The sequence below is a fragment of the Shewanella marinintestina genome (genome assembly GCF_023283845.1).
In the GTDB taxonomy this organism is placed as follows: domain Bacteria; phylum Pseudomonadota; class Gammaproteobacteria; order Enterobacterales; family Shewanellaceae; genus Shewanella; species Shewanella marinintestina.
Genome location: NZ_JAKILC010000011.1, coordinates 1 through 57,671 on the forward strand (window position 1 = coordinate 1; position 57,671 = coordinate 57,671).

Annotated in this window: 41 protein-coding genes, 1 tRNA gene and 1 rRNA gene (1 of these 43 running past the window's edge); 24 read left to right on the forward strand and 19 right to left on the reverse strand. The window is 43.8% G+C overall.

The features are described 5' to 3' along the window. Nucleotides 1-111: ribosomal RNA gene (rrf, locus tag L2747_RS12845) — 5S ribosomal RNA — on the forward strand; the annotation flags it as partial. 675 nt (nt 112-786) lie between these two features. Here the strand turns inward: rrf and mutT are convergent. The 9 genes from mutT to nadC all read right to left on the reverse strand — a co-directional run bounded on the left by mutT (nt 787) and on the right by nadC (nt 9,867). Continuing rightward, nucleotides 787-1,176: an 8-oxo-dGTP diphosphatase MutT gene (mutT, locus tag L2747_RS12850; RefSeq protein ID WP_248999425.1), complete on the reverse strand. Its 390-nt coding sequence runs from the start codon at nt 1,174-1,176 to the stop codon at nt 787-789. After that, the gene (yacG, locus tag L2747_RS12855; protein ID WP_248999426.1) at nt 1,176-1,409 is read right to left on the reverse strand and encodes a DNA gyrase inhibitor YacG; all 234 of its coding nucleotides are present in this window, start codon (nt 1,407-1,409) and stop codon (nt 1,176-1,178) included. The genes mutT and yacG overlap by 1 nt, the downstream gene beginning before the upstream one ends. A 59-nt stretch (nt 1,410-1,468) precedes the next feature. Then, nucleotides 1,469-2,203 carry a cell division protein ZapD gene (gene zapD, locus L2747_RS12860; RefSeq protein WP_248999427.1) on the reverse strand — a complete coding sequence of 245 codons (735 nt, stop codon included), beginning with the start codon at nt 2,201-2,203 and terminating at the stop codon, nt 1,469-1,471. Nucleotides 2,204-2,211: 8 nt separating this feature from the next. Then, on the reverse strand, nt 2,212-2,817 hold the full coding sequence (gene coaE / locus L2747_RS12865; RefSeq protein WP_248999428.1) for a dephospho-CoA kinase: 606 nt from the start codon (nt 2,815-2,817) through the stop codon (nt 2,212-2,214). A gap of 19 nt (nt 2,818-2,836) precedes the next feature. Then, nucleotides 2,837-3,748 carry a prepilin peptidase gene (locus tag L2747_RS12870; RefSeq protein ID WP_248999429.1) on the reverse strand — a complete coding sequence of 304 codons (912 nt, stop codon included), beginning with the start codon at nt 3,746-3,748 and terminating at the stop codon, nt 2,837-2,839. A 76-nt stretch (nt 3,749-3,824) separates the two neighbouring features. Beyond that, complete coding sequence (locus L2747_RS12875; protein ID WP_248999430.1) at nt 3,825-5,093, reverse strand: type II secretion system F family protein; 1,269 nt, start codon at nt 5,091-5,093, stop codon at nt 3,825-3,827. An 83-nt stretch (nt 5,094-5,176) separates the two neighbouring features. Then, the gene (pilB, locus tag L2747_RS12880; RefSeq protein WP_248999431.1) at nt 5,177-6,886 is read right to left on the reverse strand and encodes a type IV-A pilus assembly ATPase PilB; all 1,710 of its coding nucleotides are present in this window, start codon (nt 6,884-6,886) and stop codon (nt 5,177-5,179) included. A gap of 68 nt (nt 6,887-6,954) precedes the next feature. Continuing rightward, nucleotides 6,955-7,422, reverse strand: a complete 468-nt coding sequence (locus L2747_RS12885; RefSeq protein ID WP_283107287.1) for a pilin — start codon at nt 7,420-7,422, stop codon at nt 6,955-6,957. 1,560 nt (nt 7,423-8,982) lie between these two features. Continuing rightward, nucleotides 8,983-9,867: a carboxylating nicotinate-nucleotide diphosphorylase gene (gene nadC / locus L2747_RS12890; RefSeq protein ID WP_248999432.1), complete on the reverse strand. Its 885-nt coding sequence runs from the start codon at nt 9,865-9,867 to the stop codon at nt 8,983-8,985. Between the two features lie 222 nt (nt 9,868-10,089). Between nadC and ampD the strand changes: the two genes are divergently transcribed. The 8 genes from ampD (at nt 10,090) to L2747_RS12930 (ending at nt 25,892) form a co-directional block, all read left to right on the forward strand. Further along, nucleotides 10,090-10,632 carry a 1,6-anhydro-N-acetylmuramyl-L-alanine amidase AmpD gene (gene ampD, locus L2747_RS12895; RefSeq protein ID WP_248999433.1) on the forward strand — a complete coding sequence of 181 codons (543 nt, stop codon included), beginning with the start codon at nt 10,090-10,092 and terminating at the stop codon, nt 10,630-10,632. 66 nt (nt 10,633-10,698) lie between these two features. Continuing rightward, nucleotides 10,699-11,550: a beta-lactamase regulator AmpE gene (gene ampE / locus L2747_RS12900; RefSeq protein ID WP_248999434.1), complete on the forward strand. Its 852-nt coding sequence runs from the start codon at nt 10,699-10,701 to the stop codon at nt 11,548-11,550. A gap of 361 nt (nt 11,551-11,911) precedes the next feature. Beyond that, entirely contained in the window at nt 11,912-12,664 is a 753-nt protein-coding gene (pdhR, locus tag L2747_RS12905; RefSeq protein WP_012153684.1) for a pyruvate dehydrogenase complex transcriptional repressor PdhR, read from the forward strand. 106 nt (nt 12,665-12,770) lie between these two features. Continuing rightward, nucleotides 12,771-15,431, forward strand: a complete 2,661-nt coding sequence (aceE, locus tag L2747_RS12910; RefSeq protein ID WP_248999435.1) for a pyruvate dehydrogenase (acetyl-transferring), homodimeric type — start codon at nt 12,771-12,773, stop codon at nt 15,429-15,431. 13 nt (nt 15,432-15,444) lie between these two features. Then, nucleotides 15,445-17,328: a pyruvate dehydrogenase complex dihydrolipoyllysine-residue acetyltransferase gene (gene aceF / locus L2747_RS12915; RefSeq protein WP_248999436.1), complete on the forward strand. Its 1,884-nt coding sequence runs from the start codon at nt 15,445-15,447 to the stop codon at nt 17,326-17,328. A gap of 218 nt (nt 17,329-17,546) precedes the next feature. Next, a complete protein-coding gene (lpdA, locus tag L2747_RS12920; protein ID WP_220763574.1) occupies nt 17,547-18,974 on the forward strand; it encodes a dihydrolipoyl dehydrogenase in 1,428 nt (475 codons plus the stop codon). A 144-nt stretch (nt 18,975-19,118) separates the two neighbouring features. After that, nucleotides 19,119-23,582 carry an EAL domain-containing protein gene (locus L2747_RS12925; RefSeq protein ID WP_248999437.1) on the forward strand — a complete coding sequence of 1,488 codons (4,464 nt, stop codon included), beginning with the start codon at nt 19,119-19,121 and terminating at the stop codon, nt 23,580-23,582. Between the two features lie 93 nt (nt 23,583-23,675). Further along, on the forward strand, nt 23,676-25,892 hold the full coding sequence (locus L2747_RS12930; RefSeq protein ID WP_248999438.1) for a patatin-like phospholipase family protein: 2,217 nt from the start codon (nt 23,676-23,678) through the stop codon (nt 25,890-25,892). A gap of 86 nt (nt 25,893-25,978) precedes the next feature. Here the strand turns inward: L2747_RS12930 and hxpB are convergent, their stop codons facing one another. Then, nucleotides 25,979-26,644 carry a hexitol phosphatase HxpB gene (gene hxpB, locus L2747_RS12935; RefSeq protein ID WP_248999439.1) on the reverse strand — a complete coding sequence of 222 codons (666 nt, stop codon included), beginning with the start codon at nt 26,642-26,644 and terminating at the stop codon, nt 25,979-25,981. Between the two features lie 403 nt (nt 26,645-27,047). Here hxpB and acnB point away from each other — a divergent pair, with 403 nt between their 5' ends. After that, nucleotides 27,048-29,645 (forward strand): bifunctional aconitate hydratase 2/2-methylisocitrate dehydratase, encoded by a 2,598-nt coding sequence (gene acnB, locus L2747_RS12940; RefSeq protein WP_248999440.1) that lies wholly within the window; start codon nt 27,048-27,050, stop codon nt 29,643-29,645. Nucleotides 29,646-29,977: 332 nt separating this feature from the next. On the opposite strand, the gene rsd is transcribed toward acnB, so the two are convergent. Continuing rightward, entirely contained in the window at nt 29,978-30,445 is a 468-nt protein-coding gene (gene rsd / locus L2747_RS12945) for a sigma D regulator (RefSeq protein ID WP_248999441.1), read from the reverse strand. 530 nt (nt 30,446-30,975) lie between these two features. On the opposite strand from rsd, the gene hemE reads away from it, so the two are divergent. Continuing rightward, on the forward strand, nt 30,976-32,040 hold the full coding sequence (hemE, locus tag L2747_RS12950; protein ID WP_220782023.1) for a uroporphyrinogen decarboxylase: 1,065 nt from the start codon (nt 30,976-30,978) through the stop codon (nt 32,038-32,040). Nucleotides 32,041-32,095: 55 nt separating this feature from the next. On the opposite strand, the gene L2747_RS12955 is transcribed toward hemE, so the two are convergent. The 4 genes from L2747_RS12955 to L2747_RS12970 form a co-directional block, all read right to left on the reverse strand. Further along, a complete protein-coding gene (locus L2747_RS12955; protein WP_248999442.1) occupies nt 32,096-33,631 on the reverse strand; it encodes a sensor histidine kinase in 1,536 nt (511 codons plus the stop codon). Between the two features lie 39 nt (nt 33,632-33,670). Continuing rightward, nucleotides 33,671-34,408 carry a response regulator transcription factor gene (locus L2747_RS12960; RefSeq protein WP_248999443.1) on the reverse strand — a complete coding sequence of 246 codons (738 nt, stop codon included), beginning with the start codon at nt 34,406-34,408 and terminating at the stop codon, nt 33,671-33,673. Nucleotides 34,409-34,495: 87 nt separating this feature from the next. Beyond that, nucleotides 34,496-35,212 (reverse strand): spondin domain-containing protein, encoded by a 717-nt coding sequence (locus tag L2747_RS12965; RefSeq protein ID WP_248999444.1) that lies wholly within the window; start codon nt 35,210-35,212, stop codon nt 34,496-34,498. Nucleotides 35,213-35,223: 11 nt separating this feature from the next. Continuing rightward, nucleotides 35,224-35,925, reverse strand: coding sequence for a spondin domain-containing protein (locus L2747_RS12970; RefSeq protein ID WP_248999445.1), 702 nt, complete (start codon nt 35,923-35,925; stop codon nt 35,224-35,226). Between the two features lie 319 nt (nt 35,926-36,244). On the opposite strand from L2747_RS12970, the gene L2747_RS12975 reads away from it, so the two are divergent. Beyond that, entirely contained in the window at nt 36,245-38,824 is a 2,580-nt protein-coding gene (locus tag L2747_RS12975) for an EAL domain-containing protein (RefSeq protein WP_248999446.1), read from the forward strand. Nucleotides 38,825-38,948: 124 nt separating this feature from the next. Further along, nucleotides 38,949-39,752, forward strand: a complete 804-nt coding sequence (locus L2747_RS12980; protein WP_248999447.1) for an SDR family oxidoreductase — start codon at nt 38,949-38,951, stop codon at nt 39,750-39,752. Between the two features lie 15 nt (nt 39,753-39,767). Here the strand turns inward: L2747_RS12980 and L2747_RS12985 are convergent, their stop codons facing one another. The 3 genes from L2747_RS12985 to purH all read right to left on the reverse strand — a co-directional run bounded on the left by L2747_RS12985 (nt 39,768) and on the right by purH (nt 43,607). Further along, on the reverse strand, nt 39,768-39,986 hold the full coding sequence (locus tag L2747_RS12985) for a hypothetical protein (protein ID WP_248999448.1): 219 nt from the start codon (nt 39,984-39,986) through the stop codon (nt 39,768-39,770). Between the two features lie 499 nt (nt 39,987-40,485). Beyond that, entirely contained in the window at nt 40,486-41,787 is a 1,302-nt protein-coding gene (gene purD, locus L2747_RS12990) for a phosphoribosylamine--glycine ligase (RefSeq protein WP_248999449.1), read from the reverse strand. 230 nt (nt 41,788-42,017) lie between these two features. Beyond that, nucleotides 42,018-43,607, reverse strand: coding sequence for a bifunctional phosphoribosylaminoimidazolecarboxamide formyltransferase/IMP cyclohydrolase (gene purH / locus L2747_RS12995; protein ID WP_248999450.1), 1,590 nt, complete (start codon nt 43,605-43,607; stop codon nt 42,018-42,020). 370 nt (nt 43,608-43,977) lie between these two features. Here purH and zntR point away from each other — a divergent pair, with 370 nt between their 5' ends. The 10 genes from zntR to selB all read left to right on the forward strand — a co-directional run bounded on the left by zntR (nt 43,978) and on the right by selB (nt 57,184). Beyond that, a complete protein-coding gene (gene zntR, locus L2747_RS13000) occupies nt 43,978-44,454 on the forward strand; it encodes a Zn(2+)-responsive transcriptional regulator (RefSeq protein ID WP_248999451.1) in 477 nt (158 codons plus the stop codon). Nucleotides 44,455-44,556: 102 nt separating this feature from the next. Next, nucleotides 44,557-45,957, forward strand: a complete 1,401-nt coding sequence (locus L2747_RS13005) for a permease (RefSeq protein ID WP_248999452.1) — start codon at nt 44,557-44,559, stop codon at nt 45,955-45,957. Nucleotides 45,958-46,164: 207 nt separating this feature from the next. Next, the gene (locus L2747_RS13010; protein WP_248999453.1) at nt 46,165-46,821 is read left to right on the forward strand and encodes a thiol:disulfide interchange protein DsbA/DsbL; all 657 of its coding nucleotides are present in this window, start codon (nt 46,165-46,167) and stop codon (nt 46,819-46,821) included. 41 nt (nt 46,822-46,862) lie between these two features. Beyond that, nucleotides 46,863-47,333 carry a thiol-disulfide oxidoreductase DCC family protein gene (locus L2747_RS13015; protein ID WP_248999454.1) on the forward strand — a complete coding sequence of 157 codons (471 nt, stop codon included), beginning with the start codon at nt 46,863-46,865 and terminating at the stop codon, nt 47,331-47,333. Nucleotides 47,334-48,120: 787 nt separating this feature from the next. Then, a complete protein-coding gene (gene fdnG / locus L2747_RS13020; protein ID WP_248999455.1) occupies nt 48,121-51,141 on the forward strand; it encodes a formate dehydrogenase-N subunit alpha in 3,021 nt (1,006 codons plus the stop codon). A 2-nt stretch (nt 51,142-51,143) separates the two neighbouring features. Next, on the forward strand, nt 51,144-52,046 hold the full coding sequence (gene fdxH / locus L2747_RS13025; protein ID WP_248999456.1) for a formate dehydrogenase subunit beta: 903 nt from the start codon (nt 51,144-51,146) through the stop codon (nt 52,044-52,046). Between the two features lie 5 nt (nt 52,047-52,051). Then, a complete protein-coding gene (locus tag L2747_RS13030) occupies nt 52,052-52,696 on the forward strand; it encodes a formate dehydrogenase subunit gamma (RefSeq protein WP_299808794.1) in 645 nt (214 codons plus the stop codon). 2 nt (nt 52,697-52,698) lie between these two features. Beyond that, the gene (gene fdhE / locus L2747_RS13035) at nt 52,699-53,670 is read left to right on the forward strand and encodes a formate dehydrogenase accessory protein FdhE (protein WP_248999458.1); all 972 of its coding nucleotides are present in this window, start codon (nt 52,699-52,701) and stop codon (nt 53,668-53,670) included. Between the two features lie 122 nt (nt 53,671-53,792). Beyond that, the gene (selA, locus tag L2747_RS13040) at nt 53,793-55,280 is read left to right on the forward strand and encodes an L-seryl-tRNA(Sec) selenium transferase (protein WP_248999459.1); all 1,488 of its coding nucleotides are present in this window, start codon (nt 53,793-53,795) and stop codon (nt 55,278-55,280) included. Further along, complete coding sequence (gene selB, locus L2747_RS13045) at nt 55,277-57,184, forward strand: selenocysteine-specific translation elongation factor (RefSeq protein WP_248999460.1); 1,908 nt, start codon at nt 55,277-55,279, stop codon at nt 57,182-57,184. The genes selA and selB overlap by 4 nt, the downstream gene beginning before the upstream one ends. Here selB and L2747_RS13050 read toward each other — a convergent pair. Beyond that, a tRNA-Sec gene (locus L2747_RS13050) sits at nt 57,162-57,256 on the reverse strand. The two genes, selB and L2747_RS13050, sit on opposite strands and share 23 nt — an antisense overlap. 285 nt (nt 57,257-57,541) lie before the next feature. On the opposite strand from L2747_RS13050, the gene fdhD reads away from it, so the two are divergent. Then, nucleotides 57,542-57,671, forward strand: partial view of a formate dehydrogenase accessory sulfurtransferase FdhD gene (gene fdhD, locus L2747_RS13055; protein ID WP_248999461.1) — the beginning only. The gene runs 734 nt beyond the window's last position; 130 of the gene's 864 nt are visible here — the first part of the coding sequence; it begins with the start codon at nt 57,542-57,544; its stop codon lies beyond the right edge, outside the window.

Sequence of the window (57,671 nt, forward strand, 5' to 3'; positions counted from 1 at the left end):
AAACCATAGAGTTGTGGCACCACCTGAATCCATTCCGAACTCAGAAGTGAAACGCAATATCGCCGATGGTAGTGTGGGGTCTCCCCATGTGAGAGTAGGTCATTTCCAGGCGCCTATTTTACTCGTTAAGAGTAGTGAAGAAGCCACCTTATTAAGGTGGCTTTTTTGCGTTTGGGCATTTGTAAAATATTGAACGCTATCTTATCTGAATACAGCTACCCGTTAAGGTGGCAGCTTCACTTAAAGTAGGCATAAATGCCTCCCCCCGATGTCACCCCGCCGCTGAGCAGGGTCCCCAGCTTGCTGGCAGTTATATTGCTCCTGCAATAACTGCATTTCCGCCATCCTTGGCGGTCACAGCTGCTACGCGCTACAAGATTGCAATGTACTTCGTACATTAAGCGCAACCTCTTCGCCCCCATGTGTTCGCTGCGCGAACCGAGGGCGATTATATGCTCCTGCATAATCGACACTTCCCACATCCATGTGGGTCGTAGGTCATTTTCAGGCGCCACTTTGACTTCACTTTTGTAAAAGTGAAGACAAAACTGAATTCTTGAAAGAGAAGCGAGAGAGCCCACTACGATGTAGCGGGCTTTTTTCGTTTTTGTCTGGACTCTTTATTACTAGAATTGACCACTCGAACATGGGGAAATAAAAAGCCCGAATGCAGTGAGCATGTGTTTGCTGCGCGAACTACGAGAGTTGATTGTTTCCCGCAGCCAAAAGCAAAAAAGCCCGCTTTTGTGGCGGGCTTTTTAAATCTGGAATTTGTAATCGTTGAAACTAACTAAGGATCTTTTCTAAGATAGCTTTATTCGCTTCAGGAAATTCATATTGAGTTAGTTGGTCTTTTGCTACCCAACAAATTTCTTGGCCTTCTAAGCCCTTCGCTTCGCCACTAAAATTGGTTACCCAGTGTATGTCGAGAAATACTTTTTTATCGCCATAGTCATGATGGATCTCCATCAATGGTTCGGTATCTACCACATCTAAATCAACTTCTTCTTTAAGCTCTCTAATTAGCGCTTCAGAAGTCGATTCTAGTTTTTCCACCTTACCGCCTGGAAACTCCCATTTACCACCTTGGTGCAGTTCTTGTGGTCGCTTAGCTAGCAAAATTCTTTTATGAGGATCTTGAATCACGCCGACTGCAACATGTATTATTTTGCTCATTAATGCTTTCCATCATCAGATGGACCATCGACGAAGAAGTCCGCTTCGTCATAACCTAGCTGGTCTAACATTTCTGGATCAAACTCAGGTTTTACTGGAATAGCATGTTTCTCTGAAGCCCAATCACCTAGATCGATAAGCTTACAACGGTCGCTACAAAAAGGTTTAAATTTCGATTCAGCATTCCAAGCTACAGAGGCCTGACAAGTCGGGCATTTTACAGTTAAAGACATAATTGACCTTGTCAGTGATAAAGCTGACTTTTAAAAAGTGTATATGGGATTTTAAAGCGTTAGCTACAGGTTGCCAACTCGAATTCTATTGCTTGATCAGAATGTTTTTGTTCATCAAATTGTACGAAGTGAATCGCATAACGGTTTCTGTGGCCGCTAATAGTAGGGTAGCAGCCATACTCGGCTGCTAGTCTTACTCGGATCAGTGAAAGTGCCTGGCTGCTAGTGCCTTGAAAGAAACCGCCAGAAGCCTCTTTGACTTCATAGCTTGTGGTTTGTCTAGTTAAATCTAGCAATAACTTAACTGGAGAAAGTAAAGAGGCAAAGTGGCTCATCCAATCTTGGTATTCTTGTTGACGCTCACTCCAAGGTTTAGCTAGCCAATAATGGAGTTGAGGCAGGTCAAAGTTACAGCTCGCACCAGGCATATTAAATCTTTGCCTTAACGCTGATAAGAAACGGTTCCGTTTTAACTCGTTGCCGGGTCGTTGAGCTACCTGAAGAACATCTCTTGCAGCGCTTAGTTTATCGATATAAAGCGCAAGCTGTTCATCGTTAATTGCGGGGAGAGATTGCCATTTTGATAAGGCGAATAGCTGCCTATCAAGGTCTTGGAGTACTTCGCCGCGATAGTCACAACGTTCAGTTAGTTCGAATAATGAAAATAGCGGGTAAAAGCATCGATGCTGATGATCGTGATCTAAGTTAGCCTGTAATTGTTCTGCAAGATATTCTAGGCGCAGGTAGCTACGGGTTTTTTCATTGAGCGGCTGTTCATAGATCAATTTAGTCATGGCGTTATTCAAGCATTACTAGATAATTTTAAATAAAAGTTATGTAGTGCTTCTACCTTGCACTTTAACGCCGATATCTCTCCCTGGTTGTCTATGACATCATCAGCTTTTGACAGTTTCTCGGCTCTTGAAGCCTGACTGCCTATTATCTTTTTTACGTGTTGAGCGGTTACTAAATCTCTATCAACCGTTCTTTTTTGTTGTAACTCCGGCGAAATATCCACCAAAAGTGTTCGATCTACTAACCTATCTAACCCATTCTCAAATAGCAAGGGCACGACCATAATTACATAATCAGATTGTGCTTCTTTACACTGTTGTAGCATCGATTCTCTAATCATTGGGTGAAGTAGAGAATTTAACCAAAGTCGTTCAGAATCATTATTGAAAATGACTTCTCTTAATTTTGCTCTATCTAAGCCGCCATCAGCCGATAAGATTTGCTCACCAAAATGAGTGACAATTTCTTTCAGACCATCAGAACCAGTTGCTACTACATCTCGAGCAACGATATCGGCATCGACTAGAGTAACGCCTTGTTCGGCAAAAATATTGGCAACCGTTGTTTTACCGCTGCCGATACCGCCAGTAAGACCGATAATGTAATCAGCCATAGTGTGTTTCCCTGTCGCTTTATAAGGTAGAAAGGTACCAGTTTGTAATGCTTTCACCCCATATCATGGCTATCCAGCCAGCAGCTGCGATATAAGGGCCAAATGGAATTGGGTTACCTTGATTAAGCTTTTTGAAGATAATAAGAGTGATACCAACGACGGCACCGACTAGTGATGACAGCAAGATAACAAGCGGCAATACCTGCCAACCAAACCAAGCGCCGAAAACAGCAAGTAGCTTAAAGTCACCATAGCCCATGCCGTCTTTGCCTGTTAGTAACTTAAATAACCAGAACACGCTCCATAGACTTAAGTAACCTGCCGCTGCACCAATCAAAGCATCTGAAGTACTACTGAAGGTACCTGATAAGTTAACAATCAGGCCTAGCCATAATAAAGGTAGAGTAATTTGGTCTGGCAATAGCATTTCGTCTAAATCAATGCCGGTTAGCGCAATCAGGCAAAAAGTCAGTAATGTGGTTAATGCGAACTCGATAGTAGGGCCAAAGTGCCAAGCGAGAAAAGCGACTAATGTGGCGGTAATGAATTCCACAACAGGGTAACGAGCTGAGATTGGGTTGCTACAGGAGGCGCATCTCCCCTTAAGTATTAGCCAACCTAAAATAGGCAAGTTATGTATAGGCTTGATATTGGCCTTACATTTTGGACAGGCAGAGCCTGGAATAACGAGGTTATATTTTTCAGGGAAGCCATCGATTGGGGCTTCTAATTGCTTTTTGTTAGCATCAAAAACCTGTTGCTTGTATTCACTTAGGTAATGATTACATTCTTGCTGCCAGTCTCGCTTCATCATCACTGGTATACGGTGAATCACCACATTTAAAAAGCTACCGATCACAGCGGCAAATACAAAGCTTAATGCGATAAACAGCCAAGGATTTTGGCTAAAAACAGAAATAAGTTCAGTCATTATTTTTCTTTTATTGTAAAAGCTACTTTTGATAACGCAGCTTGGAAAGAATATAAGCTGCGTTTTTGTAAGGCTCTTATCCTACAACATTACCCATTTCAAAAATAGGTAGGTACATGCCGACAATTAGGCCGCCCACGACGGTACCAATCACTACCATCATTATTGGCTCAATTAGACTCGATAAGCCATCAACCGCATCATCGACTTGCATTTCATAGATGTTGGCTACTTTATTAAGCATATTATCGAGTGAGCCAGATTCTTCGCCAATCATGACCATTTGAATCAACATATCAGGGAAAAGCCCAGTTGTACGCATAGCGACATTCATTTGCATGCCAGACATAACCTCAGTACGGATTTTCAAAATCGCTTTCTTATATACGGCGTTGCCTGACGCACCTGCAGCAGACTCTAGACCATCGATTAATGGCACACCTGCTGCAAATGTTGTTGCTAAAGTGCGGGCAAAACGTGCCATAGCGCCTTTATGCAAGATATCGCCAATAGCGGGGATTTTTAAGATGACTTCATCCACTCTGTCTCTAAACAATTGAGAGTTAAGGTGAGCACGTTTGAAGCTCCAAACACCTATAATGATCGCTATGACAAAAATATACCAAGATGCCTGTAACCAGCGAGATATATTAATAATAAACTGGGTAAAGGCTGGTAACTCTGCTCCGAAACCATTAAAAATATCTTCAAACTGAGGTACAACAAATAATAGTAGTAAGGCTGTTACTAGAATAGCTACAACGACAACAGCAGCAGGGTAGAACATGGCTTTTTTAATTTTTGATTTTAATGCTTCCGATTTTTCTCGGTAAGTTGCAATTCGATCAAAAACTTGATCAAGTGAGCCTGAATGCTCACCGGCGCCGACAAGATCGACATAGAGATCATCAAAATACAGTCTGTGTGGCCTTAAAGCCTCTGACAGAGGAATACCTGATTGTACATCGTTAACGATAGTCGCTAAAAGCTCGCGCATTTTAGGTTTTTCATGGCCTTTGCCTAATAACTCTAAGGTCGTCACAATGGGGACACCAGCAGCAAGCATAGTGGCTATCTGACGAGTAACCATGGCGATATCCATGGGTTTGATTTTCTTTTCCGATTTGAACAGCGGCGGAGATTTCTTACGGACGCCTTTTGGGATGACACCTTGAGCTTTTAATTGGGCGCGAATTTCAGCACTTGATATACCTCTGAGTTCGCCTGATGTTTTTCCACCATCACGATTGGTGCCATTCCAGGTATAAGTGACAACTTTAGGTTGGCTTTTTTGGGCTTTTTTCCTTTCACGAGCTTGCTTTGATGATTTAGTTGCAATTGCCATAGCGGCCCTTTTATTGTCTTATTTTGAGGTGCGCTTTAATTTTGTTTAAGTGTACGATTGGTCGCTCGAGACTACCTCAATAATTAAAAACTGGTTACGCGGTTTATCTCTGCAATGCTGGTCACGCCTTGAATAACTTTTAATAGGCCTGAATCTCTAAGGTCACGCATGCCCTGAAGTTTGGCTTGTTTAAGTATTTGTAAGGAGTTGCCACCTTCCATAATCGTGCGGGCAATTTCATCCGACATCTTCATGACTTCATAAATACCTACACGGCCTTTATAGCCCCCTGAACAAAGATCGCAACCAACTGGCTTATGTAGGGTAATTCCTGCATCAACCTGCTGTTGAGTAAAACCAAGTTTTAACAGTGCATCAGTTGGGATATTTTCAGGCTGTTTGCAGTTGGAGCATAATCGCCGAGATAGTCGTTGAGCAATAATTAGGTTAACAGAACTGGCAATGTTATAGCCTGGCACGCCCATGTTGATTAAGCGAGTCAGGGTTTCTGCTGCCGAATTGGTGTGCAAGGTTGATAGCACTAAGTGACCCGTTTGCGCCGCTTTAATGGCAATTTCAGCCGTTTCTAAATCTCGAATTTCACCAACCATGACCACATCAGGATCTTGACGTAAAAATGAGCGCAGAGCGGACGCGAATGTCAGTCCGGCTTTTAAATTAATATGGACTTGGTTAACGCCTTCGAGGTTAATTTCAACCGGATCTTCCGCGGTTGATATATTGCGCTCTTCAGTATTAAGAATGTTCAGCCCGGTATAGAGGGAGACTGTTTTACCTGAACCTGTTGGTCCGGTTACCAAAATCATCCCTTGGGGTTTTTGTAGCATCTCTTCATAAAGCAGTCGTTGATCATCTTCATAACCTAACTTTTCAATGCCAAGCTGGGCAGATGATGAGTCAAGGATACGCATTACGATTTTCTCGCCCCAAATGGTAGGCAGGGTACTAACACGAAAATCGATAGATTTACTGCGTGATAGCTTCATCTTAATTCGGCCATCTTGTGGTACGCGGCGCTCAGCAATATCAAGTTTGGACATTACTTTTAAACGGGCAGAAATGCGACCGGAAAGATTAACTGGCGGCTCGGATACCTCATGCAAGATGCCATCAATACGAAAACGAATGCGGTAACGCTTTTCATAGGGCTCAAAATGTAAATCTGATGCTCCTTTACGTATGGCATCGGTAAGAATTTTATTAATATAGATGACGATAGGGGCGTCATCTTTGCCGTCACTATCTTGCTCTTGTTCTCGCTTATCAGTATCGGTAACTTCTATACCTGCCAGAGACTCTTCATCAATACTGCTTAAATCTAAGCTACTGATGTCATCTTCTAAGATGCTTTCAAGCGCTTTATCTAGCTTATCATCTTCCACTAAAATCGCTTCGGTATGCAGGCCTGCACTGAACTGAAAGTCTTCTAACGCCGCTATATTAGTGGGGTCTGATGTTGCAATGAATAAACGGTTGCCGCGCTTAAATAGCGGAATACAGCGATGCTTTTCGATGAGCTTTTTATTGAGGAACTCTTCGGGAATTGAATTTATATCGAATTCATTCAGATCGAGAAGCGGGGTGCCATATTCTTCGTAGCATAGCGCAGCAATTTGCTGGGCAGAAATGAGATTGTTCTTTATTACTGAAGTAACTAGAGAGGTTTTATGTTTACGCGAATTTAAAATTGCAGATGTAATTTGCTCTTCGCTAAGTAAACCTTTGCGAATAAATAGAGTGGATAAACCTAAATGTAGACCGGTAGTTGGCATTTGATTTATAAAATTTAATAGAAGCGAGTATCCCTGAATATTCTAGGATACTCGTCTGCTTTATATGATTAACAAAGCCCTGCAGCAACGCAAGTTCCTGTTTGAACCCAAGTTAGAGAGCCTGCAGTTTCTGAAGGCGTAAGAATATAAGTGACATCTGCTTGACTATTGTGGTCTAGTGCAGCAACCGCTGTTGCAGTTATCGCTGCCGTTGAAGTAGTTATTTCTACTTTAGACACATAGGCTCCAGCAGCCGCGCCAGACAAATCTGCTCCGACCTCTGCAGCTGAATCGCAGTTGGCAAGAGTGTAATCCCCTCGTCCTTGATAACAAGTTTCAATAGCTGTTTTAATTGAAGCTGCAGCTAAAGGTACTTCCGAAAATTTAGCTTTCTTTGTGTAGGTTTGATAAGCAGGCAGTGCAATTGCTGCCAAAATACCGATAATTGCTACAACAATCATCAATTCAATTAGGGTGAAACCCTTAGCGTTGTTCATTTTTGATTTATTCATCATTCTGTTCATCTTAGTGTTCATGTCTATCTCCATTAGAAAGCTTTTTGAATTGCTGATTTAATCAATAATGGCTAACCTGCACCTTCAGCCTATACCCTGAAAACAAAGGGTTTGCTTTTTGTCGAATAAGGTTAGCGCTGATGTGAAAATCATCATTTAGTCTATGTGTGCGTCAACCCTGCTGAGTGCTCCTGCGTTAGCGTGTCGCTGTATCCAAACTGACTATGCTTGTTGTGCATAGTGCGACGACGAGGCATCCGTCTATCCTATTGTTAAAATTCAAATTTAATGTCTAGTTAAATTTGAATTCAAAAACCCTCAACTCAAACTCAACTCAAACCTAATTCAAACTGAAATTTAAAAGTTAAAAGCTAGGATTTACTATTCAAAGTGGTAAGAAGAGCAGCTTTATCCCGCTTGGTTAGCTCATTATTTGGTGCTCGTATCCACAGTTAAGCAAAACTAAGCACAAAAATTAATAAAACCAGATGAGATAATGTTGAATCTAAAACACTTTAAATTGCATTAACCGAGTCTGCACATCGGTATAACTGCAAGTTAGTACAAAGGTGGGTAAAATGGAATAGTGAAATGTAATTAATGCGTTATTTTGTTGCTTGTTTGGTTGTTTTTGGGTTTTTTTATGGTGCTATTGGTGTTGGTTAATTGGCGCGTGTTATTTTGTTGGCGAAAAAATGTTCACCGTCAAAAAATTGAACGTTCCCTATTTTAGATTTCGACAGCTTTAATTTACTTCACTTTTTAAAGGTTCAAATCGCAGCTGGGGAGTGATTGTATTTTCTTTAATAACTAATTTATAACTTTCTAAATCATTTGTATAAGATGATCCTTAAAGAACTGAAACGGTGAGCGAGATTTTTAATTGGATCATGGAGTGCTGTTTGGAGAGCTGAATCGAAATATCAATGAGAGTAACTGCTGTGATGGATATGCGTGTAACCTTGTGCGGAGGAATCTAGACTTTATGGGTCGCAACTTTGATGCTAACCGTTCCTAGCACAATATAGTTTTCATGATAGTTTGCATGTTTTTTAGGGATTAAATTTGGTTTTGCGAGTTTAACTTTGACGTTCATTTAGTTTGCTTTATTTAATTTCAAAGGTTGAAGGTATTATTGTAAATCCTAGGTAAATCCTAGGTAAATTTTAGGTAAGCAATTAGGTTGACTATTTATTGTTAGTGATTGCATAAATATTTTATTGTTGAACCTTTTGACTATGTATTATTAAACCTGACTGGTAGGACGTCTATTCTAAGTATAAGCCTGAAACACATATGAAAATTAGCGATTATTTATCGTTATAAAATCAAATGTTGATTACTTAGCTTCGAACAAATGAGTAGATAATATTGCGAGTTTTAAACTTGTTATTAGATTAATGTTTCGCGGCTTAAAACTAAAATGCCAAATTACTAGAACAGGTCTAAATAGGTATGTTGAAAGCTGTGTTAAAAGCTATGTTAAAAATTTCAGTTATGCAGAGAAGATGAGGGAGAGGTAAAACAGCATTTAATGATCTAACTAAAGATAGAAAATGCTGTTAATACGAAGCTAAACCGTTACTTCAGTCTTAATGATAAGTCTAAAGCTCTAACATGTTTGGTTAGTGCGCCAACAGATATGTAATCTACGCCAGTTTTAGCGAAGGTGGCGATAGTTTCGATGGTCACATCACCTGATACTTCTAGTTTGACCCCTTGGCCTTTTGCTTTGTAGCTATTATTTAGCTCTACCGCTTCTAGCATCATAGTTACGTCAAAGTTATCTAACATGACGATGTCAGATTGAGCGTCGAGAGCCTGTGTTAGTTCATCGATACTTTCAACTTCAACTTCAACCGGTTTGTCACTATGTAACGCTCTGGCTGCCTTAATGGCTTTGTCGATACTGCCGCAAGCCATAATGTGATTTTCTTTAATTAAAAAAGCATCAAAAAGGCCAATACGATGATTTTGACCGCCGCCACAGCTTACTGCGTATTTTTGCGCTGTACGTAAACCGGGAATGGTTTTGCGAGTGTCTAATAGTCGGGTGTGTGTGCCTGCGAGTTTATCGACATAATGTTTTGTCAGTGTAGCTACGCCGGACAGCGTCTGGATAAAGTTCATCGCAGTGCGCTCGCCGGTTAAAATTGCTCTAGCTGGGCCTTCAAGTTCGCAAAGTAGTTGGTTTGGTACGACCAAATCGCCATCATCAACGTGCCAGTGCAGCGCGACTTCACCACCTAGTTGGTTAAATACTTGCTCTGCCCATGCTTTACCGCAAAATACGCCTTCTTCTCGAGTGATTAAGTTGGCTTGAGCTATTTTGTCTGCCGGGATAAGTTGCGCGGTAATATCGGCATCAAATCGTTGTGCTAAAGAGTGGCTGCTATTGGTTTCTTTGTGACCTAAATCTTCATCTAAAGCTGCTTTGACTGAGAGTCTAATGTCATTTTCAAGCATGGTGAGCTGTCCTTACTGGCTTGTAACCGTGGTATATATTGGGCACGCTTTAATAGTGGTTTTAATCTTAACATAAAGTTTTACCTACAGAGCTAGCATTATCCTTGTTTATCGCTTGGAATTACTGATGTTATTTGGCTGATAAATCTCAAAAGCCTAGCTATATTCATAGAGTTAAAACTGCTAAAGTGATTTTAATAATTTTGTTTTAGGAATGCTGATTTGTCGCTGACATTACTTAATGGCTGGGTGATTCAGGCGCGTTATTGTCTTTCGCCACACTTTAATCATAGGCCGCTTAACGAAGTAAGCCTTTTAGTTATCCATAACATAAGCTTACCCGCTGGGTGTTTTGGTTTGCCGTATATCGATCAGTTATTTCAAGGTAAGTTAGATATTCAGGCGGATGACAGTTTTAAAGAACTGCAAGGGTTAGAAGTATCGGCGCATTTTTTGATCCGTCGTGATGGTGAATTGGTTCAATATGTTAGTTGTGATGACAGAGCCTGGCACGCGGGAGTGTCATCATTTGAAGGCCGAAGTCAGTGTAATGATTTTGCAATTGGGATTGAGCTTGAGGGGACCGATTTAGAGGTGTACTCAGAACAGCAATATACTCAGTTGATAGAGCTTACCAAAAGCTTAATGTGTGAATACCCTAAGATAACCCCAAACAGAGTGACGGGGCACAGTGATATCGCACCGGGGCGAAAAACCGATCCGGGAGCGAGTTTTGATTGGCAGCGCTTCAAAATGGCGTTGTAAATCAGCGTTAAATTAGTTTTAGAAAAACTAAATTAATTAAATGCGTTAACTTTGAAGGTGAAAATTATGGCTTTGTTTGCGTTATTAGTCGCAATCTTGGTTGAACGATTACGACTGCTGCCGGGTTCTTGGCAGTTTGATGCGTTGTTGTCTAAATATCATAAAAGCTTAGTTACAGCAGAGCAGAAACCAACGTTATTTACTATGACATTGGCTCTAGTGTTACCTGCGATAATTGTCTATGTATTGTCGTGGTTAGTATCTGGAATTTTATGGGGTGCAGTTAGTGTTGCTGTGTGGGTAGCAATTGCAGTGTTGTGTTTTAGCCATAATAGCCAAAGAAAGGCTTTTAAGTGCTACATCCAAGCGGCTTGCCGTGGTGATTCACAAGCGTGTTTCCATTACGCTAATGAGCTTGATCCTAGTCAAGATCTCGAGTCGGTTACCGAGCAGGAATTAGGCACACAAGTTGGACAAAGTGTCGCTTGGATTAATTACCGTTATTACGGTGCGATTGCTCTTTACCTTATCGTTTTAGGTCCTGTTGGTGCAGTGCTTTATTGTACGGTGCGCTTTTATAGTGAACAAAGTAATAAACATCAGATCGAGCAGCCTTTGGTTGATAATTTGTTGTTCGTACTGGACTGGCTTCCTAGCAGGATTTTCTCTTTTGGTTACGTATTAAGTGGCCACTTTAGACAGGCTATAGCGACTTGGGTGTCACATGCTCTTAATCCTAAATGTACTGCGCGAGACATAATTACGCAGGTAGCTTTGGCGGCAGAGACATTACCGCAAGCCTCATCTGCACCTATTTGTTTGCAGTCAACTATCTCTTTACTGCAATTAAGTAAGCGAAACTTTATTTTACTCATTACAGTGTTGTCATTGATGACCATCTTTGGGGTGGTTAATTAGTCATCACTTGAGTATGTTGTTAGCTAAAAATTAGTCAGTCCTAAATTTGATTTCATTAAATTAAATAGATTGATTTATGAACGGCTCAGCAGTTTTTGTTGAGCCGTTTTAACACGTTAAATTCTTATCCATTTACCAAAAATCTCTCCATGTTTAATTGCTTATAATAATTATTATCAACGCGCAGCTTATTAAAATTGGCACATTGGTCAGACCCCATTATGATGAAAATCAGCTATGCTCACACATCGCGCATAGATTTGATGTAGATCACTAACTGGACATTCAAAGTGTGATTTGATAAAGTGCGCTCAGTCAATTAAATTGGTAAGACCAATTTACAATAGGAGCTGAGGCCCACATGGCTTATAGCAAAATAAACCAGCCAAAAATATCCGATGTCATTATGGGACAGTTGGAGCAGATGATTCTGGAAGGCAGTATTCAACCAGGACAAAAGCTACCACCTGAACGTGAACTGGCATTGCAATTTGAAGTTTCGCGCCCTTCTTTACGCGAAGCGATCCAAAAATTAGAAGCAAAGGGCTTGTTGATGCGTCGTCAAGGCGGCGGAACCTATGTAAAAGAGCAGCTCTGGCAAAGTCTTGCCGACCCAATTGTTGAACTTATGCATTCAGATTCTGAAAGTCAGTATGACTTACTGGAGTTTCGTCATGCCACTGAAGGCATGATGGCGTATTTTGCAGCGCTTCGTGGTAACGACGCTGATATGCAAAACATCAAGCGCACGATTCTGGAAGTTGAGTCAGCGAATTTAATTGAAGATCAAGCTAATGCGATTGTGCGTTTTTACCGCGCGGTTGCCGAAGCGTCACATAACGTGGCTATGCTTCATCTTGTATTGAGTTTATCTCCTGTGCTGCATAAAAACGTGGCACAAAACTTAGAGCTTTTAAGCCGACGCGAAGAAGCCTCTACCACGGCTAATGATCACAGACGAGCCCTGCTTGCTGCAATTATTCGCCGCGACCCTGAAGCTGCACGCGAAGCCTCCAATGAACACTTAAGTTACATTGAAGAGGTGATGCTATCAGTAAGGGAAGAAGACAGCCGATTGCAGCGTAGCCTGCGTCGATTAAAGAGTGGTGTATAGGTCGATTCTTTAGCGAACCACCTGTTGCCAGCCAATATTTCAAAATTTAAATACACTAATCACTGCAGTAGTGACTTAGGTATTACGTATAGGAAAGGACTGCAAAATGTCTGAACATATGCTTAATGACATCGATCCACTAGAAACTAATGAGTGGTTGTCTGCTCTAGAATCAGTTGTACGCGAAGAAGGGGTTGAGCGCGCTCAGTACCTACTTGAGCAAGTACTTGATAAGGCGCGTCTAGACGGTGTCGACATGGCGACAGGTATTACGACCAACTACGTCAACACTATTCCTACGAGCCAAGAGCCTGCATATCCTGGTAATACTACAGTTGAGCGCCGTTTGCGTTCAATTATCCGTTGGAACGCGATCATGATCGTACTGCGCGCATCTAAGAAAGACTTAGATCTTGGCGGTCACATGGCGTCTTACCAATCTGCTGCATCATTTTATGAAATGTGTTTTAACCATTTCTTCCGTGCACCAAACGAAGTTGATGGTGGCGATTTAGTTTACTATCAAGGTCATATCTCTCCAGGTATCTACTCACGCGCATTTTTAGAAGGTCGTTTAACTGCTGAGCAGTTAGATAACTTCCGTCAAGAAGTGGATGGCAAAGGTATTCCTTCATACCCACACCCTAAGCTAATGCCTGAATTCTGGCAGTTCCCTACGGTATCTATGGGTCTTGGCCCAATGTCTGCTATTTATCAGGCTCGTTTCCTTAAGTATTTAGATGGCCGTGGCTTAAAAGATACTTCAGCGCAGCGCGTATATGCATTCCTAGGTGATGGCGAGATGGACGAGCCAGAATCACGTGGTGCTATCTCTTTCGCTTCACGTGAAAAGCTAGACAACCTATGTTTCCTAATCAACTGTAACCTACAGCGTCTAGATGGCCCTGTTATGGGTAACGGTAAGATCATTCAAGAGCTTGAAGGTCTATTTAGAGGCGCAGGCTGGAACGTAGTTAAAGTGATCTGGGGTAACAACTGGGATTCACTCATCGCTAAAGATACCACTGGTAAGCTGCTACAGCTTATGAATGAAACTATCGATGGTGATTACCAGACATTTAAGTCAAAAGATGGCGCTTATGTACGTGAGCACTTCTTTGGTAAGTACCCTGAGACTGCTGCCCTTGTATCAGATATGACAGATGCAGAGATCTTCGCGCTTAAGCGTGGTGGTCATGATTCATCTAAGCTATACGCTGCATTTAAAAATGCACAAGAAACCAAAGGCAAGCCAACTGTAATTTTAGCTAAAACAGTTAAAGGTTACGGTATGGGTGAAGCGGCTGAAGGCAAGAATATTGCTCACGGCGTGAAGAAAATGGACATGACGCACGTACTACAGTTACGTAACCGTCTAGGTCTAGAAGATTTACTAAGCGATGATAAAGTCTCTGAACTTCCTTACTTAACGCTGGAAGAAGGTTCTGAAGAGTACAAGTACTTACACGCTCGTCGTGATGCGCTTCATGGTTACACGCCACAGCGTCTGCCTAACTTCACCAAAGCATTAGAGCTTCCTGCTGTTGATGAGTTTAGCTCTTTGCTTGTTGAGCAAAAGCGTGAAATCTCAACCACTATGGCATTTGTTCGTACTCTGAACATCTTGCTGAAGAACAAAGGCATTGGTAAGAACATCGTTCCTATTATTGCGGACGAAGCACGTACTTTCGGTATGGAAGGTCTATTCCGTCAAATCGGTATTTACAACCCGCATGGTCAGGAATACACACCTGAAGACCGCAGCGTTGTGTCTTACTATAAAGAAGCGACTTCTGGTCAAGTATTGCAAGAAGGTATCAACGAGCTAGGTGCTATGTCTTCATGGGTTGCTGCGGCAACGTCATACAGCACTAACGATTTGCCGATGATCCCATTCTACATCTACTACTCTATGTTTGGTTTCCAACGTGTTGGCGACATGGCGTGGATGGCTGGTGATCAGCAAGCACGTGGTTTCCTATTAGGTGCAACAGCTGGTCGTACAACGCTAAACGGTGAAGGTCTACAGCACGAAGATGGCCACAGCCATGTTCAAGCGAACACGATTCCAAACTGTATCTCTTATGACCCAACATTCGCATACGAGTTAGCAGTAATCATGCAAGACGGTATCCGTCGTATGTATGGTGACCAAGAGAACGTGTTCTACTACTTGACGCTGATGAACGAAAACTACGCAATGCCAGCAATGCCAGAAGGCGCTGAGGAAGGTATTCGTAAAGGTATCTACAAGCTTGAGTCGTACACTGGTAGCAACAAGGTTCAGTTAATGAGCTCGGGCACTATCATGAACGAAGTACGTAAAGCGGCTCAAATTCTAAGTGAAGAGTACGGTGTAGCATCTGATGTTTACTCTGTGACTTCATTCAACGAGTTAACTCGTGAAGGTCAAGATGTTGAGCGTTTCAACATGTTGCACCCAGAAGCAGAGCAAAAGACAGCGTACATTACTCAAGTAATGGGCACTGAACCAGCTATTGCTGCAACCGATTACATGAAGAACTATGCTGAACAAGTTCGTGCATTTATGCCTTCTGAATCATTCAAAGTACTAGGTACTGACGGTTTTGGTCGTTCAGACAGCCGTGAAAACCTACGTCGTCACTTTGAAGTAAATGCTGGCTACGTTGTTGTAGCAGCGCTGAATGAACTCGCTAAACGTGGCGATATTGAAAAGTCAGTAGTTGCAGCTGCAATTGCTAAATTCAACATCGACGCTGACAAGACAAACCCGCTATACGCGTAAGAGGCAATACAAAATGACAATCGAAATTAATGTACCAGACATCGGTGCGGATGAGGTTGAAGTAACAGAGATCCTTGTTAGCGTTGGCGACAAGGTAGAAGAAGAGCAATCGCTTATCTCTGTTGAAGGCGATAAAGCGGCGATGGAAGTTCCAGCGTCGAAAGCGGGTATTGTTAAAGAAATCAAAGTGGTTGTAGGTGACAAGGTGTCTACCGATTCATTGATTATGATCTTTGAATCTGAAGGCGCAGCATCTACCCCTGCTGCAGTTGAGTCAGCACCTGTTGCGGCTCCTGCTGCACCAGCTGCGGCTGAGCTAAAAGAAGTTCACGTCCCAGACATCGGTGACGACGAAGTTGAAGTGACTGAAATTCTAGTAACTGTTGGCGACAGCATTACTGAAGAGCAATCACTGATGAGTGTTGAAGGCGACAAAGCTTCTATGGAAGTGCCTGCACCATTTGCCGGCGTGCTAAAAGAAATCAAAGTGAATGTAGGCGACAAAGTGTCTACAGGTAGCTTGGTAATGGTATTTGAAGTTGCAGGCTCTGCTCCTGCTGCCGCGGCTCCTGCGCCAGTTGCAGCACCTGCTGCTGTGGCGTCTGCACCATCAGTACAAGACGTTAACGTGCCAGACATTGGCGGTGATGAAGTTGAAGTGACTGAAATCATGGTTAAAGTTGGCGACACTGTAACTGAAGAGCAATCGCTTATCTCTGTTGAAGGTGATAAGGCTGCGATGGAAGTCCCTGCACCGTTTGCTGGTAAAGTGTTAGAAATTAAAGTGGCTCAAGGCGATAAAGTATCGACTGGCTCTTTGATTATGACATTTGAAGTGGCTGGTAGCGCACCTGTTGCTGCTCCAGTACAGGCGGCTGCTCCAGCTCCTGCTGCACCAGTTGCTAGCCCTGCTCCTGCTACTAGCCAAGCAGCGGCGCCTGCAGCGAAAGAAGACTTCGTTGAAAACAGTGCATACGCTCATGCTTCTCCAGTTATCCGCCGTATGGCGCGTGAACTAGGCGTTAACCTAGCTAACGTTAAAGGTACTGGCCGTAAGAATCGCGTAGTTAAAGAAGATGTTCAAAACTACATTAAAGCGGTTATTAAGCAAGTTGAGTCTGGCGCAGTTAAAACTGCAGCTGGTGGCGGCGAGTTAAACCTACTTGCATGGCCAAAAGTGGACTTCAGCAAATTTGGTGAAACAGAAGTTAAACCGTTATCACGTATTCAGAAGATTTCTGGTGCTAATCTACACCGTAACTGGGTGAAGATCCCGCATGTTACCCAGTGGGATGATGCTGATATCACTGAACTAGAAGCTTTCCGTAAGGCGCAAAATGCTGCCGAAGCGAAGAAAGACTCTGGTATGAAGATCACACCGCTTGTGTTTATCATGAAGGCAGTTGCGAAAGCGCTAGAAGCATTCCCAACCTTTAACTCTTCATTGTCAGAAGATGGCGAAAGCTTAATTTTGAAGAAGTACGTTAACGTAGGTATTGCGGTTGATACGCCAAATGGCCTAGTTGTTCCAGTATTTAAAGATGTGAACAAGAAAGGCATTCACGAGCTATCTGATGAGTTGAAAGAGATCTCTAAGAAAGCACGTGGTGGCAAGCTGACCGCTGCAGATATGCAGGGTGGTTGCTTCACAATCTCAAGCTTAGGCGGTATTGGTGGTACAGCATTTACACCTATCGTTAATGCGCCAGAGGTTGCCATTCTTGGTGTGTCTAAGTCAGATATGAAGCCTGTTTGGAATGGTAAAGAGTTTGAGCCGCGCTTAATGCTGCCGCTATCACTGTCTTACGATCACCGTGTGATTGATGGCGCCGATGGTGCTCGCTTTATCACGTACTTGAATAACTGCTTGTCAGACATTCGTACCTTAGTGCTTTAATCCTAATAGGCTGCTTAATACAAGCAGCCTATTTTCTAAGCCGCTTGATTAATACAAATAGTAAACATCAGTAAGATTAAGCGTTTCTAGGATTGTGATCAGCATCAAACAAAGGTTAAAATGCGGCCACCTTACAAGATTTGGCCACAGTTTATCGTTGAGTCGGTTTTTATCGTTAACTCGGTGCCACCAACGACATAAAAAGAATAGAGGAAAACATGAGTAACGAAATTAAAACTCAGGTAGTTGTACTAGGCGCTGGCCCTGCTGGCTATTCAGCTGCATTCCGTGCTGCAGACTTAGGTCTAGATACTGTTATCGTTGAACGTTTCAGCACGTTAGGCGGCGTATGTCTAAACGTGGGTTGTATCCCTTCTAAAGCTTTGCTTCACGTTTCTAAAGTGATTGAAGAAGCAAAAGCGGTTTCTAGCCACGGTGTTGTTTTCGGTGAACCTCAGATTGATCTTGATAAGCTGCGTGAGTACAAGCAATCAGTAATCGGTCAGTTAACTAGCGGTTTAGGCGGCATGTCTAAAATGCGTAAAGTTAACGTGGTTAACGGTCTTGGTAAATTCACTGGTCCTAACACGCTAGAAGTTCAAGGTGAAGACGGCGTTAAAGTTGTTCATTTTGAGCAAGCAATTATTGCTGCGGGTTCTCGCCCAATCCAATTGCCATTTATTCCTCATGAAGACCCACGTGTATGGGACTCTACTGATGCGCTAGAGCTTAAAGAAGTTCCAGGCAAGCTACTTGTTATGGGTGGCGGTATCATCGGTCTAGAAATGGGTACAGTTTACTCTTCACTAGGCAGTGATATTGACGTGGTTGAGATGTTCGACCAAGTTATCCCTGCAGCAGACAAAGACGTAGTTCGCGTTTACACCAAGAAGATCAAGAAGAAGTTCAACTTGATGCTTGAAACCAAAGTGACTGCTGTAGAAGCTAAAGAAGACGGCATCTACGTAACAATGGAAGGCAAGAAAGCACCTGCTGAGCCAGTTCGTTACGACGCAGTATTGGTTGCTATCGGCCGTATTCCAAACGGTAAAGGCTTAGACGCAGAGAAAGCTGGCGTTAATGTTGATGAGCGTGGCTTTATCAATGTTGATAAGCAGATGCGTACTAACGTACCAAATATCTATGCAATTGGTGACATCGTTGGTCAACCAATGCTTGCACACAAAGGTGTGCATGAAGGTCACGTAGCGGCAGAAGTAATTTCTGGTCTTAAGCACTACTTCGACCCTAAAGTTATCCCATCAATTGCCTACACTGACCCAGAAGTTGCTTGGGTTGGTCTAACTGAGAAAGAAGCCAAAGAGCAAGGTGTTGCTTACGAAACTGCGACTTTCCCATGGGCTGCAAGTGGCCGCGCAATCGCATCTGATTGTGCTGACGGTATGACTAAGCTTATTTTCGACAAAGAGACTCACCGTGTTATTGGTGGCGCTATTGTTGGTGTTAATGGTGGTGAACTTCTAGGTGAAATCGGCCTAGCAATTGAAATGGGTTGCGATGCTGAAGATCTAGCATTGACCATTCACGCTCACCCAACTTTGCATGAGTCTGTAGGCCTAGCAGCTGAGATTTATGAAGGTTCAATTACTGACTTGCCAAATCCAAAGGCAAAGAAGAAAAAGTAAGCATTTGCTAATATTTTAAAAAGCGCTCTCAGGAGCGCTTTTTTTATATCTCATTATTTTTTTGACTGACTTTTAAGTAATCAAAGGATGAATATCTGTTACCTAAATGATACATTCTGGTTAATCTGAAAAGTCGTAAAGCAGATGAGAATAATAATTAAAAATATTTGGCTTGGCTTACTGTTATTTATCACTTCGTGTGCTGTCCCTGCTTGGGCTAGTGGCGTTGTGCAGCGGGCATTTACCGCTAGTGATGGCCTTTTAAATGCGCCGGTTTGGGATATCAGTTTTGACCAGCATGGTTTTACTTGGCTAGCGACAGAAGAAGGATTATATCGAGTCAGCAGTAATAAAGTTCGCCGTATTGATAAGGTTGGATTAGAGTCAAAAATTAACGATAGTATTCTTTATTTAGCTGAACCCCTTAGCCCAAGACATATTCTTGTTAGTGGCGTATACGAAGCTTACTTATATGATATCCAAACTAATGAATTTGTTGAGTTTGGAGGCCCTGATTTATTTCCCCTATACCGTGGTGGTGGCATTGTTTCCCAAGTTAAAGACGCGCACGGCGACCGGTTAATATTGACTTATAATGGCGAGATATTACGGTTTAACTACCAAAATATGACGCTAAAACGCATTAGTTTTCTACCGAGTAATCCTGAGCAATTGTGGCGGATCATGTTGTCGCTGCCAGGGAATCGTTTACTCGTCGGTAATGACAATCACCTTGAAGTACGCGATATCAATGGTGTGCGCCAACAAGTTTTGCATTGGGACAAAGCGTGGGGCGATATAAAAAGCATTGTTAAACATTCAACTGACCGTATTTGGATAACCAGCAGCAAAGGCCTATTTGAAGTTGATAAAGACAGCTTGCAGATCAATAAAGTCGAGCAACTGGAACATTACATCACCACGATAGCTGAAGATAAACAGGGGTATTTATGGCTTTCTACACATGCGGGCCTTTTGCGCTGGTTCCCTGACGATAAAGTCGGCAAGCTTTATGCCGACGAGCTTAAACGCAAATCAAATATTGATTACACCTTCGATATCGCTGTCGATGATACTGGGTTAGTTTGGGTCGGAGGATCTGGAGACGGGGTGGCGGTGTTGGCATTTGAGCCAGATTTTCTTATAGAAAGTTACTCAAAGGCTGCACCTTATAAATTGAAAGATGAAGTGGTTTGGACGATATATGCTGAAGGCCGTAATCTTTGGTTCGGCACAGACAACGGTTTAATACTGGTAGATAAACTCACACAAGAATCTTATGCAATTAATCCTCATGGGATCCGCCGTAACGATAGTATCTACAAAATAGACTCTTTAGATAAAGACCACTTATTGCTTTCGAGTACCAACGGCTTGTCAGTGGTTAACAAAGTCACTTTTCAGAGTCAGAGCTTTGCTAGTTGGGCAGGCGGTAAGCATTCGCTCGAATTTATGACAGTCTACAATACCTATTTTGATACCTTGATCGAAGGACGGATCTGGTTTGCAACAGATAATGGTCTGTTCTATTGGCAAGCCGGTTACTCTGCACCTAAGCGGGTGCGCTTAGGCAGTGCTCTTAATAATATGCCTGCGTTAAACATTACTGCTGTGACTCGAGATAGCGATAACCGTTTGTGGTTAGGTGGTAGTCGGGTATTTGGATTTTTAGATTTGCAATTAAACTTCCAGCCAAAGATGGATGTTATTGCCACTTCTGTCGGTGAGTCGAGTATCCGCTTCATAAAAGAGGTCAGTCCTGGTGAGCTTTGGTTAGGGATGGAGTCTGATGGCCTTTTATCGTTTAACATTGAGAATAACACTCAGAAAAACCTTACCAGCAGTTGGAATATCAACTGTAATGCAATCTATTTTATCGAGAATGTTAGTCACTATCGCCTAGTGGGCTGCCCCCGTTCTTTGATCCGTAAAGACTTAATTACTGGTGAGATGATAGTCATTTCGCCTGAAGATGGCTTAATTAGTAAAGAGCTTAACGAAGGTGCTTATTTTGTATCAGAGCAAGGCTTATATCTAGGTACACCAGACGGCGCTATGTTGCTCGATGTCGGCCGATTAAAAAATCGTATCACTCATGATTCGGTCATTTTAGAGTCGATGGAAGTGTATTTTGCCGATAAGACTGAATTGAGTTTGCTGCCTAAATCTGGCCAACATATTTTGCCTGGTGCTAAATTAATTAGTTTTGATTTTGCCAGTGGTAATTATTTGGATGATAAGCCGTTGCAACTTAAATATCGCTTACGTCAGGAAGGCGCTGTTGGTGAGTCAGATTACCTGTTCCTAGAAGGCAAGTCTCAACTCAATATTGCTGGGTTAGAAGCTGGTAGCTATGTCATAGAGATAATGAGTCTTGACAATGAGCTTTGGTCTGAGAAACCTTTTTCCTTTCGTTTTTTTGTTGATAAATACTGGTGGCAAACCATTTGGTTTAAAGGGGTTCTTGTCTTATGCGTATTGCTGTTTGGCCTAGGAATTATATTTATCCGTCAACGTCAGGTAAAAGCGTTTAAGGCAATAAACTCTGCCCTTAGCGATAGCGAGGACCGACTAAAACAGGCGTTAAAAGGGAGTAATTCGGAATTATGGGAATGGCGCTTAGAAGATCAGTTGTTCAGGGTAGAAAATACCGCCAGATTATTAAACGCAGATCTCCCGCAGTTCACCATAACACTAGAAGAGTTTGCAATTCATAAAGAGGATGCCAGTGAAACATTAGCCGCATGGCAAGATATGTTACACGAGCGCACTGATCGTTTTGAAGTTGAATATCGTTACTGGACAAGAGAGAAAGGTTGGGGCTGGTTGCGGGTAATGGGACGTGCTGTGGAGCGCAATAGCTTCAGCGGAAAGATTGAACGGGTTGCAGGTATTTATCGGGATGTTACCGAGCAACGTAAGCTAAAAGACGATATTTATCTATTGGCTCAAGCGTTTGAAAATACCTCAGAGGCAGTGCTTATTTTTGATCGTGAAGAGGCGATAGAAGTAACCAATAAAGCCGCTCAAAATATGATAGGTTTAGATGCCAAAGACTTAACAGGAATCCCATTTTCAGAGGTGCTACAAGGTAATGAGCTAGGCTCTAGTTTAGCTTTGTTACTTGAGCAAGGTTTGAATTGGGCTGGTGAGTGTTATGTTGTTGGGCAGGAAAATGAACAACGTGCGGTGTGGGTAAACGTATCTTCGATCGTCGATGTAAATGGTGATGCTACCCATTATGTTGTGGTGTTCTCAGATATTACTGAACGCAAGAGCGCTGAAGCGTCATTACGTCGTCTTGCTAATTATGACGTACTAACAGGTTTGGCAAATCGAACACTCTTTTCGACTAAGCTTTCAACATCGGTATACCAAGCTGAAAAAGAGGGCGGTAATCTAGCGTTAATGTTTTTAGATTTGGATAGGTTTAAACATGTTAATGACTCTTATGGGCACAGCATGGGAGATGCCCTGCTGGTGGAGGCTGCTAAGCGCTTACAAGCTCTGATGTCTGACAATCATGTTCTTTGCCGTTTTGGTGGCGATGAGTTTGTTATTTTGATGCGAGATAATCCAAGTATCGATGACATTAACCACTTATGTGAAAAGCTACTTGCTAGTATCGAGCAGACTTTCATTCTTTATGGTCGAGAGTTTTATATTTCGACCAGCATAGGCGTGAGCTTATGGCCTGAAGATGCCAAGCAACCCGAAGCATTGATTAAGAATGCTGACTTAGCTATGTACCACGCTAAAGAAGAAGGTAAAGGCACATTTAAGTACTATTCACAGGAGCGGAATGCCGAAGCACTTTACCACTTGAGGCTTGAAGCTGATTTACGTAAGGCGATTGAGCGTAATGAATTTGAACTGCACTTTCAGCCGCAAATTGACATTTTAGAAAATGACAAACTGATTGGGCTTGAGGCATTACTGCGCTGGAATCACCCTAGTGAAGGTTATGTACGTACCGATATCTTTATCAAGGTCGCAGAAGCGTGTGGGTTAATTGTAGAAATTGATCGCTGGGTTATGCGTGAGGCTTGTCGTCATGCGGCAATTTGGAGTCAGGAATTAGTCGACCCGATTAAAGTTTCAGTCAATGTGTCGGCGCTACATTTTAGGCAGCCAGATTTTATTCAAGGCGTACAGCAAATCTTAGTTGATACGCAAATGCCTAATGCGGGGTTATCGTTCGAAATCACTGAAGGTGTGTTAATGAAAGAACTTAAGGTGGCTAAGCAGCATCTTAAGGAACTAAAAGTACTGGGTATTGATGTGGCCATCGATGACTTTGGAACGGGTTACTCCTCCTTGGCCTATTTACGCCATTTTGAAGTTAACACCCTTAAGATTGATCGTTCATTCCTAATTGATATCGCCACCAATAAAGCTGACCAAGCTATAGCGAGTAGTATTATCGAATTGGCTAGAAACTTAAAACTTGATGTGGTGGCAGAGGGTGTCGAAACTCACGAGCAGTTAGAGCAGGTGTTTAGCCGAGGCTGTTACGTTATTCAGGGCTACTATTTTGCTAAACCTATGTCAGTTAAAGATATTGAAAATTATATGGGCGTAAATCAGATTATGAGTTTAGAAGGGTAGTAGTAATAATCCCCGTGAAAGTTGGCTATACCTTGCAGCTTTCCGTTAAATCAAATACGTTAAGACATTACTAAAAGAGTCGAATAAGTCATTATGATACATAGAATTATTATTCTTTGTTTAGCTATAGCGAGTCCTCACTTTGCCTTTGCTGAAGAACGGCCGAAAATTGGCTTAGTCTTAAGTGGCGGTGGAGCCAAAGGTGCAGCCCATATTGGTGTGCTTAAAGTGCTAGAAGAAAAGCAGATCCCTATTGATTACATTGCTGGTACTAGTATTGGTGCGTATGTTGGCGGCATGTATGCGCTAGGTTATAGCGCTGCAGAAATAGAAGCCATTATGATGAATACCAATTGGGATAAGGGCTATTCAGATACGATACCAAGAGAGGCATTAAGCTATCGTGATAAAGAGACTCGTGACCAATTTAATATCCCTATTAATATTGGCTATAGCGATGAAGAGGTAAAGACACCAGCAGGCCTATTACGTGGGCAAACAATGTCCCAGTTATTACGCAGCTCAACCAATCTTGTGCATCAATTTGGTGATTTTGACGAACTATCAATTCCTTATCGTGCAGTCGCCACCAATTTAGCGACTAGCGAACAAGTAGTGTTAGATTCCGGTAGCGTAGTCGCCGCAATGCAAGCTTCTGCATCAGTACCAGGTGCACTACAGCCGGCCGTTATCGACGGGAAACTACTTGTCGATGGTGGTATTGCCAATAATATGCCTGTTGATGTGGTTAAAGCTATGGGCGCAGATATCGTGATTGCCGTCGATATTGGCTCGCCACTAGTCGGTCAGTCTGAATTAAACAGTACCATAGCAGTGCTTAATCAGCTTTCTACCATTTTGACTAATGCCAGCTCCGATAGACAAAAAGCCTTACTCAGCGATCACGATATTCTGATCCGTCCTAATATTGGTGAGTTAAGTACCACTGACTTCAGCATTATGCCAATTGCATTGCCGCTTGGTGAAATCGCTGCTCGTGAGCAAATTGATAAACTTGAGCAGTACAGTGTCGATCGTCAAGACTATCAAGAGTATTTGGCGAGCAAAAAGAATAAGAGTCAGCATTGGTTAGACGATATCGATAGACCACTGATTAAAGTGATTTATGACAATGACTCTAAGGTCAGTGAAAAACTACTCGCAGACAATCTAGAGCTCAATGTAGGGGACCATGTCACCGTTGCGGCGCTTGAAGCTGGTTTAGATAGAATTTATGCACTAGATAAGTTTGAACGTGTTAATGCTGAGTTTACCGATACCGATGAGGGTCGAGTCCTTACTGTTCACACAAAAGCTAAATCTTGGGGTCCGAATTACTTCCAACTTGGTTTTAGCTGGGAGGATGACTTTAGCTTAGACTCAGTGATTTCACTGGATATGGCTTATACCATGACCGAGCTTACTGAAAATGGTGGTGAGTGGCGTAACGAACTATCGCTGGGTTTTGATAAGCTAATCGCTTCAGAGTTTTATCAGCCTCTGGTGAAAGATCAAACTTACTTTAGCCGTGCAAGAGTGGAATATGAGCTAAAAGATTGGGGCTTCTTTGAAAACAACAATCGTATTTTAGAGCTAAAACAGACAGCTTATCGTGCAGAGCTTGGGGTAGGCATTAACTACACTCAAAACGGTATGGTTGAAATTGGTTTATTGGGTGAAAAGGGCGATCTTGAAAACGATGTTTGGGACTTTGGTCGAGTGCCGTACGATGGTTATGGTGGTTACTTTAAATTTGCCTATGATGATTTAAATAGCATTAATTTCCCGACATCGGGTAATCGTTTCACTTTTAATGTGTATATGCGTAAAGAAGGCTATGACCTTAATGGCTTTGCAGAGACTTCTGATTTCTCGATGCAATATGAAGCTGATTGGCGTGGTGCAGTCGGTGTTGGCAATCATGCGTTTGTGGGCATAGCGTCTTTTGCCACAGTCGATAAAGAAGGCGCATTTACGGTTAACGTGTCAGAGCTCGGCGGATTTTTAAATCTATCTGGTTATCACAAGAATGCTCTTTATGGATCGCACAAGGTCTTTGGCGCCTTTGTCTACCAGTATGATTTAGGCCGTGATGTATTGGGCATGACTGAGTACCCATTGTATTTAGGTACGAGTATCGAAGCGGGTAATGTCTGGAACCAAAAAGATAATGTGTCGCTCGATGACTTAATCTATGCCGGAAGTTTGTATTTGGGTATTGATACCAGCGTTGGTCCCGCTGCCTTTGGTTTCGGTGCATCAGACGACGGAGAGAAAACCGTGTTCCTATTTATCGGTAAGAACTGGTAGTACTTTTTCGCAAATCATTGCTAGTTAAACGAAATAAAGCCCATCAATCGATGGGCTTTTTATTATCAATTGGATAGTTAATCGCGTTACTTATAGTTGGCTAAAAAGTTGCTTAATGCGTTTAGGTTGTCTAGTTGCTGGTGGGCAATAACCCATTTATTAAGCTTTGCATGCAGCGGTTCTGGGATTGCAATAGTTTGCATATTGGCTGCACGAGCTGCGATTAATCCATTAAATGAATCTTCAATAGCTAGACAACTAACTGGATCAATATTGAGTGCCTTTGCGCAATTTAAGTATACCTCTGGATGAGGTTTGCCATAAGTTAGTGATTCTGCTGACTCAATGGCATTAAAGTAACTACCTATGCCTATCTTGTTTAAAACAGCAGTAATAATATCACTTGAAGAGGAGGTTGCTAGGCCAATTTTAAGCTGGTGTTGCTGGCAAGCTTGTAAGGCATTGAGTACTCCTGGCATTGGTGCACCGTCACGCGTTATATGGCTAACAACCGTATCGACAATGGCTTGGGCAGTTTGTTGGTTATTATAATTCTCCCAGGGAGAACGGGCATACCAAAAGTCGACCACCTGGTCGATTCTAAGGCCTGTTGTTAATACCATATCTTGCATGGAAACGTTTAAACCTAAGTTACTTATGACTTCAAAAATAGCCATTTGCCATACAGGTTCTGAATCTATCAACACTCCGTCCATGTCAAAAATAACCGCTTTTAGCTGTGGTTTACTCATAAGTATCCAATTATGTTCATTATAACTTTGGTGAATATTAGCTGTGTAAATGCCATGTTTTACGAATAATCATACGATTAACACTAACGTAAGCACAGGTTTTTTTGATTGATAACGCTATGGTAATTAGCTGACAACTTAATTTAAATGTCTGATTTATATAATTTAGATCAATATTTTACACTATGGTCTAGTTTTCTTTTCTAGCGAATCGTTTTACTGTATAGCCCGAGATGTCGATTGAGCGCTGTTTTACTTTTGTATAAGTGTGATCGGATTCATACTTTTGCAAAGCTGTAGTATAATAGCGCTCGAAATAAGGGTCGAGCCTGCCGAGCTGTCAGTTTCAATTTGAAGACGAGCAGTTTCGCTGTAAGAACGCCAAATAAAGAGGAAGGTTGCCGTGCTAGAAGCATATCGTAAACACGTCGCAGAACGTGCTTCAGAGGGCGTAGTCCCTAAGCCATTAGATGCCCAACAAGTGGCACAGCTAGTTGAACTGGTAAAGAATCCACCTGCAGGTGAAGAGGCTGTTATTCTTGATCTGCTTGAAAATCGTATCCCACCAGGTGTTGATGAAGCCGCTTATGTTAAAGCGGGCTTTTTAGATGCTGTCGCAAAAGGCGAAGTATCATCTTCAATTCTGTCATCTGAGCGCGCTGTTGAGCTGCTTGGTACTATGCAAGGTGGTTACAACATCGAGCCACTGATTGCGCAACTTGATAATGAAGCGCAAGCGCCATTAGCCGTTGAAGCACTATCACACACACTATTAATGTTTGATTCTTTCCACGATGTAGTGGAAAAAATGCAAGCAGGCAATGATTACGCTAAGCAAGTTGTTCACGCTTGGGCCGATGCAAAATGGTTCTTGTCGCGTCCAAAGCTTGCTGAAAAGATCTCACTAACAGTTTTTAAAGTGTCTGGTGAGACTAATACCGATGATTTGTCTCCAGCACCAGATGCGTGGTCGCGCCCAGATATTCCATTGCACGCACTAGCGATGCTAAAGAATGCCCGTGACGGCATCGTACCTGATGAAGCTGGCGTAGTAGGCCCAATCAAAGAGATTGAGTCACTAAAAGAGAAAGGTTTCCCATTAGTTTACGTGGGTGACGTAGTTGGTACGGGGTCTTCTCGTAAATCTGCGACTAACTCAGTACTTTGGTTCATGGGGGATGATATTCCTAATGTACCTAACAAGCGTGCTGGTGGTTTCTGTTTAGGTGGCAAGATTGCACCAATTTTCTTTAATACCATGGAAGATGCTGGCGCATTGCCAATCGAGCTAGACGTTAGCAAGATGGAGATGGGCGATGTTATCGACATCTATCCGTACCAAGGTATTGTTAAGCGTCACGGCACTGAAGAAGTCATTTCTGAGTTCTCACTTAAAACTGACGTGTTAATGGATGAAGTCCGCGCTGGTGGTCGTATCCCGTTAATTATCGGCCGTGGTCTAACAGATCGTGCTCGTGAAACGCTAAATCTTGAAGCATCTGCTGAATTTGTACGCCCACAAGATGTGGCTGACACTGGTAAGGGCTTTACCCTTGCACAGAAGATGGTTGGTAAAGCGTGTGGCGTAACGGGTATTCGTCCTGGCCAATACTGTGAGCCTAAGATGACGTCTGTTGGTTCGCAAGATACTACCGGTCCTATGACTCGTGATGAGCTAAAAGATTTAGCCTGTCTTGGTTTCAGCGCAGACTTAACCATGCAGTCTTTCTGTCATACTGCGGCTTATCCAAAGCCAGTTGACGTAAATACTCACCATACGCTTCCTGATTTCATCATGAACCGTGGCGGTGTTGCATTGCGTCCAGGTGACGGTGTGATTCACTCTTGGTTAAACCGTATGCTACTGCCTGATACTGTAGGTACTGGTGGTGACTCACATACGCGTTTCCCAATTGGTATTTCATTCCCAGCAGGTTCTGGTCTTGTAGCATTCGCTGCAGCGACGGGCGTTATGCCACTTGATATGCCAGAGTCTATTTTGGTGCGCTTTAAAGGTGAAATGCAGCCTGGTATCACACTACGTGACCTTGTGCATGCAATCCCACACAAAGCGATTGAAATGGGTCTGTTGACGGTTGAGAAGAAAGGCAAAATCAACGCTTTCTCTGGTCGCGTACTTGAAATTGAAGGTCTTGAGCAGCTTAAAGTTGAGCAAGCATTCGAGCTTTCTGATGCATCTGCAGAGCGTAGTGCAGCAGGTTGTACGATCAAGCTTGATAAAGAGCCAATCATCGAATACTTAAACTCAAATATCGTTATGCTTAAGTGGATGATCGCTGAAGGTTACGGCGATCGTCGTACTATTGAGCGTCGTATTACGTCGATGCAAGAGTGGCTAGCGAACCCAGAGTTAATGCAGGCTGATAGCGACGCAGAATACGCAGAGATTATCGAAATCGATTTGAACGAAATCAAAGAACCTATTCTTTGTGCACCAAATGATCCAGATGATGCGATTCTATTGTCTTCAGTTGTTGATACAAAGATTGACGAAGTATTCGTTGGTTCTTGTATGACTAACATCGGTCATTTCCGTGCTACAGGTAAGATGCTAGATAAGTTTGCATCAACACTGCCAACACGTTTATGGATTGCGCCGCCAACTAAGATGGACCGCGATCAGCTAACTGAAGAAGGTTACTACGCTATCTTCGGTCGTGTTGGTGCTCGAATTGAGATCCCGGGTTGTTCACTGTGTATGGGTAACCAAGCACGTGTGGCAGAAGGTGCAACGGTAGTATCAACGTCTACGCGTAACTTCCCGAACCGTTTAGGTACAGGCGCTAACGTTTACCTAGCTTCTGCAGAACTAGCAGCTGTTGCAGCGCTACTTGGTCGTTTACCATCGCCAGATGAGTATCAGACATACGCTAAAGAGTTAGATGCGACGGCAGCTGACACTTATCGTTACCTGAACTTCGATCAGATAGCATCGTACACAGCAAAAGCTGATGAAGTGATTTTTCAATCAGCGGTTTAATCATTTGATTTAAACTTCTTGCCTAAAAAAGCCTGCTAACTAGCAGGCTTTTTTGTTTTCAGCGACAGTATTTAAAATACAGTTTGCAAGCCAAACTACATTGTATCGTTAGTTATGGCTTGATAACTCATTGGTAACGTTCTGCATCGTTGTGAGCTTAATGGTGTGTCTATTGAATAAGCGCAGCTAGGTAGAGCTGAGGTTTTTATCACTGTGGGAATAATGATTGGAAAAAGTTACAGCTAAGAGAATGATAAGCACGATAACGCTAGACGAGTAAACTCGTCTAATCGATAACTGGCCGGCAGTGAGTCGGCGCAGTCAATAGTTAGCTAGGAGTGTTTGCTATGCAGCACTTCTAACAGTTTATCTTCAAGTGCAAAACGAGTTTCCATTGCATGGCCTAAAGAAGATAAGTCTTTATCTAAATGAAATAACACTTTTTCGTCATCGGCTTCAGTGTACTTATCGTTGAAGTCTAAAGCCGTGTCAGTAGTCTCGCTTATTTGCGGGACTAGCTGTTGTGCGAGCTCTTGGCTGGAACTGCCATTTTTTTCGCAAGCAGTGACGACTTGATTGTAGATCTCAAAATGGCCTTCAGATACATAGTCCATGAGTTGATCACAGAACTGTTTGACTGAAGCAAATGCAGGTAATGACTTGTCAGTCACTTCATACGGTGGGATCCCAGCAATCTGGCAGTAGTTGATGAGTAGATTGCGACGATTATTTAACCATTGATCTATAAGCGTATTTGAACCGCCCCACTTTTGTTCGGCCTTCTCTAGCTTTCTTAGCATGATCTTCCCCGATAAAAATCCATCTCTGTATCTCTAATGTAGGGGAAAGAAGTGCTTTTGATCAACCATTTTTGGACGATTTATGAGGAAATTCTAAATGGACATACCAGCGCAAGATTTGTAAAGAAAGTGCTAAAAAATAAAATGCCCAGCGATAGAAATCTATCGCTGGGCGAGTAAAGTTTTTGCGGGCTCGATGCGACGAGCTTCTTGATTGTTCTTGCTAGCGCAGACTTTTTATACCAAAGCTAACTCAGAGGTGCAACTTTTTTCTGTCACATTGCGAGCTATACAGGCTAGGTTAAGCAAGGTTGTGAACCTGTTTCACGTTTTGCTAGCACGCTGTGATCTGGGATTCGTAGTCTAAAAGTAGCCCCTAAAAATCTAAGGATAATGTTAACTATCTCTGAGTTGGTAGAATTTGTCGCGTTACTTGTCACATTATTTTACCGTTACAGGTTACTTTATTAACGTAAATGCTAAACTACTGACCCAAGCGGATATCACTATAAGTTTAGGAATCAAGCCAAATGGCAGAATTAAAGAATGATCGTTATTTACGTGCGTTATTAAAACAGCCTGTCGACAGAACTCCTGTCTGGATGATGCGTCAAGCTGGTCGTTATCTTCCAGAATATAAAGCCACCCGCGCCGAAGCTGGCGACTTCATGTCTCTTTGTAAGAACCAAGATTTAGCTTGTGAAGTGACCCTACAGCCACTACGTCGTTACGACTTAGATGCGGCAATCTTGTTCTCAGACATTCTTACTGTTCCAGATGCAATGGGTTTAGGCCTGTATTTTGAAGCTGGCGAAGGTCCACGTTTCGAACGTCCTACAGACACTATCGATTCAATTAAAAAGCTTTGCATTCCAGATCCAGAAGATGAGCTTGGCTATGTAATGCGTGCTGTAAGCACTATTCGTCGTGAACTTAAAGGCGAAGTACCGTTAATCGGTTTCTCAGGTTCTCCTTGGACGCTAGCGACTTATATGGTTGAAGGCGGTTCTAGCAAGGCATTTGAAAAGATTAAGAAGATGGCTTACGAAGAGCCAGCTACTCTACACATGCTGCTAGATAAGCTAGCTGATTCTGTTACTTTGTACTTGAACGCTCAAGTTGCAAACGGTGCACAGTCTCTAATGATTTTCGATTCATGGGGTGGCGCGCTTTCTCACCACGCATACCGTGAATTCTCACTACGTTACATGCAAAAAATCGTTGATGGCTTAACTCGCCATGCAGACGGTCGCCAAGTACCAGTTACTCTGTTCACTAAAGGTGGCGGACTATGGCTTGAGTCTATGGCTGAGACTGGCTGTGACGCACTAGGTCTAGATTGGACTGTAGATATCGGTGATGCACGTCGCCGCGTTGGTCATAAAGTTGCTCTACAAGGCAACATGGACCCATCAGTACTTTACGGTACGCCAGAGCGTATTCACCAAGAAGTGGATCAAATCCTTTCTTCTTACGGTGAAGGCACAGGCCACGTATTTAACTTGGGCCATGGTATTCACCAGCACGTTGATCCTGAGCGCGCTGGTTCGTTCATTAACTCAGTGCATGAGTTATCGGCTAAATACCACAAGTAAGCATTAGCATTTCTGCTAATTGACTACTATTGTTTGGTGTGAATAAAGGCTCAGTTTACTGAGCCTTTATTGTTTCCGCTGTTTGTAGTACCTGCACTTGAGAATCATTCTGCTCATCTTTTTCCGCCGCGTTTAGCTGTTTTAACTCCAGTCTAAATTGGCTACCTTTACCTGGCATGCTGTCTATTTCAATGACACAACCGAGTAAGTTTAATAACTGCCTGACGATAGCTAAGCCAATTCCGAGTTGTGGCAGGGCTGTTTGTTTGCTCGATATTACCATAGCTTTATGATTCAACTGCTTTAAAGCTTGAAGCTCATGTTTGTGCATTCCAGAGCCGTTATCAATGACTTGTAACCATAACTTATTATCTTCGCTGATAAGGGTTTCAATGGTTATCTTTCCTTGTTCTGGGGTATAGCGAATTGCGTTATCGATGAGGTTATTCAATACCCTTTGTAGCAACTGTGGATCAGTGTTAATGGTAAGCAGGTGTGAATCGCTAAAATTCAGCTCAATGGCTTTTGACTTTGCTCTTGGAGCAAAGGTTTGTTTCAACTCAAGTAACTGCTGGCTCAATGAGCAATCCTGAAATTTTGCCGTAATTTGGCCATTTTCAAGGGCGGCAAGTTCAAGCAGTTGTCCGAGTAATTGCTGTAAGTGTTGACCAGAACGAGCGGCTACTTCGATTAAGTCGTTACTGCGTTCATGCTCTGGCAGTAATAACCAAGTATCAATGTAACCTTGTAGTGAGGTCAGTGGTGTTTTTAGATCATGAGATAGGTGCAGCATAAAGGCATGCCGCTCTTCTTGTTGACGGCTAATTGCTTGATGTTGCCCGCTTAAAGCGGCAAGTAAAGTGTTGATGTGGTGGCTGAGTTGATTGATTTCACTGCTACCAGAATATTGCCCTGGAAGAGTGAGTCCATCATTGAGTTTGTGGCTAGCCAAAAGTCGTAAATCATGCTCTAACCGGCTGAGGGGCTGAGTGAATATCTTTAGTAGCAACACAAACAGTAAGATTGCAAAAGCACTGCTAATGACAATCGCTGCCGTCCAAAACTGAGTCGATTGATGTTCGCCAACAATTGATTGCCAACTATCAAAGTCCTCACCGCCAATAATCACATAGAGATAGCCAGTTTGTTCACCTTGTGAGTTGATCAGCTTAGCAGCAGAAAAGATTTTATCTTTATTAGTTGAACGCGGATCAGTACCTAGTAAAGGGAGTTTAGCTCCGTTGATAAAAGTGGTGATTAAACTGGTATCAACTTGCTGCTGTTTAATTTTCTCTTCATTTGCGTCATAAGCAATGACTTGCCCTTGATTATCTAAGGTGTAGATCTCAAAGCTAGGACCTAGCAACATAAAGTCATGAAAAGCTTCTTTTAATGCCGCATCAGAAGTAACGCCTTTAGACAGCAACGGATTGATATGCGCCATATGTTCTGCTAAGTCACGGTGCAATGACTGTTGAATTTGGTTACGACTAAACTCCTGACTAAATTGCTGCCACTGCCACAACACGATAAATAATATGAGTATGACTAAGGTGGCCGCGAGTAATATTCGGCTAAATAAGCTTTTCATTACTTGTCCTCTAGATTGAGTGGTCGCATTGGGCGGAAGCTATGAAGCTGCTTGCACTGCTGGCGGGGTAAACTTGTATCCCACACCCCAAACGGTTTTTACCAGTTTTGAGGTCTGAGAGTTATGTGAAAGTTTAGAACGCAGGCGATTTACATGGCTATTTACCGTATGTTCATAACCTGAATATGTATAACCCCATACAGCCTCTAGCAATTGCATTCTGCTAAATACTTGCTTGGGATGCTGTGCAAGGTACAGCAATAGGTCAAACTCACGGGCGGTAAGTTCGAGTACCTCATTAAAGGCGATCACTTCACGGGTACTGCAATTAATCGTTATACCTTCAAACTCAACAGAGTTCTGCTGTTGCTCTGTTTGTTTAGTGCGCCTTAATAGGGCTTTAACCCGTGCTCTTAACTCTAAAACGCTAAAGGGTTTGACAAGGTAATCGTCGGCACCTGACTCTAATCCTAGAACGATATCTGCTTCGGAATCTTTTGCGGTTAGCATCATACAAGGGAGTTCATTCCCTACTTCACGAAGTTGCTGACATAAAGTAATAGCATCGCCATCGGGTAGCATTCTATCCATTAAAACAAGATCAATAGGCTGCTGCGCTATATGGCGCTGGGCTTGCAGTAAGGTAGTGCAATGGATCACATGATGATTCATGCTTTTAAGATTGAGCATAACCAGCTTTGCTAGATCTTGTTCATCTTCAACTAGCAGTATTTGCTTTAATGTTTGATACTCATTATTGAGGTTTGATCCATTCATGTTTCGCTCCCAAAGGCGGTTCCTGACTACTAGACCCGCCGATGGAAACTTTTATTTCGCACTATTTTTAATCAATTTATAAGTCGTTTACTCTGTACGACTTACTGTGATTAACAGTACGGGGTTGTCAAAACGGTGTGAGGCAGTAAGCACTGAATCAGCTAGACCGTCATCATGACTAATGACGCCAGAGTGAGCATGTACCAAATTTGAATCATCACGTGCCGCATTAAAACCTTCGCCGCTGTCAGCAGGTCCTGGTATTGTGCCTTTAGCCTCGCTATTGGCTTCGGTGCCCGCATCGTACGCAATCACTCTAAAGGTCATTGATTCATCTACGGTTAAGTTCGTTAAGTCGTAACCGGTAAAACCAGCAAAAGCGTCGTTGGTATTAACCAGCATAGTTACCACTGAGAGGTCGGCGATTTCTTCGCTGTTGAGGCTAATTGCGATGCTTTCAGTAGCACCCGGTAGTAATATTCCAGCACCATTGGTGAGCTCTGTAACTGCGACTTCATCGCTTAAGCCACTAGCATCGCCTGATTCCGCTAAGGTTTCTAATGCAAGGCTAGCACTTTCACCACTTGTCCAAAGTACAGTGTCAACTTGATGATTGACCACTGCGATTGGTGACATAGGTTGATTGGCGGTTAAGTTAGTCACTGCAACGGTATAGCTTTGCATGCTAGGCGCTATTGGAGCCGGACTGTCATTATTGTTGTCAGAGCAACCGCCGAGAATTAATGCCCCTGACGTAATGAACGCAAGTGCGCTATATCTAAGGTACTTGTTCGGATTATTCATCGGTTATCCTCCTATTTCACCACGACAGTAACTCGAGCTACTGGGTTTAACCAACGGTGTACGCGGCTATCAAGATCGCTCATGCCGCCTTGTAAATCTGTATCGCCGAGTACGCCTGGATGAATATGCACTTTGTCATTACTGCTCATATCCATCACGCCTGTAGCGTTCATACCACCATCTCCACTAGGGGCTGCGGGGATCCCTGGAACCCCGGACATCCCACCACCATTAACGATTTCATCATTGGCTTCTGTACCTGCGTCATAAGCATTAAGCGTAAAAGTATAGCTACCGGCTTCTGCTGGAATTTTCCAAGCATTTAAGCCAACAAATGCGTCGTTGGTGGGCAGTACCATGGCGGTAATCGATAAATGGGTCATATCACCGGTGTCGAGCATAATGCTATCGACCTTGCCGCTTGGTGCTAACAGCCCACCAGCTGGATTAACGACTGTGACACCGCCTGCTCCTGTGACTGCAGCATCTAAATCACCAATATCGCCACCTTCAGCCATTTTTTGTAGTGCTGGTGTGGCCATCTCTCCGGCTTGGAAAAGGTGGCTGTCCATGTCGTGGGCAGCAATAAGTAGCGGGGTGAAATGATTTCCATGGGTTAAATTGGTGACGCTAATCTCTAACTCAGCCGCTGTGACTGGAAGACTGACTACGCTACCTAGAATAAGCATTTTAGTGATCTGGTTAAGCTTCATGATAACTCTCCTTTGCAATGTATGGACTTAGTTTGGCAAAGGGTTATCACCTGAGTATCGCCCAATTATCACAAAAGTATAACAATTGGTGTTTTCGTAAATAACGGTCAATTTTCAGAGGATTAACAGCCGTGATACTGCAATTCGTAAAAGAGTTGTTCTTGTTTGACGCATTTATCAACGACTGCGCTCTAAGTAGGTATTATCTGTGACGTAAATCGGGTACTTTGCTAGCGCAAACCAAGTCTTAGCCACAGTTTGGCGGGTTTTGAATTAGAGAAGTTGTCCCGATATGCATTTGGATAAAAAAGTTTTATTAATGATCTTTGGGTTGTTTACTCCCTTAGTTATTGCTGCTTGTTTGGTGGGGAACGATTGGCTACATGACGAAGTCGAAGACATTCGTCACTATGTGATAGAAAGAGAGCTTGCTAGCATTGAGTCTCAACTGGACCAAGATCTCGCGGGCTTACAGGGACAGTTTGAGGCTACTGCGCCAGTTAAAGGCGGATTAGTGGCATTGATGCCATCGATTGCCATATTTGGCAGTGCGCAGGTGCAACCTAGTCTTGAAGGCACTATCTTGCCAATAGATAAGCTGGCACAAATTGGTCTAAATTTACCGGAGCCTTTGCTGTCTAGTGCCCGAGCGAGCGTGTATTTTGATGCTAAGCAGCAACAAGCTTATTTTATCAACATTAATCTAAAGACGATCGATACACAGCCAGAGACTTTGGTGCTAGTTACTCCAATAACTGATGACTATTTGGCTCATATAGGGAGTCTTGAGTTCGCAACTCAAGTTAAGGTTATTACAGGTAAAGCAAAGGCTGGCATTGTTCTGTCTGATAACGTAATCAACGCACAACTTGATGTTCCAACGCTATTTTCTCAGGCGCCGATCTATTTATCTGTGACCTTTTCAGATCAACTGTTTTCTCGAATTGGCTGGCACTTTTCCTTAGTGGTTTTAGCACTGTTTGCGGTGATGATGGGTTTATTATCATTAGCCTATATGTGGATTCGACTGGCAGTAGCAAAGCCGTTGCAGGGCTTTTTTTCTCAGCTTTCAGCTATGGAGTCTCAAGTTGAAGAGCGGAGCTGTAATAAGCTTGATGTTAAAAACTTAGCTTTAGTATCACAGGCAGGTTCTAGTGGATCTTTGAATTCTCAAGACATGGGAGTAAAGCTACTTACTGACAATATTAATCAATTACTTGCGAGTAATTACAACCAGCATCGTCAATCCAAAATGATTTTAGAGTCAATTGCTGAAGCTGTGATTATGATAGATCTCAAGGGCAATGTGAGTGATATAAACCCTTACGCAGAGCGATTACTACAACAAAATTTGCAGCAAGCTCAGGGCCAACCAATACATGAGTTACTGCGGAGCTCTAAAGCATTAACGGCAAAAGTCAGTCAATTTATGCAAATTGGCTGTGTGACCCCAAAAGCAACGACATTGAAGCTTAATCTTGATACTTCAATCGTGATGACTGGGACACTAACAAATCTGTTAAATGCTAAAGGCGAGGTTATTGCTGCGTTATTGGTATTGAAAGATATCACTCGGGAGAACTCCTTAAACCAACAAGTTGAACGCCATAATCATTTCGATTGGATTACTGGGGTATTAAATCGAACAGCCTTTGAAACGCAGTTAGTCGATTATGTTAGTGCCAGCCAATCGATTGCGGTTGTATATTTTGACTTAGAACAGTTTAAATTAATTAACGACGCTTGTGGCCATAGCGTTGGCGATAAGATGCTTGCTAAAGTCGCTAAAGCAATCTCTGCTAGCATTCCCTCTGGAAGCTTACTTGGCCGCTTAGGTGGCGATGAGTTTGCTTTAGTCGTAAAAGATCTTTCAGCTCTAGATACGGTGAGATTAGTAAAAGCGGTTATTTCAAAGGTAAGTGCTCAATCAATTTTAAATAAGGGTATTTGCTATCGCGTGGGGCTAAGTGCTGGTGTCGCCCTTAGTCAGGCAAACCAAAAGATTGAAGTATTTGAGCTACTTAAAGATGCTGATATTGCCTGTGATGCCGCTAAGCGTAAAGGTAACAATCAAGTTCATCTATATGATAGTCGCGATAAAGATTTAAGTTATCAACGTAATGCGCCTAAATGGGCGGTTCGAATAGTTGAAGCGATTGAAAATAATGAACTGATTCTTTACTACCAAAAAATAGCAAAGCTATCGTCTCACGGGTATCGTCAACGAATGGAATTGCTATTACGCATTCAAGATCCTAGTGGGCGTCTTTTATCTCCTGCACAATTTATTGCTGCAGCAGAACGTTTCAAGCTAATTGTTGAAGTCGATAAAGAGGTTATTAGAAAGGCTTTCTTGTGGCTGTCACTTAATCAGCAAGTTTGGGAAGACCATTGTTTGTCGATTAACTTGTCAGGTAATAGCTTAGGTGCAGAGGGCATGGTTAATTATATTCTGCGTCAACAAGAGCGCTTTGCTATTCCAAGTTGTTGTATTTGTTTTGAGATAACAGAGACTAGTGCGATACAAAATCATAGCCGAGCAATGAAGATGCTAACAACATTGCGTAAGCGTGGCTTTTCTTTTGCTCTGGATGATTTTGGCAGTGGATTTGCGTCTTATGGTTACTTAAAAGAGATGCCTGTCGACTATGTGAAAATCGATGGCTGCTTTGTAAAAAATATTGCTAATAATGCTAAAGATTACGCTATCGTTAAGTCGGTTAATGATGTTTGCCGTGTTATGGGAATTGAAACCGTTGCTGAGTTTGTCGAAAACCAAGAGATTATCGATAAGCTTGAAATCATAGGGGTTAACTATGCCCAAGGTTATGCAATCGGGCGGCCACAGGCTTTAGACACGTACAAAGTAGAGCCTAGAAATACTCAGCGCACAGCGTAATTGTTAGGGTTTACTAATGGCTGCCTGCAGCTATGCCTATACTGTAACGGTTTAATATTTGCGATGGTTGCATTTATATGTGAGTTTAACTAACACATTCAAATAGTTTGATGAGTTAGATGCTATGGGACTCTTTAACGATAAAGTCATTATCATTACCGGTGCGTCAGAAGGGATCGGGCGTGCATTAGCGTTAAAGCTAGCGGCTCATAAGTGCCGGTTGGTGATTAGTGGACGTAACATGCAGCGTTTACAGAGCCTAAGCTCTGAACTTACAGATCTTGGTTGTGAGGCAATCGTGCATGTTGCTGATATCGCTAATCAAACTGAATGTACTGGGCTTGTTGAAGTGTGTGTCGAGCACTATGGGCGACTTGATATCTTAATCAATAATGCCGGTATGACCATGTGGTCGCGCTTTGATGAGCTTGAAGACTTAAGTGTTTTATCGCAAATCATGCAGGTTAACTATTTAGGTCCAGCCTATCTTACTCACGCCGCTATTCCTTACCTTAAGCAGACCCAAGGCCAAATCGTAGCAGTAGCCTCATTAACAGGTATGACAGGTGTACCAACTCGCTCTGGATACGCAGCGTCTAAACATGCAGTGATTGGTTTTTTTGATTCACTACGGATTGAACTTAGTGATGACAATGTAGCGGTAACCGTTATTTGTCCAGACTTTGTGGTGACTCAAACTCACAAGCGGGCTCTGAATGCACAAGGAAAGCCTTTAGGCGAAACTCCCATGCAAGAAAGTAAAATAATGACTGCTGAGGAATGTGCACAGATGATGTTACCTGTAATCGCTAAGCGGCAGCGCTTATTAGTTACTTCATTACGAGGGCGAGTTGGGCGTTGGTTTAAGATTATCGCCCCCGGCTTAATTGATAAGATAGCGCGTAGGGCGATAGATTCTGGCCGTTAACCTATAAGTTATCGACTATTTATTTAGGTGTTTGACGATAGTTTCTGCGGCTTCAGCTTTAGTGGCTTTTTCTGCCGATGGCTCAATATGTGCAGTCGCACTATGGCCCGTCATGTCTTCGGCGATATGTAGCCAATCAGGATGCCAGTAAAAAGATGAGCCCGATAGTGTGTCCCAGTTATGTACACCAGATGTCTCGCCTTGGTAGATAAGATCGCTTACTGAATATTTCATTGTCTAACCCCAGTTTGTTAAGTTTAATTCTTGGCAATTTATCGATCCACTCTGTTTAATATTTATCTTTTTAATTTGCGTGGATCTATTGCTGCTGGATTCAGCATGCACTTTCAAGTCACGCTTTTGTGCTACATTGATCACAAAAAACATGATTGCTTGATATTGGTTTACAAGCTGAAGGCACAAACCAGAGGTTATAAATGAAAAATCGCAGTCACAACCTCAGCTGCTTGATGTATGAGTATGTGACTTGAGGCCAATTGACAGGCATAAAAAGCTCGGAGTTAACTAAGCTTTTTAAACTAGAACTAATTTTGTTTAACCTGTGGGGTTTTCACGGACACATATTACACGGTAAGTGATGTCATTACGGCTAAGTAATAACCCTTGTTATACCAATATTTTTTTAATGGATTAGCCTATAAGTTAATATAGTAGGCATAAAAAAGCCCTGAATTAACAGGGCTTCTAGATTAACTCGCTAATAAAGAGTCATTTAGCCTTCGCCATTTTCACGAGCAATTGCACGGTAAGCGATGTCAGTCCTAAAGTAGACGTCATCCCAATGGATAGCATCAACTAGACCGTAAGCTGCTTGCTGCGCTTCGGTAACAGTATTGCCAAGTGCGGTAGCACATAATACGCGGCCGCCGTTAGTCACCACATGACCGTCTTGCATGCTAGTTCCTGCATGGAACACTTTCGCGTTGTTATCACCAAGAGACAGACCGTCAATCACATCGTGTTTACGATACGCCTCTGGATAACCGCCTGCAGCTAGAACCACGCCTACAGCAGCGCGTGCATCAAACTCAGCTGTCACTTGGTCTAGTTCACCACGAGTCGATGCTAGGCATAGCTCAACCAGATCAGACTTAAGACGCATCATAATAGGTTGAGTCTCTGGGTCACCAAAGCGGCAGTTGTACTCAAGTACTTTGGCGCTGCCATCTGGTGAAATCATCAAGCCTGCGTATAAGAAGCCTGTGTAAACATTGCCTTCAGCAGCCATGCCATCAACGGTTGGACGAATAACATGCTCAATAGTCCAATCATGAACCGCTTGGGTTACAACTGGCGCTGGCGAGTAGGCACCCATACCGCCAGTGTTTGGACCATGATCGCCGTTATCACGCGCTTTATGATCTTGGCTAGTGGCCATAGCAAGAATGTTCTTACCATCTACCATGACAATGAAGCTGGCTTCTTCGCCAGTAAGGAACTCTTCGACAACCACGCGAGAGCCCGCTTCACCAAACTTGTTGCCAGCTAGCATATCTTCAATCGCTGCATCAGCTTCGCTTTGATCTGCCGCGATAATCACGCCTTTACCCGCCGCTAAGCCGTCGGCTTTAATGACGATAGGGAAACCCGTTAAGCCAGTCACTTGCTTAACATAAGCTTTAGCAGGCTCAATCTCAGTAAAGTTTGAGTAAGCAGCAGTAGGAATGTCGTGACGAGCTAAAAAGTCTTTAGTGAAAGCTTTAGAAGACTCTAACTGCGCAGCGCCTTTGGTTGGACCAAAGATAGGCAGGTCTGCTTCATTAAACGCATCAACTACGCCCAACGCTAATGGCACTTCTGGGCCTACGATGGTGATAGCCACTTTTTGCTCTTCGGCAAATGCCACTAACGCTGAGATCTCTTCAACATTAATCGCCACGTTTTCAAGCTTTGGTTCTAGTGCTGTACCAGCGTTACCTGGAGCCACAAAAACCGTTTCAACTTGCGTCGATTGCGCCGCTTTCCATGCCAATGCATGTTCGCGACCGCCGCCACCTATAATCAATACTCTCATTTTTTAATCCTTAATCGCTTCTTCATCGGCCCTTGAACTGCATCAAACATACTCATGTATTGGCACTTCTTACCAACAAGAATTTCCGTGTGTTTTCTTTATTCAATAACCGATGACTTTGCGCTAAACGTTAAAAATCAATTTTTAGAAGCTTTAGGAAATGTGCAGGACCTAGGACCTAGGACCTAGGACCTAAAATCTAGAACCTAGAACCTAAAGCTTCATATAAATTAATGACGGAAGTGACGCATACCGGTAAATACCATTGCCATGCCGTGCTCGTCTGCCGCTGCGATGATCTCTTCATCGCGGATAGAGCCGCCTGGCTGGATGATACAGCTGATGCCAGCAGCTGCGGCAGCGTCGATACCATCACGGAATGGGAAGAATGCATCTGATGCCATGACTGAGTCTTGTACTTCTAGACCTTCGTCTGCGGCTTTAATGCCAGCAACTTTAGCACTGTAAACGCGGCTCATCTGGCCTGCGCCTACACCGATAGTCATGCTGTTCTTGGCGTAAACAATCGCGTTTGATTTAACAAACTTGGCTACTTTCCAGCAGAACATTAAGTCTTTCATCTCTTCAGCTGTTGGCTGACGCTTAGAAACAACTTTTACGTCTTCAAGACCAACCATGCCTTGGTCGCGATCTTGCAGCAATAAGCCGCCGTTTACGCGCTTGTAATCTAGGCTGGTGGTCTTAGCTGCCCACTCACCACATTCAAGTAAGCGTACGTTAGCTTTAGCGGCAACAATATCGCGGGCTGCTTGGCTAACTTTAGGGGCAATGATCACTTCAACAAACTGGCGTTCAACAATCGCGCTTGCCGTTGCAGCATCTAATTCGCCGTTAAAGGCGATGATGCCGCCAAAAGCTGACGTTGGGTCAGTTTGGAATGCACGGTTATAAGCTTCAAGTAAGTTTTCACCAATCGCTACGCCACATGGGTTAGCGTGCTTCACGATGACACAAGCTGGCTCGTCGAACTCTTTAACGCACTCAAGTGCAGAGTCTGTATCGGCGATGTTGTTGTATGACAGTGCCTTACCTTGCAGCTGGACAGCTGTAGCAACAGAGGCTTCATCAAGGTTAGTGTCAACGTAGAAAGCAGCTGTCTGATGGCTGTTTTCGCCATAGCGCAGGTCTTGCTTCTTAACTAGCTGAGTGTTGTAAGTGCGTGGGAACTTAGAATCTGCATGACACTCATCTTTGCTATGTGCAGGCACTTTAGTACCGAAGTAGTTAGCAATCATGCCATCGTATGCAGCGGTGTGCTCAAACGCGGCAATCGCTAAATCAAAGCGAGTTTCAAGGGTGGTGCTACCTTCGTTCGTTTGCATCTCGGCAATTACGCGGCCGTAGTCGTTAGCGTTAACGATGATAGTAGTGTCTTTGTGGTTTTTAGCAGTAGAGCGCACCATAGTTGGGCCGCCGATATCGATGTTTTCGATAGCGTCTGCAAGGGTGCAACCTTCTTGAGCGACAGTTGCAGCGAATGGGTACAAGTTAACCGCTACCAAGTCGATAGGCTTGATATTGTTTTGTTCCATTACGATTTCGTCTATACCACGACGCGCTAAAATGCCGCCATGCACTTTAGGGTGCAGGGTTTTAACGCGACCATCCATGATCTCTGGGTGGCCAGTATAGTCTGACACTTCAATGACAGGCACACCATTATCAGCCAGAAGGCGTGCGGTGCCACCAGTAGAAAGTAGTTCAACACCTTGAGCATGCAACGCTTGTGCAAACTCTAGGATTCCGGTTTTATCTGAAACGCTTAACAGCGCGCGACGAATAGGTCTGGCATTATTCATTGTAGGTACAGGGTCCAGTAGTTATTTTTAAGGATCTTTCGGAAAACAGAACAGTCTCACGCGATAAACGTCTACACTGCTTTCCAAAAGTCCCTCAAGTTTTTTACTCTCCCGTCACGGCGCGCATATTTTACCGTAAATTTACCTCTGGCGGTGTTTTTTTCTGCGCGATTTCACAATACGTTCAGCAGAACAAGCTTTGTTATCCATTTAGGTGCAGAATAACTCTTGACCTTGGATACAACTCCAAGGTTTATACTCTCATCATTACAGTGGCAAAATCCTGTTGTTTTTGTCGGTTTTACCACTGGCTAATGTTTGAGTTTAAAACTGAATAGTAAACAGAATTTAGATTGATTGGGAGCTAGGCATGTATCGAATTGGTGAACTTGCAAAGCAGTGTGAGGTAAAGGCTGACACCCTAAGGTTTTATGAAAAACATGGGTTGCTAGCGCCATCTTCACGTACCGATTCCGGTTACCGCATTTATACCGAGGCTGACGCTGAACGCTTGCGCTTTATTCTGCGCGCCAAAGCGGTGGGGTTTACGCTTGCTGAGATCACCGAGCTGTTGTCGATTGAGCTTGATAAATCCAATTGGGCCTGCGCCGATGTCAAAGGCATGGTTGATGATAAGTTGGCGCACGTCGAAGCGAAAATCGCCGAGTTAAATCATTTTCAGTTGTCTCTGCAGCGCCTGTCTCAAGCTTGTTGTGGCGGCCCAGAAAGTGCTGAACATTGCTCGATTCTCGAAGCATTAGAATCAAATACTGACAGCATTCGCTGTGAAAATGATAAGCATAGTTACGGTGAACACGAGTTCACTAAAGCCTGCACAGATAAATAGCAAGTTAAGCTCGAGAGCAAGATCGGTTACAGGATCGGGATCTGAATCGAGAGCTGGATCAAAAACGAATTAGATACTTAAGAATAGACGTGAGAAGTCGTTATGTTATTAGAAAACTTTATTGAGTTGTTTCTAGAGTCAGCCCCCTGGCTTCTGCTTGGCTTAGTGCTGGCAGGTATGTTGAAAATGTTTGTGCCTATGGCTTGGATGCAAAAGCAGTTAGGCGGTCACGGTGTTAAAACAGTGGTCAAAGCGGCGGTACTAGGTGCACCTTTACCCTTGTGTTCTTGCGGTGTAATTCCGGCAGCAGTGGGGCTGCGTCGTAGTGGTGCCTCTAAAGCAGCGACGACCTCATTCTTAGTTTCGACTCCTGAAACTGGTGTTGACTCAGTAACTGTGTCTTATGTATTGCTTGGTCCTTTTATGGCGATTGTCAGACCGATAGCAGCGGTGATGAGTGCGATTGTGGCGGGTTTATTAGTCGGACGTGATGACGATGACGGTAAGCCTGCTGTTAGCGAGCAAGCTAAGTCTGCTTCAGAAGGCAAACCTGAGCCCGTTGCGTCTTGTTGTAGCAGTAAGAAATCAGCACCCAAAGTTGAGCCGCTAGCTTCTTGTTGTAGCAGTAAAAAATCTGCACCTAAAGTAGAGCTTAAGGCTGAAAAGTCTTGCTGTTCAAGCAATAAGGCGACAGATATGAGCATGAAACCTGTAGCTGATACGAGCGTTATGGCGATGAAAGCACCTGAAGTAGCGGTAAAACCTGCATCTTCTAGCTGCTGCTCAACTAACAAAGAAGTCCTTGCTGAAAAGTCAGCATCTTGCTGCAGCAGTAAAAAAACGACAACTTCTGGCCATGTTCATGCAGACGGTGAAGCTGAAAGTTGCTGTGAGTCGACCAAAGATGTGGCGACTGAATTAAAAGGTACCTCTATTATTAGCCGTATTGGCAAAGGCCTACACTACGCAGCGACAGATTTAGTCCGTGATACCACCATTTGGTTGTTGATTGGTTTGTTCTTTGCCGCACTGGTACAAACCTATGTGCCAGCCGATTTTATGGCTAAGTGGGGCGATGGTATTTTGGCCATGTTAGTCATGGTGCTTATCTCAATCCCTATGTACATCTGCGCCACGGCATCTACGCCAATAGCTGCAGGTTTACTATTAGCGGGTGTATCACCGGGGGCGGTATTGGTGTTTATGCTGGCAGGACCAGCAACAAACATCGCCACCTTAGGCGTAGTGACTAAAGAGCTCGGTAAGCGCGCCTTGTATGGTTATTTAGGTGGCGTGTTAGGTGTGGCGTTAGTGTCGGGCATCTTGGTTAACTATCTCGTTGATACCTTCGGTTTTGTGGTTATGCCGCAAATTGGTGAGCAGCATGAGCTATTACCAGCGAGTATCGTTTACACCTCAGGTGTGGTGCTTGCAATATTAATGGCTAAAGTTTTCTTAGATAAACTCCCTAAAAACTGGTGGCGTCGAGATTGCTGCTCTTAAGCTCTAGCTTGGTAGGACTTAGCTTTTACAGCTAGCTTCTAGCAAATTTAAAGGCACTCATCTGAGTGCCTTTTTTATTTTTAGCGTGTAATACTCTATAACTAATATGAAGTTAGTTAGGCTTAGTTGAGTTGTTGCTGTACTTTAGTTGGAAAATTTCTAACTCTAATTACTGCAGATTAATAATGACAAAAAAAGGGACCTGTCATGAAAAAAATCCTCGCTATATTGTGTTTTACGCTGGCCGTTGCTGGTTGCTCTGACTCCTCCAATTTGGATGCTGATGGAAACTATGTCGAAGGTGTGCATTACCGTGAACTCGCTGCGCCTATTGCTGCTAGCAGTAACAATATTTCTGTGACAGAGTTCTTTTGGTATGGCTGCCCACACTGTGAGTTGTTTGAAAAGCCATTACACAAATGGCAGCAAACCTTAACTGATGGCGTAGTGCTAGTGCAGTCTCCAGCGGTGTGGAATGAAGCGATGAAACTGCATGCTAAGGTATTTTTTATTGCGCAGCAGATGCCGGATAAGCAAAAAATCCATGCGGCATTGTTCCAAGAAATTATTGGGTTACGGGAAATAACCGACCTTAATATCCAGCAAGCTAAGCTGGCAGAGTTTTTAGCGGACTACGGCCTAAGTGAGCAAGAGTTTAACGACAAGCTTAACTCCGCCGATATTATCTCTAAGCTTAAGCAAGCCATGTTGCTTATGTCGTCGGCAGAGATCCAAGGCACGCCAACTCTATTAGTTAATGGTCGCTATATTATTCTCAATGAGTCAGCCAGTTCGGTTGAGCAGGTAATGGATATCGCAAGCTATTTGGTTGAGTTAGAAAAGACTAGATTATCGAATCCATAGGGCTCTCCAATTAGCGATTTTTCTTTATATGAGGACGGTTAATGTCTGATATGCAAGCGGTAGTGATATTTGATGGTGCTTGTAACTTATGTGATGGCGCAGTGAGTGTTATTACAAGGCATGATCAGCATAACGAATTTGAGCTAGTGGCGTTGCAATCGTTACAAGGACAAAGCTTATTAAGGCAATATCAGTTAACCGATATTGCCTTGGATAGCGTGATCCTGATTAAGTCGGGTCGCTATTATTTACGCAGCGATGCAGTGATAGAAATTGCCAAGTCATTGAGCTCACCTGCTAGCGGGTTACGGTACTTGGCTTACTTGCCTAAAGCGCTGCGTAACAGTGGTTATAACCTGGTTGCAAAATATCGTTATCGTTTGTTTGGCCAAAAGGCCCTATGCCGCCTACCTGAACACAAAGTCCAGCATCAAACTGGCACTGACGCTCGTTCCAGCGAAAATTCCAATTCCAGCTCTAATTCGAAGAGCAAACCAAAATCTCACGGCTAAATAACGTACCCATTTCAAATACCAATACTGTTTGCTCACTTTATTGAGTTGTAATTAAGGGGACGATTAGGCTTATTTGATGCAAATCTCATCGATATCTTTGTTTGATGCTAGGACATATTGGTCGCAAATGGCTTAGTGGTCTATTTTGGTATAACGGCAAATCATTCTATTTTTAGGCTGTGAAGAGCTTTGCAAGATGATTGTTCAGCGTTCTGATGTGCCATATTGTCTAAAGCCCTGTGCTCTAACATCGCTAAAGTCATAGCGTTAAGCAGCGGTTAAATGTTCTTATGGGCTGTAAACGCATGGCTGGCTTGCTATCAAGCTCCTTGTAACTTGCCATTCTCACTTTCTCCTTCGATACATTTAACATCTTACCTCTATTGTTTTTGCGACATAATGTCCTTTCTATGTTGGTCATAAAGTCCTTTCGGTGTTATCGCGGCTACTTTGGTGTTTTAATCTTTGCTATTGCTATTTTTATTGTTTTTATTCTTCCGCTTGCACTACTTTGTGTACTCAATTGGTTTTTTATTCTGTTGTGGTTTTAGTGTGATTTAGATCGTATGTTATAAATTGTTCGTTTAGCTGACTTTAGGGATAATCGTTTCGCGTTAATTAGTCTTTGTTTAGGTCATTTGCTGTAGGTCATCTTGGTTGCAATAAACATGATGAGCTCCTTTTAATGATCACAATGTGAGATTCGATTATCGAAAACCAAAACTACGGCGCCGAGATGAGAAAGTCGGTTCTAAGTAGAAAATACTAATTGTGTGAGGGTGATATGGACAGACGACAGTTTTTTAAACTGTGTGCCTGCGGAGCGACCACATCGGCAATATCAGCGTTGGGATTAATGCCCGGCACTGCGATGGCTGCGCCTCGTGAGTATAAGTTGTTGAAAGCAAAAGAAACCCGCAATAACTGCTGTTATTGCTCTGTGGGTTGTGGCTTGTTGATGTACAGCCATGGCAGCAACGGTAAAAACGCTGAAAAAGCGATTTTCCACATTGAAGGCGACGCTGACCATCCGGTTAACCGCGGCGCATTGTGTCCTAAAGGTGCCGGTCTAGTTGACTATGTAAATAGCCCTAACCGTAACCATTTCCCTGAAGTACGCGAGCCAGGCACTAACGAGTGGAAGCGTATCAGTTGGAACGACGCATTTAGTCGTATCGCCCGTCTGATGAAAGACGATCGCGATGAAAACTTTATTGAAAAAAATAGTGATGGCACCACAGTAAACCGTTGGTTGAGTACCGGCATGATGACTTCATCTGCACAGCCAAACGAAGGTGGTTTTATCACTCACAAGTTTGCTCGTTCTCTTGGCCTAGTGGCCATCGACACTATTGCGCGTAACTGACACTCCCCAACGGTAGCAAGTCTTGCTCCAACATTTGGGCGCGGTGCCATGACCAACCACTGGATCGATATTAAGAACTCTAATGTCGTGGTGATCATGGGCGGTAATGCCGCTGAAGCACATCCTGTCGGTTTCGGTTGGGTAACGGAGGCTATGGAACACAATAACGCCAAGTTGGTAGTTGTGGATCCACGCTTTAACCGCAGTGCAGCATTAGCTGACTGCTATGCACCACTTCGTAGTGGTACTGATATCGCATTCCTTTTAGGTCTAAGTCGATACCTCATTGAGACTAAACAAGTTAACTACGAGTATGTCAAAGCGTACACCAACGCTAGCTACATTATTCGTGAAGATTTCGAATTCAATGAAGGCCTATTTAGTGGTTTTGATGACAAGAGTCGTACTTACGACAAGGATTCTTGGTACTACGAATTAGATGAAGATGGTTATGCCAAAGTCGATGAAACTTATGAGCACCCACGTTGTGTGTGGAACTTATTAAAGCATCACGTTGACCGTTACGACTTTGAAACCGTAAGCAATATTACCGGAACGCCAGTTGAAGATTATGAAAAAGTTTGTGCGCTTATTGGTAGCACACACGTTCATGATAAAGCGGCGACTTTCATGTATGCATTGGGCTGGACTCACCACACTAAAGGCGCACAGAACATCCGTTCTATGGCATTAGTGCAGTTGCTACTGGGTAATATCGGCGTATTGGGTGGTGGTGTTAACGCACTACGTGGTCACTCAAACGTACAGGGCGCAACCGATATGGGTCTGCTATGTCAGAACCTACCGGGTTACTTAAAGCTACCAAATGATAACGATACAGATTTAAGCACATATTTAGACAACTATACGCCTAAGGCATTGCGTCCGGGCCAAACTAACTATTGGTCAAATTACCCTAAGTTCTTTATCTCACAGATGAAGAGTTTCTGGGGAGAGAACGCAACTGCGGCTAATAGCTTTGGTTATGACTGGTTACCTAAGTGGGACTTACAGTACGACTTCACCAAGCACATCGACATGATGTACAAGGGCCAAGTTAACGGTTATTTCGTGCAAGGGGTTAACGCGATTAACTCTATGCCAAACCGTAACAAGACTTTAGCGGCATTATGCAAGCTGAAGTACCTAGTGGTGATGGATCCGTTAGCGACAGAAACCTCAGTATTCTGGCAAAAAGCCGGTGAGTTTAACGACGTACAACCAAGCGAAATTCAAACAGAAGTGTTCCGTCTACCGACAACACTATTTGCTGAAGAAGAAGGCTGTATCGTTAACTCAGGTCGCTGGATGCAGTGGCACTGGAAGGGCGCTAATCCGCCTGGTGAATCTAAGCCAGATGCAGAGATCCTATCGGGCATTTTGATGAAGCTGCGTGAGCTTTATAAAGCTGAGGGTGGTGTGCTACCAGAGCCGATTGAAGCGGTTAACTGGGCTGGCTACCACAATCCATACTTCCCACACGGTGAAGAAGTGGCAAAAGAGCTTAACGGTATCGATCTTAAAACCGGCAAACAGCTTGATAGCTTTAGCCAGTTAAAAGATGACGGCAGTACGTCATGTGGTTGCTGGATCTACTCTGGTAGTTGGACCGAAGACGGCAACATGATGGCACGTCGTGATAACTCTGATACGTCAGGTAAAGGTATCACTCCTGGTTGGGCATTCTCGTGGCCGTCAAACCGCCGCGTACTTTATAACCGCGCATCGTGTGACGTTAACGGCAAGCCTTGGGATCCAAAGCGCATGATCGTTGAGTGGACCAATGGTAAATGGCACGGCATCGATCAAGGTGACTTCAATATGACGTTACCGCCAAAAGAGTCGGCGCATCCATTTATTATGCAGCCTGAAGGTGTGGGTCGTTTCTTCGCACTAAAACTACTGGCAGAAGGACCGTTCCCTGAGCATTACGAGCCAATGGAATCGCCAATTGGTACTAACCCATTACACCCTAATGTGATTAGTAATCCTGCGGTACGTTTGTTAGAGGGCGTGGAAGAGACGCTAGGTTCACATACTGAATTCCCATATGTGTGTACCACTTACTCGCTAACCGAGCACTTTAACTTCTGGACGATTCATTGTCGTTTAGCAGCGATTTCTATGCCGGAAACTTTTGTTGAATTAGACGAAATTCTTGCAGAGAAGAAAGGCATTGCTAATGGCGATTGGGTCAAGGTGAGTTCTAAGCGCGGTAGCTTGTTAACTAAGGCATTAGTCACTAAGCGTCTGCAGCCACTGAAAGTTCACGGCCAGATGGTACACACTGTGGGCTTACCACGGCATGGTGGCCATAACGGTCTTACACGTAGAAGTTATAGCTGTAACGTACTGACCACGGAAGTGGGCGATGCGAATACCCAGGTACCTGAATTTAAGGCGTTCCTAGTGGATATCGCTAAGGCTGAGGGAGTTTAATCATGTCTGCTCAAGATATCATTTTAAGCTCTGGCACATCAGAGCTCACTCCTGCAGCGCAGGTACGACGTAAGTTAAGTAAGGTGGCTAAGTTATTCGACGCCACTAAGTGTAATGGCTGTAAAGCGTGTCAGGTGTCGTGTTCTGAATGGAACGATCTGCGTGCACCAGTGGGTAGCTTCCAAGGTTCTTACCAGAACCCAATGGATCTGTCTTCAGAGTGCTGGACGCTGATGAAGTACCAAGAAGTTGAGCGAGATAACAAGCTAAATTGGCGTTTCGCCCATAGCGCATGTATGCACTGTGACGATCCAGCTTGTTTAACCGCTTGTTCGACTAAAGGTGCCATTGTGCAGCGTGCAAACGGTGTGGTGGATTTTGATTCTGATAAGTGTACTGGTTGTGGCTACTGCGTGTCGGCTTGTCCGTTCGATGTACCAAGGCTCGATCCTATCGAACAAAAAGCTTACAAGTGCACCATGTGTTCAGACCGGATCCAAGTCGGCCAAGAGCCAGCTTGTGTGAAGTCTTGTATCACAGGCGCACTGAAGTACGGCACCCGTGAAGACATGCTGTTTATTGCCGACTTACGGATTAAAGAACTGCGTAAGCGTGGCTATGTTAATGCAGGCCTATACAACCCAGAAGGTGTGGGTGGTACAGGCATGATCATGATTTTGCATGACATTAATAAGCCGCAAGACTATGGCTTACCAGCGGATCCGAAAACGAGTGTGCCAGTTAAGTTATGGCAAGACGTGGTTAAACCATTGGGTGCGGCGGGCATCATGGCAACAGTTGCTGTTGCGTGTTTACACCGTATCACAGTGGGTCGCAACCTTGTTGAAGAGGACGAGCCTGCACAGTTCGACCACACTCACTCAGATAAGTCAGATAAGGAGTAACGCTCATGCATAAGCAGAATATGATTTTGCGCCATAAGTTGTTCGACCGCATCTGTCACTGGTTTGTGGTCGCAGCAGGTTTGGTGACATTCCTCACCGGCTTTGCTTTCTTCTTCCCATCATTTCAATGGTTGGGATCGATTGCAGGTACGCCACAGATGGCGCGCTTTGTTCACCCAATTGCCGGCTTGCTGATGTGTCTGCCGTTAATGGTGATGCTAGTTCGCTATTACCACCATAACAAGTGGGAAAAGAATGACCTGACATGGATGTTAGCTATCAAGGATGTGATGTTCGAAAACGAGGACAAGATCCCCGCTATCGGCCATTACAACCCAGGTCAAAAAGTGCTGTTCCGTACCTTCGTGGTGACCTCAATCGCATTGACGATTACCGGCATCATGATGTGGCAGCCTTACTTTGCCCCTTACTTTGAAGCAATTGCTATTCAGTGGGCCATTTTGATCCACGCAATCTGCGCCGTGATCATGTTGATCTTCGTGATTGTGCACTTTTGGATGGCAACGTGGGTAGAAGGATCGGTTGCTGGCATGTTGTACGGCTATGTGTCGCGGGCTTGGTGCAAGAAGCATCACCCTAACATGCTAAACGATCCTGAATTAAAGACTAATAAGCAGGAAAAACACTAATTATGAGCACAGCAATACTCGACGCTGAAAAGATCCCTGGTCAGTCATTGGACATTAAAACCGTGATCGCAGCTGATCCAAAAGCCGTTTATCAATTTCGCGCTAAGCGACTTGCAGAGCTTGCCGAAGAATCTGGATTAGCAGAATACTTTGGCCTACTTGAGCAATTAGTTGGCGCGCAAGAAAAGGTATCGGCTCTATATGGTGAGGCGGCAAAGAGCTGCTTTGGCCCTCAGCCAAAGTTAGATCTAAGCCAAAGCCAGCCGATGGCGCAGCAGCATTTTGAGTGGGGCAATTATTGGCAGTCGGTATTGCTGGAGCTGATTAGTGAGCTTATGCCTAAAGTCAGTACAGACTTGCATGTGGTACTAAAGGAACTGGCTAAAGCCAAGGCTGATGTACTGCAAGGTTATGCCCAGTCTATGCTTGGCGGCCGCTTTGCCGAAGTCCCTGCACAGTACAGCCTGTTTATTTGGGCGGCGCTGTCAGTGTACTGGTCACATTGGGCGGTTGATGTTGCACAGGCTTTGGCTGATAAGGCAGAGGCACATAAGCGCTTATGCCCAGTGTGTGGCAGCCACCCAGTAGGGAGCGTGATCAAGGAAGAACCACGTGTTGGCTTACGTTACTTACATTGCAGCTTGTGTGAAACCGAGTGGCATGAAGTGCGCGCGGAGTGCACATCATGCGGCGAAAGCAAGGGCGTGTTCTTGTGGGCTGAAACCGAAACTAATGCCGCGATTCGGGTAGAAAGCTGCGACACCTGTCAGGGTTATACCAAGATGTTCTTTACCGACATCAACCCAAGACTGGAAGTGGCAGCCGACGATTTGGCGACCTTGGTAATGGACAGCCATTTGGTTGAGCAAGGATACAGCGCAACCACGGTGAATCCGCTACTACTTGCTCATGAGCAAGAAGTAGAGCCTCGGCTAAGTAAAGAGCCTCAGGTAAAAGTCGGTGATATCCACTAGGTAGCTGTAATCAACAGGCACTAGCAACTTTTAAGTTTATTAGTAAGCAAGAGCCGCATTTCGCTGCGGCTCTTTTATTAACCTTAATTTCCAAAATTACTCAAACAATTAGACGAAGACTTATGACTCAAGCTATCAACTCCACTCAAGCCCTATACCGTTGTTTACCAGCAATGGACAGCTTGCTGCTGATACCTCAAGTGATAGGTTTTATCGACCAACAGGGTAAGCCCTGGATTAAATCCTTATTGGCGCAAATGCTTGACGATGCACGTCAGCAAATCGCTGAGCGACAAAGCTTGCCAAGCTGGTGCTTAGATATAAGCAATATAACAACCGAGTTAGCCAGCCGTATTAGCAAAGCTCAGCGTCAAAGCATGACGCCAGTGATTAACTTAACTGGCACCATATTGCACACCAACCTCGGGCGCTCGCAGATGTGTGAGGCCGCAATCGATGCGGTTACCCAAGTAATGCGCAGCCCTGTGCCACTTGAGTTCGATATGGGCCAAGGTAAACGTGGCCACCGTGACAGCGCCATATCGACACTTATTCATGAGCTAACCGGTGCAGACAGTTGCTGCATCGTCAATAACAACGCCGCCGCAGTTTTATTGATGCTGGCCGCCACTTCTGCCGGTAAAGAGGTGATAGTTTCTCGCGGTGAGCTGGTGGAGATTGGCGGCGCGTTTCGTATCCCAGATATTATGGCGCAGGCGGGTTGTAAGCTGGTGGAAGTAGGCTGCACTAACCGGACTCATCTTAAAGATTACGCCGCCGCGATTACTGACAACACCGCGGCAATTATGAAGGTGCACACCAGTAATTATCATATTAGTGGTTTTACTAAGGTCACCGAAGAGGCTGAGCTTGGGGCTTTATGTAAAGACAAAGGCATCGCACTGATCTCCGATCTTGGCAGCGGCGCGCTCACCGACTTGTCTCGCTTTGGTTTATCAAAAGAACCCATGCCGCAGCAGATGCTAAAAGATGGCGTTAATCTGGTGAGTTTTTCTGGCGACAAACTGCTCGGCGGTCCGCAAGCAGGTTTAGTGGTTGGTGATGCGGAGCTGATTGCTAAGCTACAAGCGCATCCACTAAAGCGGGCACTGCGCTGCGATAAAATGACGCTAGCGGCGCTTGAAGCAACCTTGATGCAGTATCGTAATCCCGAGGCGTTAGATGGCCAATTACCTATCTTTAGAAAGCTGTCTCGTCCCTTAGCAGAGCTAGAGCAGCTTGCACAAACACTGCAGCAGAAATTAGCCGATAGCGTCAATAGCAGCCTATTTGATGTAACAATTCAAGCTTGCCAAACCCAAGTGGGTAGCGGCTCGCAACCTGATGTGCTGCTTGATTCTGTCGCGCTGTGTTTTGCTGTTAATACTAACGCTAGCAAACATAAGAACTCTCCAAGCGTGTTGCAGTTGGATAAGCATTTTAAAGCTGCCAGCTTGCCAATTATTGGCCGGATTACCGCTAATCAGTTGTGGTTAGATTTGCGCGGCGCTGACAGTGACAGCCAGCTTATCGAGGTGCTGACAACAAGCCTACTTAGGTTTCATAGAGAGATTGGCTTTGAGGTGAAAACCGTGGAGGCCGCATCATGATTATTGTTACCGCAGGTCATGTGGATCACGGCAAAACCAGCCTTATTCAAGCACTAACAGGTACCGATGCCGACCGTTTACCGGAAGAAAAACAGCGCGGCATGACTATCGAGCTGGGTTACGCCTTTATGGATTTAACGGATGGCGAGCGCCTAGCCTTTGTCGATGTGCCGGGCCACAGCAAGTTTATTAATACCATGTTGGCTGGGGTGAGCTGTGCCAAACATGCACTATTGATTATCGCCTGTGATGACGGGGTGATGCCGCAAACTCATGAACATTTAGGGATTCTGCAACTGCTAAATCTAGAGCACTTAATTGTGGTGCTCACCAAGCAAGATAAAGTCGATGCTGTCAGGGTCGATGAAGTTAAAGAGCAAGTGAGTGAGCTATTGGCGCAGCACCAAAGGCAAAGCCAAATCTTTGTGGTGTCGGCGCAAACAGGCCTTGGTATCGACGGATTAAAGCAGGCGATTACAGAACTTGCGCAGTCGCAGATCCAAGCGTTAAGTAAGAACGCTGAGCAAGCCAGCTTTCGCATGGCAATCGACCGCACCTTTAGCGTAAAAGGTGCGGGTCTAGTGGTGACAGGTACCGTGATTAGCGGCCACGTCAGCCAAGGGCAAAACCTGTATCTATCGGGTCAGCGCAAACCGGTCAAAGTCAGAACGCTACATAGCCAAGGCCGAGTGAGTGAGCGCGCACAACATTGTCAGCGGGTGGCGCTCAACATTACCGGGGTCGATCAACATCGCGGCGCTGAGCGCGGTGATTGGCTAACAGCTCTGGAGCCTGCGGCTGAAGCGCCCAAAGTGATTAGTGGGGTATTTGAATCTTGCCTGCCGTTTAAGCACTGGCAAAGTGTGCAGCTGCATTTAGGTAATCGTCACACCACGGCGCGCTTAGGATTACTGCAGACATTAGCCGATGGCACAGCCTTAGTTGAGCTGCAGAGTGAGCAATCACTTGGTTGCGTGGAGCAAGACAGAATCATCGTGCGCGATGCCGCGGCGAAAACCACACTGGGTGCGCTGCGAGTATTAGATATTAACCCACCGAAACGCGCAAAACGGAGCGCCGAGCGTTTAGCTTATTTAGAAAACCTTAAACAGTGTGGCTCGTTAACGGCGAGCTTACAGGTACAAATAAAGCATCACTGCGTGTCAAAGTCGGCTTTTATGTGGGCCAATCAGTTAACTGAGCACGCTGCAATATTGGTGAGTGAGCAAGTGTTAACGCTCGATGGTTACTTAGTCTCTGCTGAGCTGAAAAGTCAGATACAAGCACAGCTATTAAGCTTAATCGAGGGGTATCACCAAGCCTCGCCAGAGCTGTTAGGTCTGAGCATTAATCGCCTACAGCGAATGACCCACAACCAGTATCCACTAACCGTATTGCTTAAACTCACTGATAGCCTCAGAGAACAAAAGCAACTACAAAGCACGCGCGGTTTATTGCACCTTCCAAGACATAGTCTTGCGCTATCGGATGCTGAGCAGCTGCTGTGGTCACAGATAAAGCAGCAAATGCTTAGCGCTAATTGCCCATTATGGTCGTCAGACTTAGCTCATGCGCTAAACCTTGAGCTAACCGTTGTGCGGGCGTTATGCCGTAAGCTCATTCAGCTAGGGTATCTATCGGCGATTATTAAAGACCGCTTTATGCTCACCGAAAGCCTGTATTTCTATGCCGATGTGATCCGCAAACAGATCGATGTGACGGGTGAGATAAAGACAGCAGATTTTAATTCGATTATTAAATTAGGCCGTAAAGCGAGTATTCAGTTATTGGAGTTTTATGACCGCAGTGGATTAACGTGGCGCAAGAAGAAAGATAATTCGAGAGTAATTAGAGATGGCAGCATATTTATAGCGAGTGATTTGGCGGAAGAACATAGGAGTTGAACCTACCCGGGACTGCTGGCAGCCCCACCTGGATTTGAAATCCAGACGTTTCACCGGAAACGACGTTCTTCCGTATCACTTGCGGCGAATAATAGATAATTGTATTTGGCTAAACAATAGCAGTAATAAGCAAACTTTATTAACTGTGAGTCTACATGTCATTTATCGATATTAATTCCTGTGAGTGGGACATTATTTACCAGATGTAAACAATACGCTGATGACTAAACCATGAATTTAAAACGATATTAATCGACTTATATGTTTATTAAGTGTGAATTCTATTTACCTTTATCCACTTTTCGATATTGAATCCTTGAGTGGGACATTATTTACCATTAGAAATGGAACTGATATATGACGGAACTTGTGTGTGGCTTAAATAATATTACTGAGCAAACTTCAGTCACGTGTTTTCGTAATGATAGAGAGCAGGCATTAATAGAAACAGTCGCAAAAGAAGTTAGAGTTGCGCTGATTTATAATG

Bases quoted from the DNA above. Each gene is read 5' to 3' on its own strand.
- mutT (WP_248999425.1), bottom strand. From the start codon at position 1,176: ATGAGCAAAATAATACATGTTGCAGTCGGCGTGATTCAAGATCCTCAT.
- yacG (WP_248999426.1), bottom strand. From the start codon at position 1,409: ATGTCTTTAACTGTAAAATGCCCGACTTGTCAGGCCTCTGTAGCTTGG.
- zapD (WP_248999427.1), bottom strand. From the start codon at position 2,203: ATGACTAAATTGATCTATGAACAGCCGCTCAATGAAAAAACCCGTAGC.
- coaE (WP_248999428.1), bottom strand. From the start codon at position 2,817: ATGGCTGATTACATTATCGGTCTTACTGGCGGTATCGGCAGCGGTAAA.
- L2747_RS12870 (WP_248999429.1), bottom strand. From the start codon at position 3,748: ATGACTGAACTTATTTCTGTTTTTAGCCAAAATCCTTGGCTGTTTATC.
- L2747_RS12875 (WP_248999430.1), bottom strand. From the start codon at position 5,093: ATGGCAATTGCAACTAAATCATCAAAGCAAGCTCGTGAAAGGAAAAAA.
- pilB (WP_248999431.1), bottom strand. From the start codon at position 6,886: ATGCCAACTACCGGTCTACATTTAGGTTTATCCACTCTATTTATTCGC.
- L2747_RS12885 (WP_283107287.1), bottom strand. From the start codon at position 7,422: ATGAACACTAAGATGAACAGAATGATGAATAAATCAAAAATGAACAAC.
- nadC (WP_248999432.1), bottom strand. From the start codon at position 9,867: ATGCTTGAAAATGACATTAGACTCTCAGTCAAAGCAGCTTTAGATGAA.
- ampE (WP_248999434.1), top strand. From the start codon at position 10,699: ATGGCTTTGTTTGCGTTATTAGTCGCAATCTTGGTTGAACGATTACGA.
- pdhR (WP_012153684.1), top strand. From the start codon at position 11,912: ATGGCTTATAGCAAAATAAACCAGCCAAAAATATCCGATGTCATTATG.
- aceE (WP_248999435.1), top strand. From the start codon at position 12,771: ATGTCTGAACATATGCTTAATGACATCGATCCACTAGAAACTAATGAG.
- aceF (WP_248999436.1), top strand. From the start codon at position 15,445: ATGACAATCGAAATTAATGTACCAGACATCGGTGCGGATGAGGTTGAA.
- lpdA (WP_220763574.1), top strand. From the start codon at position 17,547: ATGAGTAACGAAATTAAAACTCAGGTAGTTGTACTAGGCGCTGGCCCT.
- L2747_RS12925 (WP_248999437.1), top strand. From the start codon at position 19,119: ATGAGAATAATAATTAAAAATATTTGGCTTGGCTTACTGTTATTTATC.
- L2747_RS12930 (WP_248999438.1), top strand. From the start codon at position 23,676: ATGATACATAGAATTATTATTCTTTGTTTAGCTATAGCGAGTCCTCAC.
- hxpB (WP_248999439.1), bottom strand. From the start codon at position 26,644: ATGAGTAAACCACAGCTAAAAGCGGTTATTTTTGACATGGACGGAGTG.
- rsd (WP_248999441.1), bottom strand. From the start codon at position 30,445: ATGCTAAGAAAGCTAGAGAAGGCCGAACAAAAGTGGGGCGGTTCAAAT.
- hemE (WP_220782023.1), top strand. From the start codon at position 30,976: ATGGCAGAATTAAAGAATGATCGTTATTTACGTGCGTTATTAAAACAG.
- L2747_RS12955 (WP_248999442.1), bottom strand. From the start codon at position 33,631: ATGAAAAGCTTATTTAGCCGAATATTACTCGCGGCCACCTTAGTCATA.
- L2747_RS12960 (WP_248999443.1), bottom strand. From the start codon at position 34,408: ATGAATGGATCAAACCTCAATAATGAGTATCAAACATTAAAGCAAATA.
- L2747_RS12965 (WP_248999444.1), bottom strand. From the start codon at position 35,212: ATGAATAATCCGAACAAGTACCTTAGATATAGCGCACTTGCGTTCATT.
- L2747_RS12970 (WP_248999445.1), bottom strand. From the start codon at position 35,925: ATGAAGCTTAACCAGATCACTAAAATGCTTATTCTAGGTAGCGTAGTC.
- L2747_RS12975 (WP_248999446.1), top strand. From the start codon at position 36,245: ATGATCTTTGGGTTGTTTACTCCCTTAGTTATTGCTGCTTGTTTGGTG.
- L2747_RS12980 (WP_248999447.1), top strand. From the start codon at position 38,949: ATGGGACTCTTTAACGATAAAGTCATTATCATTACCGGTGCGTCAGAA.
- L2747_RS12985 (WP_248999448.1), bottom strand. From the start codon at position 39,986: ATGAAATATTCAGTAAGCGATCTTATCTACCAAGGCGAGACATCTGGT.
- purD (WP_248999449.1), bottom strand. From the start codon at position 41,787: ATGAGAGTATTGATTATAGGTGGCGGCGGTCGCGAACATGCATTGGCA.
- purH (WP_248999450.1), bottom strand. From the start codon at position 43,607: ATGAATAATGCCAGACCTATTCGTCGCGCGCTGTTAAGCGTTTCAGAT.
- zntR (WP_248999451.1), top strand. From the start codon at position 43,978: ATGTATCGAATTGGTGAACTTGCAAAGCAGTGTGAGGTAAAGGCTGAC.
- L2747_RS13005 (WP_248999452.1), top strand. From the start codon at position 44,557: ATGTTATTAGAAAACTTTATTGAGTTGTTTCTAGAGTCAGCCCCCTGG.
- L2747_RS13010 (WP_248999453.1), top strand. From the start codon at position 46,165: ATGAAAAAAATCCTCGCTATATTGTGTTTTACGCTGGCCGTTGCTGGT.
- L2747_RS13015 (WP_248999454.1), top strand. From the start codon at position 46,863: ATGTCTGATATGCAAGCGGTAGTGATATTTGATGGTGCTTGTAACTTA.
- fdxH (WP_248999456.1), top strand. From the start codon at position 51,144: ATGTCTGCTCAAGATATCATTTTAAGCTCTGGCACATCAGAGCTCACT.
- L2747_RS13030 (WP_299808794.1), top strand. From the start codon at position 52,052: ATGCATAAGCAGAATATGATTTTGCGCCATAAGTTGTTCGACCGCATC.
- fdhE (WP_248999458.1), top strand. From the start codon at position 52,699: ATGAGCACAGCAATACTCGACGCTGAAAAGATCCCTGGTCAGTCATTG.
- selA (WP_248999459.1), top strand. From the start codon at position 53,793: ATGACTCAAGCTATCAACTCCACTCAAGCCCTATACCGTTGTTTACCA.
- selB (WP_248999460.1), top strand. From the start codon at position 55,277: ATGATTATTGTTACCGCAGGTCATGTGGATCACGGCAAAACCAGCCTT.